Source organism: Weizmannia sp. FSL W8-1119 (assembly GCF_038008605.1).
Classification (GTDB): Bacteria; Bacillota; Bacilli; order Bacillales; family Bacillaceae_C; genus Weizmannia; species Weizmannia coagulans.
The window spans coordinates 1-57,671 of sequence record NZ_JBBOZL010000001.1 but is presented as its reverse complement, the minus strand read 5'-3'; the positions used below and the strand labels follow the sequence as shown (position 1 = coordinate 57,671).

Sequence of the window (57,671 nt, the reverse complement as noted above, 5' to 3'; positions counted from 1 at the left end):
TTTTCTCATCAATAAATATATCTTTTACCTTTTTTGAACCATTTAGTCCTTTTGCTTCAATTCTGTCCCCCGGTTTCCTTGTACGGACAATAAGGGGGAGAGAAGTGTCGTTTATGTGTAATAATAGCATATTCTTTGGCAGGGATGAATATGAAATTTTGCTTTTTACAAGCTTTATCGTATACCCGTTCGGCAGATCAATCTTCATCCCTTCATCCAAGACGTATTGATATGCAGAACGGGCGGGGCGGCGCCCGAAAGAAAAGGCCATGCGCCCGTAATCCCTTACAGCCTTTAATCCGCCGGGGAGATCGGCGCTCCCGGACGGATTGGAGCCTGAAGCCAGTTTTAAAACGGCATCTGTATGTATCGCTGTGACGTCTTTTATGTCTTCATTGTAAAGATATTTTAATATTAGATGAATCGCCCGCCTTTGTAAAGGCATAGGCATCTCTTTGAACTTCCGGAGATCGAGCGTGCAAGTTCCGGGCCCTGTTTCCGCCATCTGCTTTAATTTCTCCTGCGCCAGCCCGTAAAGATAGGTTTCATCTTCCAAAAGCTCTTCACTGAATCTTTGAAAATGCAAATGGGCCCGCGGATTTTCTTTTTGTAGAAAAGGCAGTACGGACGCGCGAAACCGGTTTCTTGCAAAGGCGGGGGATGCGTTGCTTTCATCGGTGCGCGGCTCCAGATGATAATGGGCGCAGTAATCTATGATTTCTTTTTTGGTCGTGCCCAACAGCGGGCGGATGATGTCACCCTTTGCAAACGGCCGGCGAAACGGAATGCCTGCCCTTCCCTTTCCGCCTGCGCCCCTGGTAAGCCGCATAAGCACCGTTTCCATCTGGTCATCGCCATGGTGGCCCAGTACAACTTTATTGGCGCCGGTTTTCTCCATTGTTTCAGCGAGAAAAGCGTACCGGTATTTTCTCGCTGTTTCTTCAATGCCAAGGCCTTCTTCCTCCGCTTTTTCCAGCACCGGGATTTCTGCCGTTTCACAACCGATACGGCAAGATTCACAGAAGCTTTTGACAAACAAAAGGTCTTTACGGGACGCTTCCCCTCTTAGCATATGGTTGACATGGGCGGCTGTTATCTTTACACGGAAGCGCTCTATCCGCGAAGTGAGAAAGTGGAGGAGCGCAAGGGAATCCGGCCCGCCGGAAACCGCTACGAGCAAATGGTCTCCCGCCTCAATCAGCTGGTGTTTCCTGATAAAATGGAATACGTTGTCCTCAAATGCGAGCATAAAACCTGTCCTTTTCGGTACCGTTTTGTTATTTCCATTGTAACACGGGCATTTCCAAATTTCTAAACATATTCCGCCTTGAGAATGGGTGCCGGTGTATTTATCCTGAACATTTATTTCCACCCCTTTGGCGCTGATCTTGCCGCATGGACGTTTTCGTAAAAATTTGCGCTGGCATTTTTAAACGGCCGGAAATTTGCGATGCTTTTCTTTATAAAAAGGCGCATGTCTCAATAAAACATGTGATGGCCATCCTTGCCCGTACCCGCATGTTGCCGCTGCGCGCATCTTTTCGCCCATGCTGAAATCCCGGACAAGGAGCCGCCGCATGAACCGGCATAAATTTGTGGATATTTAAAAAGGGATGCTGGTTTGTCCGTAAGTATAATACCAGTATAACATAGAGATCATCAAGATGATCATCATGGCAGCCACGAACCTTTTAAATTTTCGGAATCTGCGCCTTTTTGAACGAGACTGTCCGGGTTTTTGTTTTTCCGGCCTGTGCGTTGTTTTGGCTTTCTTCTTTTCTCCGTCCGCAGTCAGCAGATTAAGCATGTCCTGCCTCATTTCAAAAGCTGTCTGGTATCCACCCCCCAGCGCTTTCCGCAGCACCGCCTCAAATTTGCACAGCCCGGCATGTTGCCTGACCGCCGCCATCAGCTGCGGGAAGCCATTTGCCTGTTTTTTTAAAAACCGGTTCGGATAAGCGAGATTGATCATCACCATTGCGGCGGAAAACAAATCATAGGAGGGCTCGGCTTTCCGCGATCCCAACCCCCAGTAACCCCTGTCAAAAAACTCCGTAAATTCTTTTACAGAACGCCCGATCTTTGTCATCCCGCCCGGGTCAATGCAGCGGATCCTGTTTCCAGGCGTCCCGACCAGCAAGTTTTCGGGCTTCAAGTCCCCGAAAATCCATCCCTGTTCATGCAAATGCTGCAAATCGGAAAGAAGCTGGATCACAAGCACTGCCGCCCAGGAAAAACCTTTCCCGGAAACAAAGGAAAGCAGGTCCGGGCCTTCTATATATTCCATGACATAAAAGGGAATGACCTCCCGCCCGCGTTCCCAGTCATCCGCTTCCAAAAAGGAAGGCCCGAGGGACTGCCCCCGGGCCTTGGATATGGTTTTTAGTACGCTGGACTCGGAGGCCACCTGGGCAGTGCTCACACCGGCTTTTAATGCAACCAGACCGGCCGCCGATTCCGCCAGATATACTGCGCCATTTGCACCGGCCCCAAGGCGCTTTAGCAATCTGTACCGGTTTTTATGCCATTTCCCCGTCACAACCGTACCCGGCGGATCATTAAATGGATTCTTCAAAGTATTGTCCGTCATCATGCGTATGATATCCCCTCAGCTTCCTTTTCCGGTCAAAATGGCGGATCGCCTCATGAATGGCCGGCCCTGTCGGCGTAATCCCGCCTGTCTGCAGTTTCGGAAATATTGCCGCCAGCGATTCCAGTTTCGGTGTCCAGTCAAGCAGTTTCTCCGTCTCTTTCCTTTTCCCAGGAAATATAAAAACTGAAAATTGGTTATTTCCCATCCGCGCATTCAGGCTTAAAGACAAATCAAGCAAAGCTTCTTTTACCGTCTCAAGCTTCGGTTTCATGCTTGCGCTTGTATCGACGAGCACAAGAATGTCCAAATCCACTGTTTCCCCCAGCTCATCCACCACCTCCAACACATCGCCGCGTTTTTCAGGCGGCAGTGCTTCAATGGATCCGTTACTTCCCAAAATGTGTTTTAATTCCTTGTTCACGATTCCCTGAATCGTCTGGGTCATCGCTTTCCGTGTGACCATTTGCACAGTTTGCGATAATTGTTTCGTATATACGATCTGGCTGACGCCGCCCCCTGACATGGCGATATTTTGAATTTCCGCTGCCCCTTTTTCATCAATGATATCCCGTTCCATGACGCCAATTACATTAATGGTTATGCCTGCTTCCCTTGCCAGTGCCGCAGCTGCAGCCGGATCACCCCCTTGGTTTGAACATCCGTCCGTAATCAGCAAAATTTGTTTTAAAGTGCCTGCATTCATCTTTTCTCCTCCTTGTTATTGACGGCATTTCTTGCGTTTTTACCATCATCGACAATCGGGAGAAAATATATACCGTTGCCTTCCGCTTCTTCTATTTAATTCCCGCTTTTCAGACATATCTTCGCTTGTAAAGTGCCCGCCTGAAATTCGGGCGCTTTATCAAGCAAACGTTCCAATCCTAACGAAATTCCCTTATCCGGCCGCCCGCCTCCTTTTCTATCCTGAAAAATGGTGCCCGTTGATGTTCATTCCTTTTCTCCTGTTGCCGCGTTCATTGCGGCACAGGCTTCTGTCCTGAAAATGTGCGGCGGCTGATGTTCACCCTTTTGCCCGCCCTGCACGCTTTAGCATAGGTGCCCCGCCTGAATATTCAATTTTATCCTTTCCGTACCGCATTTTTAGCTGATCGTGGACACGTGCGCTGTTTCTGCTTGCAGCCGCCGTTTTGGCCCGGCCGTTTCAGCACGTATCGCATTCAGTGTGGCACGGCATCTAAGAGATCATTTTTTTTCCTTTGCTGACCGGGATAGCCGCCCATTTCGGCGTATTGTGTTTGATTTTTGCAACGACGACCGTCATATCATCTTCAATTAAACCGGATCGCGAACGGATCACTTCTTCTATGAGCAGGTCGGCAATTTCCTGGGGATTTTCCGTTTCCAGCTCCCGGATTTTCCGCTTAATCCATAATTCCGGGTTTTCAATGTAACGCGGGCCTTCCAAAATCCCGTCACTCATCATGATTAAAATATCGCCGGCTTTCAGCTGCCGGGAAACGACATCCACATCAAATTCCTGGATCATGCCCATCGGCAAATTCCCGGATTCAATTTTGATCACTTTATCGCCGCGTTTGATAAAACTCGGCGTCGATCCGATTTTTAAAAATTTGCTGCTTGCATCCTGCAGGTCGATCATCGCCAGATCAAGCGTGGAAAACACTTCTTCCTGCGTCCTCAGCGCCAGAATGGAGTTCACCGATTTGATCGCAATTTTTTCTTCTATGCCCGATTCCAAAATCTGCCGCAAAAGCCTCAGTGTCTCATTGCTTTCGTGATGGGCGCGCTCGCCGTTTCCCATGCCGTCACTGATGGCAATGGCATACTTTCTTGAGCCAAGCTCGATCATTGAATAACTGTCACCGGATATAAAACCGCCTCCTTTTGCGGCATGCGCCACACCAGTGTCGACGACAAACGCCCTTGCCGAACGGAATGTCACATAGCCAAGCCCGCCCGACTGCGAACCGAACTCTTCTTTCTGGACAACAATTGTTTCCCCTAATATATCGGAAAGCATTGGCGCGATGATCTTTTCGCATTCGCCATAGCCACTGTACTGCGGCAAGGTTATATCAATGTCAATATTGCCCGACTCCAGGCTGTAAATTTCCACCTGGTCAATATCGAGCCCGAAGTCCTGTAATGACTCAAGAATCATTTCTTCCTGCCGCTGATGGTTCTCGCGCTCCCGCTGAATTTCCTTTGCAAAATCCCCCATGACTTCCGAAACGCCCTGCAGCTGTTCTGCGACGATTTTCCGGCTTTCTTTGATCATTTTTTTGAACTTTTGATTGGCCTGGTAAAACGTCAATTCCTGGTTGATCGCTTCTTCCACTTTTTGGGCCCTGACACAATGTTTCTCCAATTCGCGATGGACACGCCTCGAAACCGCTCCGTCCCTTTCACTCAGGTCCTCCATCGTCATTTTCATCAAATCATATGTTTTATCAAAGTTTTTCGCCCAGCACTGCTCTTTTTTGAAGCAGGTCTGGCATGTCCGTTCCGTAACATTGCTGAAAAAATAATCCAGATCCCGTTCGCGGTCCTCCTCTTCTTTCGTATGGTCATACTGCGAAAAGCTTTTGGACAGCGCTTGGAAAACGGACGAGAACTGCTCCACGCGGTGAACCGTCACATCGCGCACTTTCCTTAAATATTGCTGCTGCTCCTTCATATATTCGGCTGTCCCCGGGATATGCCGCGCCATTTTGGCCGTAAACGGGGACGGCGTTAAAAAGAAAAGGGCAATGCTCACGCATGTTTCATACAGCGCAGCGCTTAAAGACGCCCCGGCATCGCCGTACATCGTAATCAGCAGGGTGGCAACAAGCATCCCGGCAGCAGCACCCCCGCGCTTCCCTTCTTTTAACAATCCGCACAGGAGCCCTGCGAACGCAAGCAGGCTCATTTGATAAAAGCTGGACACGTTGGCAAGGCTGAAAATGAGGCCGGTCACAACCCCGACAGTGGAACCGACCGTCGCACCGCCGACAAACGCAAACAGCAGGACAAGATAGCGCGAAAAAATATGCTCGACGGACAGCCCGTTCACCGTCCAGCCGATTGTCCCGGTCAAAACGGACGCGAGCACAATGATGAGGCTGACGACTTCCTCCGTCTTTAATGTTTTTTTTCGCCTTGTTTGTGATAAGATTGGAATGCTTTGCATAAATATCATGGTAAGGATAAAGGTTAAGCACGATTCCACACCCGCCATCAGGCCGTCATAAAAAGAGAGCTGGAACTGCTGCTGAAGATAAAGATAAGCGCATTTTGAAACGAGCGAGACAGCAAAGATGTAAAAGGGCAGCACCCGTGTTTCCTCTTTATGGTATTTGCCGAACAACCTGAATACAAGAATAAAGAGGATGGTCGAAGCCAGCGTGTACATCCCGTTCGCAACGGATAATGTTAATCCGCCCGCAGTGAGGCCGAGCAGCGTGATGGGCGCCTTATCCCGTTTCATCACATAGACAGCTGCGAAAAACGGCAATGCAAACGGCGTAAAATGGGACAAAATAAGGGCCCTTCCCAGCAAAAAGCCGATGATCAAAAGGCTGATGCCTTTTTGGATAAACAACGATTCAAATTTCCCCCGGAGCTGCTTCCACCCTTTCGCAAACTCTTTTTTTGTTTCCTCAAGATCCACATGGCCCCCCTGCTCGATCATTCCCCGCTCAACTTTCCCCAAATTCATCATAAACTCCCCCTCATCACTTTGATACAAGCAATTATAAAAGGACAAGTTTTAAAAGTTTGTCAAAATTCCAATGCAACACCAAAGAAAAGTTCGACTTTTTCCACAAATATGCGATGCATTTTACAATTTTTTTAAAAAGAGAAGTTGACAAATGGGTGCAGTGCCGTTATTATAGAAAATGTGCTTTTTCATTTAAGCCATGGCGGCGTAGCTCAGCTGGCTAGAGCGTACGGTTCATACCCGTGAGGTCGGGGGTTCGATCCCCTCCGCCGCTATATTCGTTTTGAAAAAACCGGCCCGTTAAAGGCCGGTTTTTTTCGTGTGATTCGGCGATTTTTGTCCGAAACAGTAAAAAGAAAAAGCGGATCCGACAAACATTTCTGTTTGAACCGGTTCCGCCCTCCAATGAAAAGCAATGATACGGATATATGAGTCAACTAGACAGCAAGTTAGCCTCTTCTCGCGCCGCGGCCGCCGCGTTTCGATTCTGTATTTCGTTTGAGCGAAGACAGGCGATCTTCACTGTCTTTCAAAAAGCGCGCCATTATGGATTCAAAATCTTCTTTTCCGCGGTTATTTCCCCGGCCATGCCTTTGCGGCCGATGGGAATGGGACTGGGATTGGGATTGCTGCGCCTGGTCTTTCGCCTTGCGGATCGACAAACCGATTTTCCCGTCTTTTTCGACATTCAGCACCTTTACTTCAACGATATCGCCGACTTTTAAATGGTCATGAATATCTTTTACATAGTTATCAGCAACTTCACTGATATGAACCAGCCCGGTTGAGCCGTCCGGCAATTCGACGAAAGCCCCGAAATGCGTGATGCCTGTTACTTTACCTTGTAACTTGCTGCCTGCTTCAATTGACATAAAAAAAATTTTCCTCCTTAAAAGATAAAAAAATCAACCTTTAACATATTATAACGAACATGAAAAAAGAGTGTCAATAAGACACGTCTTCTTCTTGGGCATTCTTTTTGGAATCAGGCAGATTAAAGATGATCTCCCCTTTTTTGGAAAGGAAATATTCGCTGCGGGCGAGTTTTGCAATATAGTTATCATCTTTCAGTTTCTTAATCTCGCTTCTAAGCATCGCCTGCTGCTTGTCAATGTCCCTTACCTGGTGCTCCAGCTTTGCTTTTTGTTCTTTTTTTGCAGCGAGCTGTGCGTTCCGTGAGACCAGGGTAGAGACGAGCAGTGCGGAAACAAGCACTGCCATAACACCGAAAAGCGCCAATCGCCGGAAAAGCAGCTTGCGCCTTCTTGCCAGTACTCTTTCTTTGACCGATTGCTGTTTCGTATAAGCATTGTCCATTGAAGCAATATTGCGTCCCAACATACTCCCTCCTAAAAAGCCCTAGGCAGAGCGGAAAGTACAGCCACCGGGCTTATCTTTTAAAAAACTTACCGATCCGGTTTTTCAGTTTGATAAACTTATTCTGGATTGTTTTCCAAAATCCTGCCGTTTTCATAAAAAAACGGTCAAAAGAGGCGCGCAGCGGATTGATGCGCCATAAAAAAACACCCAGTGCGGAAAACGGTTTAAGCCCGGTCTTTAATATCCATATTACCATTTTTGCCATCATTTTTACAATCGTATAAAGCAATCGCCCCGCGCCGAGAAAAAGGGCAAACAAAAGAAGGACAAATCCTTTGGCCGGGCGGAAAACAAGAAGCCGGAACATGCCGGCTGTAAACCGGCCAGTGCGGCATGCTGCCTGGATGCACCATTCCAAAAGCTTCAAGTAACCGTTTTTGAATAATGCCTGGTAAGCGGCAAACCCGCACAAGAGAGCGATAAAAATATAAAACCGGACTTCCCCGGCGTTTACCAGGAACAGGACATAAAACAGCAGCAGGCTCTGGAACAGCCAAAAAAGGACATCATGGACAAAGACAACCCAGCGCTTTCTGTTCCGCCTTTGCAAAAAACGGTTATACGTATCAAGGGTGCCGCCAAAAAAGCTTCCCATCGCGATCATGGCAAGCATCGTATAAAATTGCACGCTCAGGCTCATCTAAACAGCTTGCTAAAGAGTCCCTTAGCTTTCTCCCCGTGATGGTCATCCAAATAAACAAGATCAAACACTTTCCCTTTTATCGAGACGACCCCTTTGTCAACATCCAGGTTTTTCATTTGCAAATTCTGCCCGCGGATGGCCAGAAAACCCATTACCGTTTCCAGCAAAAACTCCTCATTGTCAAAGCTTTCCACCTGTTTCACGCCGGTAATATCCAGCAGCTTGCGGCCGCGCATCATCACATCGTGTTCCTGGAGAACCGGTTTGCTGCCTTGCGGTGTATTATAAAAGTCACTCATCCTGATCCCCACTTTCCTTGTCCAAACTTTGTACTATACTATGCCCGTCCGGACAAAAAAAGACCAAAAGGGAACGGCACACGAAACGGAAGCACGGCCATGCGGAATTCGCGCGGCCCTCCGGAAACGCCTTCCCGCAAAGCTTCCATTCCGCAACTGCATCGGGCGTATGGCCCATCTCCCGCATATCCCGGGGGGCGCGTTTCTGCCAGAAAAATAAAAAGAGCGCCCATAGCCGGTTCACAGCTTCGGGACACCCTGAAACATTTTTATTCGTTGACCCGCGTTTCACTGATCATCGTGTACATGCCGGCGGCGTCTTCTTTTTTTGTCGACTCCCTTAAGTTCTCCACTTTCACCTTGACCACTTTCTGGCCGAAACGGATGGTCAGTTCATCCCCCGTTTTCACGTTTGAACTGGCTTTTGCCTGGACGCCGTTGATCTGGATTCTGCCCTGGTCGGCGACTTCTTTTGCAAGCGTACGCCGTTTAATCAGCCGCGAGACTTTTAAAAATTTATCGAGGCGCATTGTCGTGTTTTCCATGTCCATCCCTCACTCCCGTTTTTCCTCTTTTTCGGCGGCTTTTATCCGCTCCCAGTTTTGCGCGACTTCTTCCGCGCTTTCGGCTTTCACATTGCCAAACACATGCGGATGGCGCCGGATCATTTTTGAAGCAAGCCCTTCTATCACATCTTCCATCGTAAACATGCCTTCCTCTTCGCCAATTTGCGCATGCAGCAAAACCTGGAGCAGCACATCGCCAAGCTCTTCAACGAGGTTTTCCTCATCTTCATTGTCAATCGCCGAAAGCACTTCCCCGCACTCTTCAACCAAATATTTTTTCAGCGAAAAATGGGTTTGCGCCCGGTTCCATGGACAGCCATCCGGCGCGCGCAAAGCCGCGATGATTTGCCGCAGTTCGGCGAAGTCCCGCAAATCCTGCTCTTTAAGCGGCGGAACGTAGACGCTCGTTAAATTATTGAGCTCAAATCCGCGGTCCAGTTCATACAGCTTCAGCCATTTGACAGTTTCGTCCGTACTGCCGGCAGAGCGGACGATTGCCACCCGGTGTTCATCCGGATATTTTTCCATGAGGGCCAGCTTGACTTCAGAAGCCGCCAACGCATCATACACCTGCCCGACTACGAGATGCTGGTCCGCCTGAATGTCGTGCGGGTTTAAAGCAGTGCCGTCTACAAGCTGAAAGCCCTCAATCGGATCCGCCCTGACAGAAGCGAACAGCGCATCGATAAAACTATGCCCGCCCGCGATTTTGATCTCCGTCTGTTTCGCCGCGCTTTGTTCGAACAGCAGCTGCACTGTCCGTTCCGCTACAAACGGGTGGCTGGGCACGGCATAAAGAATATCCTGATGTTCCGCTTCCCGGAAAAGGATCCCCACAATTTCTTCGTATACCGCTTCAAATTGGTCGTGGCGCTCGTATACGTCATCAAATGCCGTATACTTCATCCCTTCCCGTTCAAGTTCCGGCACGGCCGGATGTTCTTTTGTCCGCAGAAAAATTTTCTTGTTTGCTTTCAGCTGCTTGTATACACCGAGCGGAAGCTGGCCCATATCCCCGGCCCCGAGACCGGCAACGGTAATGCTATGGTTTTTGTTTTCCAATCCGATTCTTTCCTTTCAGGCCGGCTAATTTTGTTCCAAAAGGCACAAGCCCCCATTCTTCATCCGTCAGCAAACGCAGCCGGGCGGCACAAAATAGAAAAACAGCCGCACCGATTGCCGTCCCCCCCAAAGCAGCCAGAACGCTTGCCGCCCTGCCAGGAAGCCCGTAGGCAAACAGGCGGAGCCAAAGCTGCAAACAAGCGGACATGGCGAAAAGGGAGAGAGCGAGCTTGCCGAAAAATAGAGCCGGCAGCATTTGAAAATAGGCTTTACCCAATTTTATCATCAATATAAGCGAAATAAACCCTAAAGCGGCAACGGTGGCAGCGGAAGCGCCCATGGTCCCGAAACGGGGGACCCAAATCTCGTTCAAACCATATTTCAACAGGACGCCTGCCGCAATGGCCACTGCAGGAGTGTACACCTTCCCCATTCCCTGCAAAATCCCCGACAATGTCAAAATCCAGGTGCTGAATAAAATGGAAACCGAAAAAACAGACAGGACAGCTGTTCCCGCGCTGTTTTCAAACAGCATCGTATTGGCAAACGGCATGATCCCGATCAGTCCGGCTGCAGCGCCCGCGCCGACCGCCGTGCTGATTTTTAAAGCAGCCTGCACCTGTTTTTCAAGGCTTTTTCGCCTGCCCTTCTTATATTCAAGTGCAATCACCGGGACAAGGTTCAGGGCAAAGGAAGACGCTGCCACTGTACCAAGCTGCAAAAACGGCTGTCCGCGGTCGTAAATGCCTTTTAGTTTTTTTGCCGCTTCCGCCCCCCAGCCGGCGTCTGTTAACAACGCGTAAAGATGGAGGGAATCGACAAATTGGAACAAAACCAGGACGAGGCCGCTGATACAGACCGCAATCCCGCCGCAAAACAGGGAGCGGGCCGCCTGCTTTACGTCTTTCCATTCAAGGAGCCGGGCTGCCTTTTCCTGCCTGCCGCCCTTGACCAGATAAAATACAAGGACTGCTGCAGACACCGCTCCCCCCAGCACGGAACCGGCCACAGCCCCTTGCCCCGCTGCATAAAGCGAAAAACCGCCGTGGACCAGCCAAAAGGAAAGAAGAAGAATGGCCGCAACACGGACCGCCTGTTCGAGCACCTGGCTGAGTGCAGTCGGCACCATCTTTCCTTGCCCCTGATAAACACCCCTGATCGCAGAAATGACCGGCATCAGCAAAAAGGAACAGGAAACCGTCCGGATAAGCGGAGAAAGACGGGGATCCCCCATCCACGCCGCCAGTTTCCCTGCGGTGAAAAAAACGGCAAGAAACAATCCGGAACCGAATAAGCCGAGGGTGAGGAATACCGCGTTTAAAAATGCGCGGTGGCTGTTTTCCCCCGCTGCTTCCCGTTCCGCCACCATTTTGGAAACGGCAACCGGAAAACCGGAAGATGAGAGTGCGATCACAATCCCGTAAATCGGATACACTTGCTGATAAATATAAAAACCGACATCGCCGACAATATTTTGGAACGGCACGCGGTAAACTGCACTGAGGATTTTCGTAATGACGGATGACAAGGTTAAAATCAGAATGCCTTGAAAAAGCTTTTTTGACTCATGATCCTGCTGCACGTCTTTTCTGCCTTTCACACGGCCGTAACACCGTACATAGAATAAAATCGAATGTATTATACCATAGCAAATCCCAAAACCACACTAAAACAAAAAAAGGTTTTAGCAATCGGCTCAAAACTCTTCAAAATGAAACAAAAAGAGAAATCCCCATATGATTATTGATGGTATAAAAGAACGCAGTACCAACGGTGATTAAACCCTGCGAAAAAACAGATCAAAAAAACGCAGACCCTTTGCCTGCGCTTTTTTGGCCGTGCGTGAAAACAAATGATGACAAAAAAATCCCGGAAAAAAACGGGAGAAAAAAGCCTTACTGTTCCATCTGGCGGGCCAGGAATCCGGCAGCCGTTTCCGCCGATTTCTGTTCCACTTCCCCGAACGTGCGGTCTTTTGAAAAAATGACGACAGCACCAATCGGATCGCCGCTTGCGACAATCGGGGCAATCGTATAAGAAGCCAGTTCCTCTTCCACCCCGTCCACCAGCGCTGTTTTCCCTTTTTCTTTTGATAAAACCGGCATCCTGTCCTCCATGACTTTTTCGATCACTTCGCCATTTCTTTTATTTAAGTATTCTTTTTTTGAACCGCCGCTGACTGCAATCACGGCATCCCGGTCACAGATCAGGACAGGGCTCGTTAAACTGTCATACAGCGCTTCGGCATACTCCTTGGCAAAATCACTTAGTTCACTGATCGGCGAATATTTTTTCAAAATAACTTCTCCGTCGCGGTCCACAAAAATTTCAAGCGGGTCCCCTTCACGGATACGAAGCGTCCTTCGTATCTCTTTCGGGATGACAACTCTGCCTAGATCATCAATACGACGAACAATACCAGTTGCTTTCATCTAAAGTTGCCCTCACTTTCATCAGTTGATTTTTTTCCATCCTCAGATGGCTCTTGAATCCTTTACCTACGTTGACATTAGTATCTTTCATCTGGCAAGTTCTATACATCATGAACGTTTTTTGTACAATTGCTATCGATTGGATTGATTTCCAATTCTTCTCTATCTTTTTCCCGGAATTTTTCCACGGCAAACATCAAGAACCATAAAAAGCACGGAACAAACCGCTGTTCCGTGCTTTTACAAACAGGCCTTTGCCAAAAAGCCGCCCCTTCAGGTTTTAGCCTCCAACTTACCGGGAAGCGCTCGTCGTTTCGGCCCTTTCGAAGGCGCCCCGCAGTTCCCGGATCATTTCCGTGCAGGTGTAAAGCCACTCATGGCCCTTGCTTTTTTTAATATCCAGCGTAATTTTCAGCTGGTTGCCTTCCATGCCGAATCCGGCCGAACGCCCGTATTTTCTCACAATGTCCACGACTTTCGGGCCGTTTACCTGCTTCGAGCCTTTTTCGGACATTAAAATCGTGATCAATTGCTTGTTTTGTTTAATCGATGAAAGCATCGCTTCTTTGGCGTATACTTTCATCTCCGCAATCGTAAACAGGTCGCTTACCTGCTGCGGATACTCGCCGAAACGGTCAATCATCTCTTCTTTTAATTCTTCAACATCTTCAAGCGTCTCGATGCCCCTGAACCGCTTATACATTTCAATTTTCTGGTATCCGTCTTTAATATAGGCATCCGGAATATACGCATCAATTTCGAGTTCGACTTCAAATGGCGGCAGTTTTTCCTCTTCGCCGTCTGTCCCTTTCCGCGCTTCGATCGCTTCTTTCAGCATTTGCGAATACAAATCGAAACCGACCGAATCGATGAACCCGTGCTGTTGTGCGCCCAGCAGGTTGCCGGCGCCGCGGATGGACAAGTCGCGCATCGCAATTTTAAAGCCGGATCCGAGTTCCGTAAATTCTTTAATCGCCTGTAGCCTTTTTTCCGATGTTTCCGCCAGCACCTTGTCTTTTCTGTACGTAAAATAAGCATACGCTACCCGGTTGGACCGCCCGACACGCCCGCGCAGCTGGTATAATTGCGACAGCCCCATCCGGTCCGCATCATTGACGATCAAGGTGTTGACATTCGGGATGTCCACGCCTGTCTCAATAATCGTCGTCGTCACAAGCACATCATATTCGCCTTCAAGAAAACCGAGAATGACCGTTTCAAGCTGGGATTCTGTCATCCGGCCGTGGGCATACGCCACGCGCGCATCGGGAACAAGCCGCGCAATTTCCTCCGCCTTCCGCTCAATATCTTCAATCCGGTTATACAAAAAGTACACCTGCCCGTCCCGCGCCAGTTCGCGTTCGATCGCTTCCCGCACCATCTGGTCATTATATTCCAGCACGTAAGTTTGCACCGGGAAACGGTTCTCAGGCGGCGTTTCAATAACAGACAGATCCCGCACGCCGACCATGGACATATGCAGCGTCCTTGGGATTGGCGTTGCGGTCAGGGTCAGCACGTCGACATTCGTCTTTAATTTCTTGATTTTTTCCTTATGGCTGACACCGAACCGCTGCTCCTCGTCAATGATCAAGAGGCCCAGATCACGGAACTGGATATCTTTTGAAAGCAGCCGGTGCGTGCCGATCACCATATCAATCGTCCCGTTGCGCAAGCCTTTAATCGTTTCATTCTGCTCTTTCCGCGTCCGGAAACGGCTCAACAGCCCGACTTTTATCGGATAGCCATGGAACCTTTCCGTGACCGTTTCAAAATGCTGCTGGGCAAGGATGGTGGTCGGCACAAGCATGGCCACTTGCTTGCCGTCCATCACTGCTTTAAAAGCGGCGCGGATGGCCACTTCCGTTTTGCCGTAGCCGACGTCCCCGCACAGCAGGCGGTCCATCGGTTTCTCTTTTTCCATGTCCCGCTTGATTTCCTGGATCGACCGGAGCTGGTCTTCCGTTTCTTTATACGGAAAAGCCGCCTCGAACTCACGCTGCATATCCCCATCCGGAGAAAAGGCAAACCCTCTTGATGCTTCCCTCTCCGCATACAATTTGACGAGGTCGTCCGCGATATCCTGGATGGATGACTGGACTTTCCGTTTAACCCGTTTCCATTCGCTGCCGCCCAGCTTGTAAAGTTTCGGCTCTTTTCCTTCCGAACCGACATATTTTTGGACAAGGTCGATCTGGTCAACCGGCACATATAGCTTATCCGAACCCTGGTACTTAATATGGAGATAGTCTTTATGGACGCCGTTGATTTCAAGCGTCACAATCCCCAAATATTTCCCGATCCCATGGTTGACATGAACCACATAGTCTCCTACATTCAGCTCGGAATAGTTTTTAATCCGCTCGGCATTGGACAGCTTTTGCCGGCGCGTTTTTTTCTTCGCCTTTTTATTGAAAAGTTCTTCTTCCGTAATGACGGCAAGCTTGCACATCGGAAGCTCAAAACCGGTGTTCAGGTTCCCTTCCGCCACCTGGATACGCCCAGGGATGATACCCGCCGCGTAGGCAGCTTCAATCTCATAATCTTCCAGAACACTTTGGATTTTTTCAGCCCGGTTTTTGTCCGCACCAAGGAAAACCACCGTAAAACGGCCTTTCTTCCAGCGTTCGATTTCCGCCTTCAGCACATGCATCTGCCCATGGAACGACTGCATCGGCTTGCAAGCGATATTTACAATGTTTTGCGGATTTGTATTTTGGATATGGCGCAAAAACAGTGACAAATAGAGCTTCTTCCATTTTTTTTCTGACAACAGTGTATCTAAGGCATGGGAAACGGCCAAATCATAGATCATTTCGCCTTCTTCCATCATCGCCGTGTACCATTCAGCTTCTTCTTTATCGAGGCGCTCCTGCATTTCCTGGATCCGGCCGAACTCATCCAAAAACAAAATGCCGGAAGTTTCCACATAGTCTAAGAGACTGGCAGGCTGGTCATACAGAATCGATAAATATTTAAAAATTTGATCGGGTTTTTCCCCGTTTTTCAGCTTTTCGATGTCAAAACCGATGTTTTGGGCAAGCAGTTGTTTGACCTGGTCATCTTTAATTTTAGCTAGTGTTTTGCTGAGCCCTTCTTTTACGGCTCCGGCCGCTTTGATGAGCGAAGGGCGGCCTGCCGGATATTCCGTCGCCGGCCCGATGGAGACAGCAGAAAGTTTATTCCGGGAACGCTGGTCTTCAGCGGAAAACGTCCGGATGGAGTCTACTTCGGTGTCAAATAATTCGATACGGACCGGGTCTTCTTCTGTCAGCGGGTATATATCGAGAATTCCGCCGCGCACACTGAAATCTCCCGGTGAATCGACCATATCCGACCGAGTATAACCCATTTCCACAAGCATTTCCAATACACGATCAAGCTCAATTTCTTTTCCTGTTTCGAAGTGCAGCTGGTACTTTTCCCAAACCGTCTTCGGCGGCAAAATTTTCCGCATTCCGGCCATCGGGACAACGATCAGGCAATTTTTTCCCGATAGCAACGCATTCAGCACATCTATCCGTTGGGCCATCAGTTCGGGGCTTGCCACGCCCAGTTCGTCCGCAATCAGTTCATTTGCAGGATACAGAAATAAGGCGCTTTCATCCATAAATTGCAGGAGATCATCATACAACTTTTGCGCCTGTAATAGATTATAAGTTAACACAATGGCCGGCTGTTCCGTTTTTTGATAGACCGAAGCAATAAAAGCGCTGCGGGCGGAACCGGACAACCCGGAAACAAGCTGCTCTTTCAGGCCGGCCGTTATGCCGCTTATGACCGATTCTGCTTCCTTGTGTTCAAGGATCATTTTTTGTATTCCGTCCAAAAAGGGCCAACTCCTCTCTTGATCCGATTTCCTTTTCTCTACTATTCACACTGTTTTGTAAAATTTAAACGGGAAGGGGCTGCAGAAAGCATAAATGTTCCTGCAGCAAAACAGAAAAATGCTTTGGACTCCCTTCCAAAGCGGATTATTGGATTAAATAGCCGTATTGATGAAATGCGGGTTCGCGTTCAAATGAATCCTGGCATTCTTCGCAAATCGACTGGATGCGGACGCTCCCGTCTTCCTGGGGAAGCACCATTTCCTTCCGCTCCTCATTCGTTAAAAAGAAAAGTCCCATCCGGTCTGCTTCAATACCCGGGATGGTGCCGATTTTTATGCCGCAGTGCCGGCAATAGTAATGAACGGCCATCTTCCGGCCCCCTTTTTCATATCGTCCTTATATAGTATGGGCGCAATGGGAAGGGGTTATTCGTTTTTTTATAAAAACGGAAGAAATGGCCGCGGAATTTCGCGGAAATTCCCCATATTCCGCATAAATGGCGGCTCAATTATAAAAGTTCATCACGACAGGGAACGGCTTTTCCAGCCAAGCTTCGCAAGCATCGGCGCTTTTTTCAACCGCCAGCTGCATTTTCACCCGGTCTTCTTTTGAAAAGCGGCCGAGCACATAATCCGGCATGTAGATATCTCTGTCCGGCCGCCCGATACCGATGCGGATCCGGTTAAACTCCTGTGTTCCAAGATGGTGGATGATGGATTTGATTCCGTTATGGCCGCCGGCGCTTCCTTTTTGCCGCAGGCGGATTTTGCCGGGCGGAAGATCGAGGTCATCGTAGACGACAAGCAAATCTCCGGTGCCAAGGCGGTAATAATCCATGGCTGCTTTGACCGACTCGCCGGATAAATTCATATATGTCATCGGTTTTAAAAGCAGCACTTTTTCGCCGTTTACAGTTGTTTCTGCACACAACCCCTTGAATTTCGACTGTTTAAAAGGGGCCTGCAGCCGTTCTGCAAGCAGATTGACCACTTCAAAACCGATGTTATGCCTTGTATGTTCATATTGGGCTCCCGGATTTCCAAGCCCGACAATACATTTCATATTCACACCCCGATTGATTCATTCCCTGCTGAAATGAAATAAGCTGCTAAGGAAAACTGCCTGCAGCCGTTTTTAAGGGACAGCAGCATCATGTTACCGTGATGCCTTTTCAGCCAACAGGCAGCCCATTTGTGCATGCAACGGGCAAAAAACAGGGCGCGCCCGTTTTCCACCCGTGCCGGTTTCTCTCCATACGTAAAACCCTGTTTTAATTATCCACGAAGACAGATAAAAGTGCAAGCAGGCCGGACTGTGGGCATGTGGCAAGTTTTTCCCGGAAAATGCTGCTCCTCATGCCTTCCATGCCACTTGAAAATAAAGGAACGGAACAAGTGGCGCATTTTGTGCCCCCATCATTTGCCCCCGGCAAGCTTGCTCGTGCATAAAAAACGTAAAATATTTTATGAAAATTCACACACAACACGGCGGGTACTTTTCTATCTTAGCAAAGGATCCGGCATGACGGCAAAAAAGGCGTATGCTCATACGCCTTTTTTTCACAAACCCGGATGTTATGCTCCGCTTGTTTCCCGTCCTTCAAGATTTTCAGGCGTCCCTGATTCCTGCTGTTCGCCGGTGCTGATTTCTTCTTCCTGGCGAGGCGGCAGAACGGAGCAAATGGTTTCCGTATCTTCATGATTGATGGTAAATCCATACTGTCCGCGGATGTCCGCAACAGTAATGTTTTCCCCAACTTGCAGATTGGAAACATCCACCGTAATGGCATCAGGAATTTGATCCGGTTTTGTTGTAATCGACAATTCATGCAGTGCCTGCTGCAGCACGCCGCCGTCCTTTACGCCGGCGCATTCTTCAGAAAGGATAACGCGCACAGTGGCATCGACATCTTCCGACATATTGACGGCAAGAAAATCGACATGAATGATTTTATTTTTCAAAGGATCGGTTTGCACTTCATGTACCATCACATTCCGCTGTGTCCCGTTCACATTCAGGGAAAGCACCGCATTTCTCCCGTTTTCGCGCAGTAATTTTTCAAACTCGGCGTAATTGACATAAACCGGCGTATTTTCCGTCTGGTATCCGTAAACAACACCCGGTATGCAACCATTTCTTCTTAACCGGCGGCTGGAAGAATGGTGTTTAACCTCTCTTTTTTTTGCTCCAAGTACATCTGCCATAAATATTGACCTCCTAATGTTTAAGCAAACATCAAATATATCTTTACCCTGCCATTATCCATTATAAACCTGTTTTGAAAAAATGGCTTAAAATTACCGATATAAGTGAGGCTTTTCCTGTTTTGCAGGATTGCGTGCTTTTCTTGTAAAAACTTGAACTGCTTTTAAAAAATATTTTCATACCCCAATCGCCGGATTCTTTCAAATATCGAACAGCGGGCTTACGGACTGGTCTTCATGCACACGGATAATCGCTTCGCCCAAAAGCGGGGCTACAGACAATTCAACCAGTTTTTCACTTTTTCGTTCTTCCGGAATGTTAATGGAATTGGTCGCCACCAGTTCTTTAATCGGGGAATTGTTAATCCGTTCAATCGCCGGCCCGGATAAAACCGGATGAGTGCAGCTGGCGTACACTTCTTTTGCGCCGCTTTCAATCAGCGCTTTTGCCGCAAGCGTAATCGTGCCTGCCGTGTCAATAATATCATCAATAATGATGCAAATTTTTCCGTCAACATTTCCAACAATATTCATTACCTCCGCCACATTCGGGCGCGGGCGGCGTTTGTCGATAATGGCGATCGGCGTTTTTAAACGTTCAGCCAGTTTGCGCGCACGGGTGACACCGCCATGGTCAGGGGAAACGACAACGATATCTTCCGCTTGGAATCCTTTATCTTCAAAATACTTTGCAATAATTGGAACGCCCATCAGGTGGTCGATCGGAATGTCAAAAAACCCTTGAATTTGCGGGGCGTGCAGATCAAGGGTAATGACCCTTGTCGCACCGGCCGTTTCGAGAAGGTTCGCCACCAGTTTTGCGGTAATCGGTTCACGTGCACGCGCTTTTCTGTCCTGGCGCGCATAACCATAGTAAGGAATCACAAGATTAATGGTCCGTGCCGATGCCCGTTTTAAAGCATCAACCATAATCAGAAGTTCCATCATATGTTCATTGACAGGATCGCTTGTCGACTGTATCACATAAACATCGCAACCACGGATGCTTTCTTCAATATTGATCTGGATTTCCCCGTCGCTGAATTGTGAAACGGAACATTTTCCAAGTTCGACTCCGACAACGTTGGCAATTTCCTCGGCAAGTTTCGGGTTGGAGTTCAGGGTGAAAATCTTTAAATTCGGATCTAAATACTGGTTAGACATGATGGACCTCCAATTATTGTTGTTTATGTTTTAACTTCTGGACATAGTTTTCCTTGTTCACCTGGCGTGCGCGCGCAATGGACAATGCTTCGCCCGGGACATCATCTGTAATGGTCGAGCCTGCTGCAATATAAGCATTTTCCCCGACTGTAACCGGCGCAATCAGATTGGAGTTGCACCCGACAAACGCGCCGTCTTCTATGACCGTTTTAAATTTATGTTTCCCGTCATAATTCACTGTAATCGTGCCGCAGCCGATATTGACACCTGCCCCGACTTCCGCATCGCCTATGTACGTCAAATGGGATGCTTTGCTGCCCTTGCCGACTGTTGATTTCTTTACTTCCACAAAATTGCCGATCTTCGCTTCATCGGAAATCGAGGAATCCGGCCGGATATGGGCAAACGGGCCGACATGGACAGAAGCGCCAATTTCACTGTTTTCTGCAACGGACTGGCTGACTTCTGTTCCGTTTCCGATCACGCAATTTGTAATGTCGGAATTCGGGCCGATTTTGCAGTCTTCCCCGATGACTGTTTTGCCGGACAGCTTTGTCCCCGGGTAGATTACCGTGTCCTGCCCGATTTCAACATCCGCTTCAATGTAAGTTTGCCGAGGGTCGAGAATGGTCACGCCGTTACGCATATGGCGTTCATTGATGCGCTTTCTCATGATCCTTTCCGCTTCCGAAAGTTGCACCCGGTCATTGACCCCTAATGTTTCTTCGATACTTTCTGTCTTGTAAGCCACAACCGTTTCCCCTTGCGATTTTAAAATGCCCACCACATCAGGAAGATAATATTCGCCCTGGGCATTATCGTTGGAAACGCGCTTCAACGCTTCAAAAAGCGCCCGGTTGTCAAAGCAGTAAACGCCTGTGTTGATTTCCTTTACCTGCTGTTCTTCGGGGCTGGCATCTTTATGTTCGACAATTTTTTCCACGAAGCCTGCCGCATTGCGGATGATCCGCCCGTATCCGGCAGGGTCGGGGGCCGTTGCTGTTAAAATGGTCACTTTTGCCTGTTTCCGTTCGTGTTCTTCAAACAGGGCCTTTAAGGTTTCCGCCTGAAGGAGCGGCGTATCCCCGCAAACAACCAAAGTGGTCCCGTCCTTGTTGCCGAGAACCGGTTCTGCCTGCAGGACGGCATGCCCTGTGCCCAGCTGTTCTTCTTGCAGGACGAATGCGGTTTTTCCTTCCAGGCAGGAGCGGACCTGGTCTGCACCATGCCCGATCACCGTCACAATCTTATCCGTTTCAAGCTGTAAAACCTGGCTGGCAACATGTTCAACCATGGGTTTCCCGCAAACGGGATGCAGCACTTTGTACAATTTCGACTTCATGCGGGTACCCTGGCCTGCAGCCAGGATTACAGCGAATCTGTTTGTCATTTATGATCCCCCAATAAACCTTATTATCCATAAAAAAATATATCGTAAATAAGGGCATATTTCAAGGAAAGGCAGGATATTACAATTATTGGGAATGTTGGGGCATGGATTGGGGAGGATTGCCAGCCCTTTCTATTTATCTAAGTCCCATACTTTGTTTGCATGAAAGAAATAATGCTAACCCTGGAGTGAACTACCCTCCACTTATCAACCTTACGGTTTGATTGAAGTGGGGGCTTCTCGACTTATCGTTGCTTTTACTAGCCAACGAAAACTGACCGAGCTAACCCTCTTGTTCCAAGAGTTTTGTTACTTATGATAACGCTAATAAGCGTAATCCCTCATTTTTGATATTGATTGCTGAATTGTGATCGCGATCTAATACAAAGCCGCAAGAACATTTATATACACGTTCAGATAATGGCATTTCTTTTTCCTTGCCGCAACATGAACACTTCTTAGTGGAGGGAAACCACTTATCAATTTTCACAAGTTGTTTCCCCTGTTCTTTTAGCTTATACGCTAAGAAAGTAGTGAACATACCCCAGCCGTTATCATGAACGCTTTTCCCAAAGTGAAGGGCTTGAGACATCCCTTTCATGTTCAAGTCCTCAATCACGACAGCATCAAAGTTAGAAGCTAATTCTTTTGACTTATGATGAAGAAAATTCATGCGTTGGTTCGCCACTTTCTCATGTAACTTAGCCACTACTAGTCGTTGCTTGTTCCAACGTGCAGAACCTTTCTTTCTTCGAGAAAGAATTCGTTGTGCTTTTGCTAATTTATCTAAGGCTTGCCGATAGTAACGTGGGTAATTGGCTTTCTTACCCTGTTCACTCTCGACATATAGACCATCCATAGCAAAATCCAAACCAACAACTTTCTGTATGTTAACTGGACGAATATCTTTCTCATATTCTGTCAAAATTGAAATGTAGTATTTGCCTGTCTTTGTTTTAGAAATAGTGCAAGATTTGATTTTATAATCAGCAGGTATCTCTCTATGCTGTTTCATTTTTATTGGCTTTTTGATTTTTGGCAGTTTGATATGACCATTTTCTAGCTTAATATTTCCGTTGACCATATTAGTTGTATAGGATTGTTTTGCTTTACGATTTTTGAACTTTGGAAAATCCGCATTTCCTTCAAAGAAATTCTTATAAGCAGTCTGTAAGTTCATTTGTGCATTTGCCAAAGCTAAAGAATCCACTTCTTTTAGGAATGGAAATTCACTTTTATATTTTGCAGGAGTCGGAAACTTTTGCTTTTTAAGCAATTCTTTATCATCCTTGAACTTTTCATACGTTTCTTTGCGTTCAGCTAACATCTTATTGTAGACAAAGCGAACACAACCAAATGTCTTAGCTAATAATGCGGATTGTTCTTTGTTTGGTAACAAACGAAACTTGAAAGCTTTGTTTTGCTTGGCCATATCCATTCACCTCACTTTGTGCGGAAAAATTTCGTATATATTGATTATATCGTAAAAAATCCGTACAATCAATATGAGGTGATAATCATGAGAGAAGAGAAAGAACGTGTAGAAATTCGTATGCCTAAGACGATATTAGAAAAATTGAAGCAATATCAAAAAGAAAATGGGATTCCAACTAGAACAGCCGCAATCTTAGAATTGTTGAGAAAAGGATTGGAAAAATAACTTTGGCTAAAGCCAACCGAAATTCATCTTCCACCTACTCATTGGTGCGATTCGCACCTCCACATTCCTTGAGGATGGGAGACTTCTTTCGGAAAGCCGTTAAACCCCCGCTTTATGCGGGGGGCATTTTATGGGGATTTTTTTGTGAAACTTCATTATCCATGAAAATCGCCCGTCTTCTGGTTGACGGTTACATATGGATTTTCACCCGTATCCACTTCTTTCACCCAAACTTCCCAATTCCCGTTGCCAATATATTTATAGCGGCTGGGTGTAACGTGGTAGCCTTTATACAATTCTTTCTCAAAAGTGGTTACCCAGGCACCTTTTGGCCGGTTTACAGCCTGGCTGGTCTTATCCGTGCCGGAACTGGTGCTGTTGCTTGATGTTCCTCCATTATCCGATGCCGGATTCCCGGATGCCGGTGAATGCCTTGATGTGGGCCGGCCTGATTTTGCATTGCCAGACCCGGTAGCTGCCGGGCTGCTTTCTTTTGACTGTCCCTCAGAATGATTCCGGCCGCTTCCCGTTGTTGTTGAAGCGGCGGATTCATCCTAACTGGCGTCCTTTTGTTCCGCTTTATCTTTAGGCTGCGGAGAGGGGCTTGTTTCAGAATGGTCCCGGCCACTTGATACGCTTTGATTTTGATTGTGTTGGTATATAAAGAACCCGCCAATCACAACCAGAACAATAACCTTACGGGCAAAACTATTTTTTCATTTAAAATGCCTCCTCTCCCGCCCACACATCCGCAAAAATTCAATCAATAATGGTGAAAACAATAACAGTGCAGGCTGCCAAACGGCGCCGGGAGGACAAAAAAGAAGAGCCTTACTGTTGAAGTAGGCTCTTGTTGCAAAAATCTATCAGGACGCGCCAGCTTCTTCAAATTCCACTTGTTCCAATTCCCCTAAACGGTGATATTCCGACAAGACTGCATCGTGAATCTTACTGCGCGTACCCGAATTAATAGGGTGGGCAATGTCCCTGAATTCGCCATCCGGCGTCCTTTTGCTCGGCATTGCAACAAACAGGCCATTGTTGCCATCAATCACCCGGATATCGTGGATGACAAATTCGTTGTCCATGGTAATCGAGGCAATCGCCCTCATCCTGCCCTCCGTATGGACACGGCGCAGCCTTACATCCGTCACTTCCATTCTTTCACCACCTCAAAAGATTTAGGATCATCTTTATTATTCAACACCCTTTTAAAATTTCCTTCTTTTCCAGAAAAAAATTCTAAAATTTTTCATAAGGTGAAAAAATGGAAGCGTATAAAGATCACGGAATAAGCGCGACCACTTCGATTTCGACGCCGGCATTTTTCGGGAGCCTTGCCACTTCAACGCAGGATCGCGCCGGTTTATGGTCCGTAAAATAGGAACCGTAAACGTCGTTTATTTTTGCAAAATCGTCCATGTTTTGAATAAAAACCGTCGTTTTGACAACCGTATCAAAAGAAGCCCCGGCTGCCTCAAGCACCGCTTTTAAATTTTCCATTACCTGGCGGGCCTGCGCTTCAATGCTGCCTTCCACAAGCGTGCCGTCCGCTCTTAGCGGAATCTGTCCCGAACTGAAAAATAAATTTCCTGCCACAACGCCCTGTGCATACGGCCCGATTGCCGCAGGCGCCTGATTTGTTGAGATGGTTTTCATTCCTTAATCCCCTCCGAACAAGCTAACTTTTGAAAAATAATTCCCTTCCACCACTTTGATCTGCTGGCTGCGGACATCGACATCCCTTAATTTCACAAGGGACACGTAATCATCAACAAGCCGTTCTTTCGTGTCTTCCGATTCAACCAAAACGCCGATGCCCGAAACAGAAGCATCGAATTCTTTCAGCAGATTGATCATGCCGTTAATCGTCCCGCCTGCTTTCATAAAATCATCGACAATTAAAACGTTTGCGCCTTCCCGCAGGCTCCTTTTTGAGAGGACCATCGTCTGGATCCGTTTTTGTGATCCGGAAACATAGTTAATGCTGACAGTCGGTCCTTCCGTCACCTTGCTGTCATTGCGGACAATCACAACCGGAACATTTAAATAAGCCGCTGTTGCCAGCGCAATCGGGATTCCTTTTGTCGCGACCGTCATAATCGTGTCAATCTCCCTGTCCGCAAATGCGGTTGCCAAAAGCTTCCCGACTTTGCTGACGACCTGCGGGCTGCCGATCAGGTCCGTCATATACAAATAACCGCCCGGCAAAAGCCGGTCCGGATTCTCCATCAGCGTGCAAAGTTCGCTGATGGCCTCTTTTGCTTCCGCCCTATCTGTACGCGAAATAAATTTAACGCCGCCCGCTGCGCCGGGAACCGTCTGCAACGTCCCAATGCCCCTTTTCTCGAATGTTTCTTTGATAATCGTCAAATCTTCACTGATGGAAGATTTTGCAGACTGGTAACGATCGGCAAAAAAACTGAGGGGAACGAGAATCCTTGGTTTTTCCAACAAATAATGTGTCATATCTACAAGACGTTCACTTCGCCGAAATTTCACGTCAAAAACCCCCGTCATAATCCCGTCTGTCAAAAATGCCGGCCCCGCTCTTCTCCGTACAAAATCGGCACGGCGGCTCTGGAAACTCGGATTCAATAACATTAATATACCGCATTTTTTTCTTTTTGAAAACAAAAATCCGTACAATCATTATTTTATATTTAAAATTGTTCGCGTTCTCCAATCATCCTGACAGCAAATACCTGGCCGCAGAATCCCCGGAGGCCGTTATAAATCCGCTGCAGCCGCGAATCATGCCGGACAAGCCCGAATACTGTCGGGCCGCTTCCGCTCATTAAGACGAGATCCGCCCCGAAGCGCTGCATTTGTTTTTTGATTTGCGCCACTTGCGGGTATGCCTTTAATGTGACGCTTTCCAGCACATTTCCCGCATGCTTGCATATGCCGGCATAATCACGGGCGCACAGGGCGCTGATCATGCCGGGAATATCCGGATGCACCACTTCATTTAAGTCCAGTTGGCGGTAAATTTCTGCCGTTGACACGCCGATGGACGGTTTCGCCAAAATGACCCAGCAGTTTGGCGGTGCCGGCAGTTTTGTAATATTTTCTCCCCTTCCTTTTGCGAGCGCAGTGCCGCCGTATACGCAAAACGAGACATCCGACCCGATTTCGGCACCGAGTGTTGCAAGCTCATCTAAGGAAAGGCCGAGATCCCAGAGCGTATTCAGGCCGCGGAGGGTAGCTGCCGCATCACTGCTGCCCCCCGCCAGCCCGGCAGCCACCGGAATGACTTTGTCAATCGCAATTTCGACCCCCTGCCTGACGCTACACCGCGTTTTCAGAAGCCTTGCAGCCTGGTACGCCAAATTTCTCTCATCATCCGGCACAAACCGGTTTTGCGACACAATTTTAATCTCCTGATCGTGCCGCTCCGAGAGCTCGATATGATCTGCAAGGTCAATGGTTGTCATGACCATCTCCACCTCATGATAGCCATCCTCCCGTTTGCCAAGCACATCGAGCGATAAATTAATTTTTGCCGGTGCCTTGACCAACAACTTCAAATCCTTCACCTACTTCCAACATCCAATCCAGCCGTATTTCCTGCTTCATTTTTCTTATTCTAACATAACGCCCGGCAAATATTTACATCAAAACGCAAATTTCGTAGAACATAAAAATTGACAAAATTGCCGCATGTGCATTCGCCGCCCGAATATGCAAAAAGCCGGGGAAATTCCCCGGCCCGGCGCCATGCAGCAGTCGCAAAGATTGTCAGGTCAGTTGCCCGATTGTTTTTCCGAAGCAAGGTGCGCTTCAGCCAGTTCAATGGCACGCTTTACCATATTCCCGGCATCCCGGGCTTTAATGCCGCCCCAGCCTTCTTCCTGGACGACATCATAAAAGCCGAGATCTTTCGCCAGTTCTTCTTTAAAACGTTCAGACATGATCCCTCTTCTTCGGCCCATTAGATAAAATTTCCCCCTTTGATGGGAAAGGCAAAAAAAGCCCCTGCCTTTCCTTTCATTTGGTTGTCATATCCCTGCATGCGCCTCTTTGTAGTATGTACGAAACAAGCCTGGAATATGAAGAAAGCGGCAGCAGGGATCCCTGCTGCCGCCCGTAAAATAGAAAACAGCAAACATATGTCTGCTGCCGCTCATCAAACCTCTTGTTGTTTATCCATAAAAACAAGCTGTACTGTTTCTGTCAGGACATCTGCATAGCTGTAGGAAACACGTTCAAAAGCATTTTCCTCCTGGTCTAATTCGATGACAAAAACTGCTGGGTAAGTTTCTGCCAAAACACCGGAACGTTCAATCGTCTTTCTTCTGCCGCCATTGGCTCTTAACATTAATCTTTTTCCCAAGTTTGAATCCAAGGATCTTTTAATGTCTGTTAACGTTTTTGGCATTTCGCTCCACCTCACTGGTTTCAATTATAACACAGCTTGCGCTTCCGGTCAAATAAAACATATATTTTATCAGTGATCAATCCGGTCTGTCAACCATTTTTCATTGTTTCTTTGCCGTTTTTCCGGTCGCAGGTTTGCATGTTCAGTGTATGGGGCTGCCTTGGAGAAAATGTTATACCTGTCAAAGGCTCATATTCTTATCAATAGGATATGCCAAATGCAATCGAATTATGTAAAATCCTGCAGCCCGGCCAATTTTGAGGAACCGGGACGGGGCTCTCGCTTAGTCCTCATCCATTGGCTTATATGGCATCCCGGTCCGCAGCACGCCCTTTGTTTCCACGCCTCCCAGGCCTTTTTGCCCTGTCAGTGTATTGCGGAGCACGTCCCAAACATTCACTTGTTCCATAAACGAGGTGTAACAGATTTTGGCCACAATGTAGACCGGATCGAGCGCATGAATATTCACCCGGAGCGGGGAACTGGCAAAATTGGCGCCTGCCTGGATAAGCGACTCAAAATGGGACTGGCATGCGCCTGCAAAAATGACGAGCTGATCCAAATTCGGCACCTTTTTCCTTGCCTCCATCACGGTTCTGACAAAAGATTTTGAGTGGCGGTATGCATTTAAATCCGCTATTTTTCCCTTTGATTTTGAATAAGCATCATGGCCGGTAATCACCAGAATATTCGGCCGGTATTGGTCAAGCAGCGCATTGATGCGAACCGGCATTTCTTTTTCGTAACAATGGATGCCGTAAACCGTCACGCCGATTTTTTCATATAAATTCAGGCATTTTTTTAAATAATGGGGATCGCCGTCCAAGTGCAAAACCCTTCCCGGCAGCTGGAAATAACTCAGTTCCTCTTTATAGCCGTGTGTGGCCTCATAATCGCGCTTTTCCTTCAACAGTTCGATATCCTGTTTAAACAGTTCGAATGACTGTTCTTCCAAAGAACGAAACTCCTGCGTAATTTTCGATCTTTCCGCAGGGCCGGGGGTGACCAGGTCTTCAAACGGGGAATCCGCGATCAGCCGGACATCCTCCCCGTACAAAACAGCCACTTTCCGCCCGTTCTGCTCCTGTATATCGATGACCCGGAATAAAATATCACAATTGTAAGACTTCCTTCCAACAATTGCGTTGAGCCTTGCTTCCATTGCCGTCAACTCCATTTGGTTTCCATCTCTCGCCTGCATAACACTATATATGCACTGCCTTCGGAAATGGTGAAAAAGCCGGGGGGGAACGCACTCCCCCGGCTTGATGCGGCATTTATACTGTTGTGTGAAAAACGGGAAACAAGGCATTGCTTAAGGCGGCAAATTCCTCGAGGCTGAGCGTTTCCCCCCGCCTCGATGGTTCAATGCCAAGCTGCCCGAGTACGGAAAGCAGCGTTTCTTTCTTGTCTTTTCCGCCGGGAAGGCCGGCAGTCAAATTATTGATCAAGGTTTTCCGCCGCTGGGCAAAGGAAGCTTTTGCCACCTGAAAAAAGAACGCTTCATCGGTAACCCCGACTTTCGGTTTGTCCCTTTTCATAAGCTTTACCACGGCGGAATCCACATTCGGCTGCGGCATAAAGACCGTTTTCGGCACAATCATCGCCACTTCCGCCGTCATATAATACTGGATTGCAATGGAAAGCGTGCCGTAGTTTTTCGTGCCGGGAACCGCCGAAATCCGGTCGGCCACTTCTTTTTGCAGCATCACGACCATGCCGCGGATCGGATACTGTCCGGTGACAAATTTCAATATGATCGGGGTCGTCACGTAATACGGCAGATTGGCGACAACCATGATATCGTTTATACCGACAAATTCCGTTTCCAGCACTTTTTCAATATCGGCCTTTAACACGTCTTCATAGATCACGTTTATATTCGGGTACGGCGCCAGCGTATCTTCAAGGATCGGAGCCAGCCTTTTGTCAATTTCAAAAGCAACGACTTTTTTGCTGCTGCGGGCGAGATGTTCCGTGAGCGCGCCGATGCCGGGGCCGACTTCGACAACGCCGCTTTCTTGCGTTAAATCCGCCGTATCCGTAATATTCCGGAGTATGTTCGGGTCAATTAAAAAATTTTGGCCCAGGCTTTTTTTAAACGAAAATCCGTAGCGGTTTAAAATCGCTTTTGTCCGGATGGGGGTGGCAATGTCTTTTTGCAAGTTGATTCCTCCTGTAACACTTTCATCAGGGCGTCCCGGAACGTGTCTTTATCGATTTGGAACACCATCAGCCGTTTATGGAGCTGCTTGCCGTTCGTGTATCCGATTTTTAAAAGTTCCCCAATTCTTGCCCTTCTTTGTTTGGCCAGCGGTCCGGCAATCAGGCCTGCAGCCATTAAATCATCCCTTGTGATGACTTCCGGCACGGCTTCCTCCATCTGATGCGCCTCCCGCAGCGCTTGCCGGATCGCCGCAGGGCGTGCATGTTCGACCCCGATTCCCCGGTCCTCGGGCGCCCGTGCCTCCTGTTTGTCCAAAAATGCGTGTTTGCAGCCGGGCACCTTTTCCGCGATCGTTTTGCGGATTTTTTCACCGGGAAAATCAGGATCGGTGAAAATGATGGCGCCCCTTTTTTCCTGGGCAAGGCGGATTTTTTCAATCGTACTTTCCGAAATGGCCGACCCGTTTGTTTCAATCGTGTCGGCATCGAGCGCCCGCTTGATGGCCGCTGTGTCGTCTTTGCCTTCCACGACAATAACCTCTTTTAATTTTGCCATGCGGATAAAACTCGCTTTCTATGCATGATCTTTTATTTTAAACAATTTTTCTGCATTTAACATCGTCTGCTCGGCAACTTTTTCAAAAGGAATGCCTTTGATTTCCGCAATCTGCTCAGCAACCAGTTTTACATATGCCGGCTCATTGCGTTTCCCGCGGTACGGATGCGGGGCAAGATAAGGGCAGTCTGTTTCAATCAAAAGCTTTTCAAGTGGGACCTCGGCAGCCACTTCTTTCGGTTTTTTTGCATTTTTAAACGTCACCGGGCCGCCAAGTGAAATGTAAAAATTCATTTTGATGCATTCCTTCGCCGTTTCCGGGCTGCCGCTGAAACAATGCATAATGCCGCCTGTTTCCTGTGCATTTTCCTCTTTTAGAATTTGCACACAGTCTTCTGTCGCTTCCCGGTTATGGATAATAATGGGCAATGACAGTTTTTTGGCCAGCCGGATTTGCCGCCTGAACACTTCCTGCTGTACCGCTTTCGGCGATTTATCCCAATGGTAATCCAACCCGATTTCGCCAATCGCCACCACTTTCGGATGATGGGCAAGAGATTCAATCCAGTCCAGGTCTTCATCTTTCATGTCAATCGCATCAACCGGGTGCCAGCCGATCGCTGCATACAGAAACGGGTATTGGTCAATCAGCGCCATCGCTTTTTGGATGGTCGGCCTGTCAAACCCGACGACTATCATCTTTTCCACCCCGGCCGCCCGCGCACGTGCGATGGTGGCTTCCAAATCCTCTTTGAACGCTTCATCATTGATATGCACATGGGTATCAAATAACATCTTTTTCACCTCAAATTCTTCACGTTTGTTTTCACATATGATCGGGAAAAACATCTATTTTTCTTGAAAAGTAAAAGAAAAACATAGAGAGATCCGTCGAAATTTGTTCCACGTGAAACATCTCTATGTTTTTCATCTCATCTGGTCCCTTTATTTGACAATCGCGCCGAGCGGCAGGCTTTCATCAATGGTTGCCAATGACAATATGCCGTCTTTTTCGCCTGCGAGAATCATGCCTTGTGACCATTCACCGCGCAATTTGACAGGTTTCAGATTGGCCACGACAATGACTCTGCGCCCGACCAGTTCTTCCGGTTTGTAATATTCCGCAATGCCGGAAACAACCTGGCGCTGTTCATCTCCAAGGTCAAGCTGCAGTTTCAACAGTTTGTCGGCTTTTTTTACCGGCTCACAAGCGGTTACTTTTGCGACACGTAATTCCACTTTTGCGAAATCATCGATCGTGATCCCGGCTTTTGTGTCTTCCGCTTTCGCTTTTTCTTCTTTCGTTTCTTCTTTTTTCGGAGCCGCACCTTGCATTTGCGATTTGATAAACTGAATTTCTTTTTCCATATCGAGACGCGGGAAAATCGGCTTGCCTTTTTTCACAACCTTTGTGCCTTCCGGAATGCTGCCGAATAAGGACAGGCTTTCCCATGTATGCAAGCTCTCATCCGTAATGTTCAGCTGGTCAAAAATTTTCTTTGGCGTTGATGTCAAAAACGGCTGTAAAAGGATGGCGATATGGCGCAGCGACTCCGCCAAATGGACCATCACTTCGGCAAGATCCGCCCGTTTGGTTTCATCTTTTGCCAATGTCCACGGAGTTGTTTCATCAATATATTTGTTTGTACGGCTGACAAATTCCCATAAAGAAGCGAGTGCAACCGAGAACTGCATGTTTTCCATCGCATCTTCGTATTTTTTCACAGCCTCTTTATATGCGGTCACAAGCTGGATGGAATACGGATTGTGCGAACCGGCAAACGTTGGAATGACACCGTCAAAATACTGGTTCATCATCGCAATCGTACGGTTCAGCAGATTGCCCAGATCATTGGCGAGGTCAAAATTGATCCGTTCCACAAACCCTTCCGGCGTAAAAATGCCATCCGCCCCAAACGGCACTTCACGCAGCAAGTAATAGCGGAGTGCGTCGAGCCCGTACCGGTCAATCAAAGTAACCGGGTCAATGACATTTCCTTTTGATTTCGACATTTTCCCGTCTTTCATGAGCAGCCAGCCGTGTGCAAACACTTTTTTCGGCAGCGGGAGGCCGAGCGCCATCAACATAATCGGCCAGTAAATCGTATGGAAGCGGACGATTTCCTTGCCGACAAGATGGACGTCAGCCGGCCAGTATTTCCGGTAGTTCGAATCGTCATCGCTGCCGTAACCGAGCGCTGTAATATAGTTGGTCAAGGCATCAATCCAGACATAGATGACATGTTTCGGGTCCCCGGGCACTTTTATCCCCCAGTCAAACGTTGTCCGCGATACGGCAAGATCCTCAAGCCCCGGTTTGATAAAGTTATTGATCATTTCATTTTTCCGGCTTTCCGGCTGAATGAAATCTGGATTTTCCTCATAGTACTGCAAAAGCCGGCCGACATATTTCCCCATTTTGAAAAAGTACGATTCTTCTTTTACTTTTTCTACCGGCCTGCCGCAGTCCGGGCATTTGCCGTCCACAAGCTGGCGTTCCGTGAAGAAGGATTCACAAGGTGTACAGTACCAGCCCTCATACTCTCCCAAATAAATATCGCCCTGGTCGAGCAGCTTCTTGAAAATCTTTTCCACTGCCTTTTTGTGGCGGTCCTGTGTCGTGCGGATAAAATCATCATTGGATATTTCGAGTTTTTTCCATAGATCCTGGATGCCGGCGACAATTTCGTCGACATATTGCTGCGGTGTCACGCCTTTTTCCTTTGCCTTGCGCTGGATTTTCTGGCCGTGCTCATCCGTGCCGGTCAGGAACATGACGTCAAACCCGCGCAGCCTTTTATAACGGGCCATCGCATCGCCTGCAACGGTTGTATAGGCATGGCCGATATGTAAATTTCCGCTCGGATAATAGATCGGCGTTGTGATATAAAAAGTTTTCCGTTTCTCTTCCAAACCAGCCTCCACCTTTCGATAACATTAGACATTTCTTTTGCACATTTCACGCGCTACTTAGAACTTCTAAACAATAAGTATAAAACTTTTCGTGAAAATAAGCAAAAAACGTGGATTTTTAAAAAAAGTCCCTTATGTTTAGTATACCGCATCAAGGAGATGACTTGCATCTTCATGGCGCCCGGTGCAGCGCATTATCCATTATAGACGGCATACCGCCGGCTTAACCGGTGCAGGGCCATGGTTTTTATACTTGTCGAAAAATATTTTAAACAAATTTGTTTTTTTATTCCAATTTATCTTCTATAATACAATTAGATAGGTTGTACAGTTTTTGAAGATTCAGGGGTATTCGCCAGTTTTTGATAGATATAGACGTACAGCATTTGCGCAATCGGGTTTGGTATCAGGGTTCTATACAGGTTCACATCTACTTTAAGGGAGGAAAGCGTTAATGAAATCAACAGGCATTGTACGGAAAGTCGATGAACTCGGCCGTGTTGTCATCCCAATTGAATTGCGGAGAAATCTTGGCATTGCTGAAAAAGATGCATTGGAGATTTATGTCGATGATGACAAGATCATTTTGAAAAAGTACAAGCCCAATATGACTTGCCTCGTCACCGGGGAAGTCTCGGATGACAATCTCCGGCTGGCAGGCGGAAAAATTGTTTTAAGCCGTGAAGGCGCAGAATTGCTGATGAAAGAAATCCAAGAAAATTTCCATTTGGAAGATCAGCCGGCTGAAAATGAACAGGCAGCGGACGAAGCAGAACCATTCGCATCCAAACCTGAGCCGGAACCGGAACCGGAACCCCGCTGAAACGCGGGGTTTTTTTACGCCTTGGACAGATCGTTGTTGCCAAACATCCTCCCCGGTTTTTGATTCACAGTTCGTGATAGATTTGGTAGACTTCCCTTTTTGGCAGTTTCCGGTCTTTTGCCGCAAGCTTGATCGCTTCTTTTGTTGGCAGCTGTTTTTGCTGCATATAGGCTTCCACATGTTCTTTGACGGATAGCGCCGTCCACCAGAAATTGCCGTCTTCTTCCCCTGTTTCCGGGCTTCCTTCCACAACCAGGCAGAACTCGCCGCGCACTTCATTGTTTTCGGCCCATTCCACCGCTTCCCTGATCGTCCCCCGCAAAAATTCCTCAAATTTTTTCGTCAGCTCGCGGCTGATGGAAATTTTCCGGTCCCCCAGCACTTCCGCCATCATCTGCAGCGTATGTTTCAGCCGGTGCGGCGCTTCATACAAAATGAAGGTGGAAGGGATTTTTGCGAGCCGTTCCAGTGCCGCCCGCTTTTCCTGCTTTTCCCGCGGCAGAAACCCGTAAAACGTAAACGGCTGCGGTGCAATCCCGGCAGCAATTAACGCCGTAAGCGCCGCGTTTGCGCCCGGAAGCGGCACAACCGGGATCCCTTCGCGAATGCAGGCAGCGGCAAGCTCATAACCCGGGTCCGAAATGCACGGCATGCCTGCATCGCTTACAAGGGCAATCTTTTCGCCGCGCGCGAGCCTCGTGATTAAATCGCGTGCGCTCGCTTCTTTATTATGTTCATGATGGCTTACAAGCGGCGTGTGGATATCAAAGTAGCTGCACAATTTTTTGCTGTTTCTCGTATCTTCAGCAGCAATCAAGTCAGCTTCTTTTAAAATGCGCACTGCCCGGAATGTCATATCCTCGAGATTGCCGATCGGGGTCGGGACCAAATAGAGAATCCCTTTATTTTTTTCATCATGGAAACTTTGCTGCCTGTGCAAGGTCGACACCTGCCTTCTCCAAAAATCGCTCTTTTTCCCGGCGCGGGAGTTTTTTAAAAGCATATTCCGCTTTCATGGCCCCGCTTTTTGTCTCATATTCCTGAAAATACAAAAGCTTAACCGGTGTCCGCGTTCGCGTATACTTGGCGCCCCGGCCTTCGCTGTGTTCGCGGAAGCGCCGTTTCAAATCAACGGTATACCCGCCGTAAAAACTGCCGTCACAGCATAGAAGCACGTAAAAATAAGATTTAGTTTTTGTTTCCATACAGCAGTTCTTTCACTTCTTCCGTATATTCGCCATCCTGCCCGTACACGAACAAGGGCGGGAGAATCTTCAAATCCGGTTTTCCGTCTTTTATGCCTTCAACCAGAATCGTATTCGCTTCTTTGCCTGCTTTCGGATAAACAAACCGGAGCCGTTTCGGTTCGAGGCGGTGTTTTTTCATCAACGTAACCAAGTCGACCAGACGTCCCGGGCGGTGCACAAACGCTGCTTTGCCGCCCTGCTTGAGCATCCGGCTGCTGACTTTTACGACATCTTCCAATGTGCAGAAAATTTCATGGCGGGCAATCGCAAAATGCTCATTTTCATTTTGAAAATTCTTCGTCTGCGAAGGAAAATAAGGCGGGTTGCACGTCACCACGTCAAATTTGCTGCAGCCGAGCACATCCGGCATTTCCTTCAAATCGCCGTGAATGATCCGGATCCTGTCCTCAAGCCCGTTATAAGCGACGCTTCTTTTTGCCATATCCCAGAGGCGTTCCTGGATTTCGACCCCGGTAATCTCCGCTTTCGTACGGCTGCTTAATAAAAGCGGGATCACCCCGTTTCCCGTGCATAAATCAAGCACTTTCCCTTTTTGGATCGGCAGCCAGGCAAACTTTGCCAGAAGCACCGCATCCAATGAAAAAGCAAACACGGACGGGCTTTGCACAATCCTTAAATTTTCCGCAAGCAAATAATCCAATCGTTCGTCTCCTGATAATGTCAAAATCATCCTGTAGCCTCCAAAAATAACGGCTGCATAAAACAGCCTTCCCGGTAAAAGGAAGGCTTTTCATCTTGGACCGTTCGTTACTTCTTATTCAAAAAGGAAAGGCAGAACAGGCAATCTTCCCCGTTGCGCGGGCTGCCGAAATGGACATTGCAAATATGGAAGCCTTCCTGATAAAGGCGGGCCAGATTGTCATACCCTTCGCCGATATCAAGAAGCGTCTGCGGCACGCCCTTTTCCTTGATTTTCCGAACAATCTCGGCCGGTTCGTCATGCGGATCTGTGCCTTCCCCGCCGGATTCAGGCTGCAACTGGCGCCTGAAATAGTCATTCTGGATTTTCAGAATGCTGTTTTCTTCAATGACTTCCGTTAAATCCCGTTTCAGTTCCCCCAACTTTTCCTGGAGCGCCCCGATCTGCACTTCCATTTGCTGTATCTCCTCAAATAATTCTTTCCTATCCATCAGTTCTCCACCTCATTAATCCGTGGATTGAATTGACACAACATCCGCACTTAGAAATTCTTCCATCGTATACTCAATCGTACGCCCCTGGCTTTGTAATTCAATTTGCAAAACTCTTTCCAAAATGTTCAAGCCGGTTACTTTTCCAGTTCCGTAAGGCGTTTTTACCATTTCCCCGACATCCGGAAACGCTTCTTTTACCGCTTCATATTCATCATTTTCATATTTCAGGCAGCACATCAGCCGTCCGCAAAGCCCGGAAATTTTTGCCGGATTTAATGACAAATTCTGGTCTTTTGCCATTTTGATCGATACCGGCTCAAAATCGCCCAAAAACGTGGAGCAGCATAGCATCCTGCCGCAAGGGCCGATACCGCCAAGCATTTTCGCTTCATCACGCACCCCGATCTGGCGGAGTTCGATCCTTGTCCGGAAAATGGACGCCAAATCTTTTACGAGCTCCCGAAAATCGACGCGCCCGTCAGCGGTAAAATAAAAAATAATCTTATTCCGGTCAAATGTATACTCTACATCCACCAGCTTCATCTCAAGCTGGTGTTCCGCAATTTTTTTCATGCAAATTCCATACGCTTCTTTTGCTGCCGCTTTATTTTCATCCACAGTCATATGATCTTTCTGGTCGGCAATCCGGATGATTTTTTTCAGCGGCAGCACGACATCGTGTTCCCCGACAACTTTGGGATTTGTCACAACAAAGCCATACTCAATGCCGCGCGCGGTTTCGACGATGACGGCATCATTTTTTTTAACGGGAAAATCGCCTGGGTCGAAATAATATACTTTGCCGGCTTTTTTAAACCGGATTCCTACTACATTAAACAAAGGCCGTTCCCCCCTGCAAATTTAAAACAAGCTGTTCAATGAGCAGCTGTTGATTGACATTGGCACCCAATTTCTTTTTTGCATCAAGAATGGCTGCCAGTTTTTCAGCCAGAGAACGCGGGGAGCAGGAAAGAAGATCTGCAGAAAAAAGGTTTAGCTGATCGGGATAAACGACATCTTCCTGTTTTCCCAGATGGATGGAAAGAAGATCTTTATAAATCCATATCAACAGATCCAACCCGAGATCCAGTTGATTTTTTTCTTTAAAATGCCCAAACCACGCTTCCTGCAAAAAAACCATTGCGCGGGAAGGCGATTTTGAAAGGGTTGTATACAATTTTAACACGATTTTTCGGGCTTGTGCAAACCACTCATCATTGCTTAATTCAAGCGCTTCTTCCAAGTGGCTTGTCATATGGGAAAGAAGCGGGGCCAAATCGGGGCTGACCCCGCCCTCAATCAGCTGTTGTTTCAGTATGGCGGGCGGGACCGGCTTAAATGAAACGACCTGGCAGCGTGATAAAATGGTCGGCAGGATCCGGTGCAGCTGGGTTGTCATGAGCACGGCCGTCGTGCCGGGGTTCGGCTCTTCCAAAAACTTCAGCAGGCTGTTGGCGGCGCCTGTCGACATTTTTTCGGCGTCCGCAATCATATACAGCTTTCGTTTCGACTCCACCGCCCGTTTGGAAAACTCCTGCTGCAACGCTTTAATCTGCTCTTTCTTGATTGAAAGGCCGTCCGGTTCAACCAGGTGAACGTCAGGATGTGTGCCGTGGCTGATTCTTAAGCAATTCGAACAGCTTTCGCATGGAAAAAAATCATCCGCCGGCTGCAGGCAAAACAATGTTTTCGCCAGTAGCTGCGCGGCCTCTTTTTTCCCTGTGCCGCGTCCACCTTCAAATAAATAAGCATGTGCCATCCGGCTGCGCCTGATGCTGTTTTTCAGCAAAGTTGCCGCAACAGGCTGGATATTTTCAAATTCTTCCCATGTCATGGCTTCTTCCACTCTCTTAAGTATATAAATTAATCAGCAAACCTTTTACCTCGCCGATTTTTCCCAGTATATCGAGTGCGGGCTGCTCTTTTCTGAGACAGGCGTCGGTAAGATCCGCCAGTTTTTTGTCTATTGTTTCCACTATATTCAATTTACGGCTTTCCCCGAACCGGTCGAAGCTTTGTGACTGTTTATTTTTCATCCCGTATTCGACAGTTTGCTTCACAAATTGTTTTACAAGCGACTTGAATTTGGACAAGTCTTTGAGACTGCGCGAACGGGCAAGCCGGCTGCCTGCTTCGTCAATTTGCGACAAGAGCTGTTGAAATTCATCCATTTGCAGCTTTTCCCTGCTTGTGTCCATCACTTCGGCAAAATTTGTTGTGCCCGTTGCCATGCTTTTTGCTTCCCGGACCGTTTTGTCCAAACCAATACGCAAATCTTGTTGTATTTTCAATCCATTATTCCCCCGTTAAAACTGGTGAAATTCATCTACCGGCAGGACAAATACCGTCGCGCCCCCCACTTCGATTTCGACCGGATACGGGATGTAGCTGTCGGCATTTCCGCCCATCGGTGAAACCGGGGTAATAAACTGTTCCCTCGATTTGCAATTTTCCTTAATGACCTGCAACGCTTTATTGACACGAATTTCTTCCGTTCCGATCAGAAAAGTCGTATTGCCCGATTTTAAAAACCCGCCTGTCGATGCAAGTTTTGTCACACGGAAATTATGGTCAACCATGGCTTTCATCAACCGGTTGCTGTCCTGGTCCTGTACGACTGCGACTATCAGTTTCATTTTTTCCCCTCCTGAATTTCCAACCGTGTATTTATCCTTCATTATATCATCTTCCATTTACCGTTATATATGAAATTCTGCTTCTGTATGTGAATTTCCTTTTATCCGGGGAAATTTTTCCCGTAATGCCGGCAAATGGCGCCCAGCACTTTTTGCAAAGCGGTATGATATATATATTCTACCTCTTTATTGGCATCAATGGCATGGATTCTATCCGGAAACCGTTTTAACAATATTTGGAACCCTTCTCTTACCTTTCTATGGAAGTCGATGGCTTCCAGGTCAAGGCGGTTTACTTCCCGGTTTTGATTTTTGGCAATCCGGCTGAGGCCTGTCTCTGCTTCCACATCAAAATAGAGCGTCAAATCCGGCAGCAGACCGCCCGTTGCAAACTGGTTGATCCGGTACACTTCCTCTATTCCGATTCCTCTCGCATAGCCCTGATACGCGAGCGAACTGTCAATAAACCGGTCGCACAGGACAATGCGCCCCTCTTCCAGTGCCGGCAGGACCTTCTCCGCAAGATGCTGGCGGCGGCTTGCCGCATATAGCAAAGCTTCCGTCCGCGCATCCATTTCCGTATTTTCCGGGTTCAAAATAATGTGCCGGATCTGTTCGGCAATTTTAATGCCCCCGGGTTCCCGCGTCAACACAATGGGATAGCCGTTTTCCTTTAAGTGTGCGGCAATCATCCCGGTAATGGTCGTTTTCCCCGCGCCCTCAGGCCCTTCTGCTGTAATAAAAATTCCTTTCATGTTCTCTCCCTTTCTATCTATAAACTGCCAGCCTGTTTTCAAAAAACGGGGCATCCGCATGAAACCCCGCCCCGCAAGCGCGCAGTTGTTGGATTTGGTAAAGATGGGCGTCTCGAACCTGTTCACCCGGCACAAGCAGCGGCACACCGGGCGGATACGGCGTAACCATTTTTGCCGCAATCCGCCCCTTTGCTTCTTCAAATGATACCCATTCCGCCTCTTTTTCTTCCATTTCATCATAGGCAAGGTGCAATTCCGTTAACCCTTGCAGGGCGTCCAAACCTGCTGTTTCTCCCGATGCCGGTTTTTGTTCCGCCCGTTCCAGCCTGGTTTGGTTCCCGGCTTGTGGAGATGCTCCGGCAAGCGCTGCTTCGATCCGCCCGGCAGCATCCTCATACGGAAAAGGCATGCCGTTTTTTAAAAGCGGCAGCACAAAGACAACCCGTTGTAAATCCGCCATTTCTGTGTACACACCGGCTTTTTCAAGCACGGATTGGAGCTTGAACCCGGAGAGGCCGGGGAATGCCGCCAGCAATTTCAGCGGATCCTGCCCCTCTTTTTCCTCCAGTTTTAACATCTTGCCGAGCCGCGCGGAAAATTGCTCCCTTTGTGACAGGGTATAGCAGATATCTTCACGGCTGAAATTGGCGGCATACCACCTTGCGTAATCGAGCGACATCATAATGGGATACGACGGGCTGCTCGATTGCAGCGCTGATAAATAGAATTTTAACCTTTCAAACGGAAAATGCGGCGCCCTGATATGTAAAAAAGACCCCATTGTCATCGCCGGCAGCATTTTATGGGCAGACTGGACGGCGGCATCTGCCCCCTGGTGGAGCGCCGTCTCCGGAAACGGGGAGCCAACCTGAAAATGCGCACCATGGGCTTCATCCACCAGCACATAAGCGCCGTTTTGATGCGCGATTTCAGCCACGGCCCGCAAATCGCAGGTAATGCCATAGTAAGTCGGATAAGTCAAAATACACGCTTTCACGTCCCGGTATTGCCTGAACGCCTGTACAAATACTTTTTCTGAAAATCCGGCCGGCATTTGGAGTTCCTCATCAATTTCAGGAAAAACAAAAACCGGATTGGCCCTGGCAAGCCTGAGGGCATGCAAAACCGATTGATGGCAGTTCCGGTCCACAAGCACACGATCCCCCGGCCGGCACACGGAAAGGATCATGGCGAGGTTGCCAACGGTGCTTCCGTTTACGAGAAAATAGCTCTTTTCACTGCCGTAATAATCTGCCAACAAATCCTGGGCTTCTTGAATGGCTCCTTCCGCATGGTGCAAATCATCCAGCCCGGACAGTTCTGTTGCATCATATTGCAAAAAAGACGCGCTTTCTTTTAATAACGGCTCGATCAACAAGCCGTTTTTATGCCCCGGCACGTGGAACGAAACGGGATTGGTATGTTGATAGCGGCATAGCGCTTCAAATAACGGCATTCGATTTTGATCCATATCCGTACCCCTTATCATACGGGGCCGCCTGTAAAAATTAGCCCCGGGTTTACTTTTTCTATTTTACTATAAACGGGCAAAAGCGGGCAGGAAACGGATAGATGAAGTTTTTTCCGATTGTCCAGGCATCGCTTTTCATAGAACAGAATTTACACGGGCAGGGCAAAAAAAATAACCAAGCCTGTTTTAGTACGCTTGGTCATGTATACATTTTTGATTTTGGACTGCCTTCAACTGTCGGACAAAATAGGAATAACGCGGATCTCCTGTATCAGTACGGACCATTTCCTGTTCGCAGTCACTGCAGATAAATGATGTATAAAGATGGATGCCGCTATGTTTTAATTTCTCACAAACAATGCACATTTCCGGTTCATTTCTCCGGGCACTCCGATTCATCTGCTCCACCCCCTGCTCATTATATTTGCCATCATTCCCGCCGACTATTCACAATCAAAGGGATTTTTTCAAATGTTGCAACGAAATAGATTGATGTATGGTATCGTATGCCGGTTTTCCAGGTGTGTGTATGTCTGAAAAGAACCGCCCCAATGCGAAAAGAAGCCGTTTTTAACATCCATTTTTCCATAAAAACAGGCAAAAACCGCAGACAAATCGCCTGCGGTTTTGATTTGGCCCGGCAACGTCCTACTCTCGCAGGGGGAGACCCCCAACTACCATCGGCGCTGGAAAGCTTAACTTCCGTGTTCGGGATGGGAACGGGTGTGACCTTTCCGCCATCATCACCGGACCTTAATGACAAGAAATAGTATAACACAGTTGCTGTTATTTATCAAGAGAAATAATTGTATTCCCTGAAAACCGGATGGGAGAAAAAACTGTAAACGGAGAATGCGTTTCTGCTTCTAACTTTGAGAATTGTCCAGCTCCAGCGCCTATCGGCTAGTGAACTTCCCGTCCCCCTTTCCTACGATAAGCGGGCATCGACTCGCCTTTAGGGCTCGTCGTGTTTCCTTTATCTCAGGCGGGGGCCTTGAAGTTCATACGCCGATGACCAAGGCGCTTCCGCTTTTCTATTGTCTAGCTCCGGTGCCTAGCCCCTCGAGGTCGAATCACCTGCCCGTCACGGAGCCAAAAGACGGCTCCATGCCGGTCAGAACATTCGCTTGTCGGGGCTAAACAAGGCACCTTCGCTTTTCTATTTGGTTAAGTCCTCGATCGATTAGTATCCGTCAGCTGCACGCGTCACCGCGCTTCCACCCCGGACCTATCAACCTGATCATCTTTCAGGGATCTTACCAGTTAAACTGTGGGAAATCTCATCTTGAGGGGGGCTTCATGCTTAGATGCTTTCAGCACTTATCCCTTCCGCACATAGCTACCCAGCGATGCCTTTGGCAAGACAACTGGTACACCAGCGGTGCGTCCATCCCGGTCCTCTCGTACTAAGGACAGCTCCTCTCAAATTTCCTGCGCCCGCGACGGATAGGGACCGAACTGTCTCACGACGTTCTGAACCCAGCTCGCGTACCGCTTTAATGGGCGAACAGCCCAACCCTTGGGACCGACTACAGCCCCAGGATGCGATGAGCCGACATCGAGGTGCCAAACCTCCCCGTCGATGTGGACTCTTGGGGGAGATCAGCCTGTTATCCCCAGGGTAGCTTTTATCCGTTGAGCGATGGCCCTTCCATGCGGAACCACCGGATCACTAAGCCCGACTTTCGTCCCTGCCCGACTTGTAAGTCTCGCAGTCAAGCTCCCTTATGCCTTTACACTCTGCGAATGATTTCCAACCATTCTGAGGGAACCTTTGGGCGCCTCCGTTACCTTTTAGGAGGCGACCGCCCCAGTCAAACTGCCTGCCTGACACTGTCTCCCACCCCGGTAAGGGGTGCGGGTTAGAATTTCAATACAGCCAGGGTAGTATCCCACCGATGCCTCCGCCGAAGCTGGCGCTCCGGTTTCCAAGGCTCCTACCTATCCTGTACAAGCTGTACCAAAATTCAATATCAGGCTGCAGTAAAGCTCCATGGGGTCTTTCCGTCCTGTCGCGGGTAACCTGCATCTTCACAGGTACTATAATTTCACCGAGTCTCTCGTTGAGACAGTGCCCAGATCGTTACACCTTTCGTGCGGGTCAGAACTTACCTGACAAGGAATTTCGCTACCTTAGGACCGTTATAGTTACGGCCGCCGTTTACTGGGGCTTCAGTTCAGAGCTTCGCCTTGCGGCTAACCCCTCTCCTTAACCTTCCAGCACCGGGCAGGTGTCAGCCCCTATACTTCGCCTTGCGGCTTCGCAGAGACCTGTGTTTTTGCTAAACAGTCGCCTGGGCCTATTCACTGCGGCTTCCCGGGGCATACACCCCAAAAAGCACCCCTTCTCCCGAAGTTACGGGGTCATTTTGCCGAGTTCCTTAACGAGAGTTCTCTCGCTCACCTTAGGATTCTCTCCTCGCCTACCTGTGTCGGTTTGCGGTACGGGCGCCTTTCACCTCACTAGAGGCTTTTCTTGGCAGTGTGGAATCAGGAACTTCGGTACTTTAATTTCCCTCGCCATCACAGCTCCGCCTTGGCGCGAAGGATTTGCCTCCGCACCGGCCTAACTGCTTGGACGCGATCAACCAGTGTCGCGCTTGCCCTATCCTCCTGCGTCCCCCCATCGTTCAAACGGTGAAGAGGCGGTACAGGAATATCAACCTGTTGTCCATCGCCTACGCCTTTCGGCCTCGGCTTAGGCCCCGACTAACCCTGAGCGGACGAGCCTTCCTCAGGAAACCTTAGGCATTCGGTGGAAGGGATTCTCACCCTTCTTTCGCTACTCATACCGGCATTCTCACTTCTAAGCGCTCCACCGGTCCTTCCGGTCCGGCTTCAACGCCCTTAGAACGCTCTCCTACCACGGACACCAAACGGTGTCCATCCGCAGCTTCGGTGATACGTTTAGCCCCGGTACATTTTCGGCGCAGCGTCACTCGACCAGTGAGCTATTACGCACTCTTTGAATGATGGCTGCTTCTAAGCCAACATCCTGGTTGTCTAAGCAACGCCACATCCTTTTCCACTTAACGTATACTTTGGGACCTTAGCTGGCGGTCTGGGCTGTTTCCCTTTCGACCATGGATCTTATCACTCACAGTCTGACTCCCAAGCATAAGTTTTTGGCATTCGGAGTTTGTCTGAATTCGGTAACCCGATGAGGGCCCCTCGTCCAAACAGTGCTCTACCTCCAAAACTCTCCGCTTGAGGCTAGCCCTAAAGCTATTTCGGAGAGAACCAGCTATCTCCAAGTTCGATTGGAATTTCTCCGCTACCCACACCTCATCCCCGCACTTTTCAACGTGCGTGGGTTCGGGCCTCCAGCAAGTGTTACCTTGCCTTCACCCTGGACATGGGTAGATCACCTGGTTTCGGGTCTGCGGCCTCATACTCTTTCGCCCTGTTCAGACTCGCTTTCGCTGCGGCTCCGCTTCTTCAGCTTAACCTTGCATGAGACCGTAACTCGCCGGTTCATTCTACAAAAGGCACGCCATCACCCGTTAACGGGCTCTGACTACTTGTAGGCACACGGTTTCAGGATCTCTTTCACTCCCCTCCCGGGGTGCTTTTCACCTTTCCCTCACGGTACTGGTTCACTATCGGTCACTAGGGAGTATTTAGCCTTGGGAGATGGTCCTCCCGGATTCCGGCGGGATTCCTCGTGTCCCGCCGTACTCAGGATCCACTCGGGAGAGAACGAAGTTTCAGTTACAGGGCTTTTACCTTCTCCGGCAGGCCTTTCCAGGCCGCTTCACTTACCCCGTTCTTTTGTAACTCCCATATGAGTGTCCTACAACCCCGGAAGGCAAGCCTTCCGGTTTGGGCTGTTTCCTGTTCGCTCGCCGCTACTTGGGAAATCGCAATTGCTTTCTCTTCCTCCGGGTACTGAGATGTTTCAGTTCCCCGGGTGTGCCCTTCCTGCCCTATGGATTCAGGCAGGAATCCTGTCCGATTAAAGACAGGGGGTTTCCCCATTCGGAAATCTCCGGATCAAAGCTTACGTACAGCTCCCCGGAGCATATCGGTGTTTGTACCGTCCTTCATCGGCTCCTAGTGCCAAGGCATCCGCCGTGCGCCCTTTCTAACTTAACCATAAAAGGTTTAAATCCAAAAATAAGCGATTCTCGGTTTACTTGGTTTATTTCTCCTATCCGGTTTTCAAAGAACACATTTATAAAGGTGGAGCCTAGCGGGATCGAACCGCTGACCTCCTGCGTGCAAAGCAGGCGCTCTCCCAGCTGAGCTAAGGCCCCGATCATTAAGGAATGGTGGGCCTGAATGGACTTGAACCATCGACCTCACGCTTATCAGGCGTGCGCTCTAACCAGCTGAGCTACAGGCCCTTAATGAAAGGAAATATAAGGAAGGATTGAACCTTCAAAACTGGACAAAACGGAAACGCCAAACTTGATTTTGGAAAACGAAGTTTTCCTTTTATTCCTTAGAAAGGAGGTGATCCAGCCGCACCTTCCGATACGGCTACCTTGTTACGACTTCACCCCAATCATCTGTCCCACCTTCGGCGGCTGGCTCCGTAAAGGTTACCTCACCGACTTCGGGTGTTACAAACTCTCGTGGTGTGACGGGCGGTGTGTACAAGGCCCGGGAACGTATTCACCGCGGCATGCTGATCCGCGATTACTAGCGATTCCGGCTTCATGCAGGCGGGTTGCAGCCTGCAATCCGAACTGGGAATGGTTTTCTGGGATTGGCTTAACCTCGCGGTCTCGCAGCCCTTTGTACCATCCATTGTAGCACGTGTGTAGCCCAGGTCATAAGGGGCATGATGATTTGACGTCATCCCCACCTTCCTCCGGTTTGTCACCGGCAGTCACCTTAGAGTGCCCAACTCAATGCTGGCAACTAAGGTCAAGGGTTGCGCTCGTTGCGGGACTTAACCCAACATCTCACGACACGAGCTGACGACAACCATGCACCACCTGTCACTCTGTCCCCCGAAGGGGAAGGCCCTGTCTCCAGGGAGGTCAGAGGATGTCAAGACCTGGTAAGGTTCTTCGCGTTGCTTCGAATTAAACCACATGCTCCACCGCTTGTGCGGGCCCCCGTCAATTCCTTTGAGTTTCAGCCTTGCGGCCGTACTCCCCAGGCGGAGTGCTTAATGCGTTAGCTGCAGCACTAAAGGGCGGAAACCCTCTAACACTTAGCACTCATCGTTTACGGCGTGGACTACCAGGGTATCTAATCCTGTTTGCTCCCCACGCTTTCGCGCCTCAGCGTCAGTTACAGACCAGAGAGCCGCCTTCGCCACTGGTGTTCCTCCACATCTCTACGCATTTCACCGCTACACGTGGAATTCCACTCTCCTCTTCTGCACTCAAGCCTCCCAGTTTCCAATGACCGCTTGCGGTTGAGCCGCAAGATTTCACATCAGACTTAAGAAGCCGCCTGCGCGCGCTTTACGCCCAATAATTCCGGACAACGCTTGCCACCTACGTATTACCGCGGCTGCTGGCACGTAGTTAGCCGTGGCTTTCTGGCCGGGTACCGTCAAGGCGCCGCCCTGTTCGAACGGCACTTGTTCTTCCCCGGCAACAGAGTTTTACGACCCGAAGGCCTTCTTCACTCACGCGGCGTTGCTCCGTCAGACTTTCGTCCATTGCGGAAGATTCCCTACTGCTGCCTCCCGTAGGAGTTTGGGCCGTGTCTCAGTCCCAATGTGGCCGATCACCCTCTCAGGTCGGCTACGCATCGTTGCCTTGGTGGGCCGTTACCCCGCCAACTAGCTAATGCGCCGCGGGCCCATCTGTAAGTGGCAGCCGAAGCCGCCTTTCCTTTTTCCTCCATGCGGAGAAAAAAACTATCTGGTATTAGCCCCGGTTTCCCGGCGTTATCCCAGTCTTACAGGCAGGTTGCCCACGTGTTACTCACCCGTCCGCCGCTAACCTTTTAAAAGCAAGCTTTTAAAAGGTCCGCACGACTTGCATGTATTAGGCACGCCGCCAGCGTTCGTCCTGAGCCAGGATCAAACTCTCAGTAAAGATGTTTGATAAAAGCTCAAAAAGAATTTGACGTTTCGTTTTGTCCAGTTTTCAAGGAACAATCACATCTTGTGACGACTTTTATATCATAACATATCCGGCAGCTTGTGTCAACAAAAAAAGCAAATCAACAAGCAACCATAAAAAGCACAATTTCTATTATACTCGTTATGCAGTAAATCGCAAGTGTTTTTTTCGGTTTGTGCAACATTCTCTGTCCAATGAACAAAATCCACCCGAAAATATGAGCCGGCTGGTTTTCATTCTTGCGCCGGTGCGGCAATGAATGCGGCATGAACACGAGTTGTTTATCAGAACGATAAGATAATAAAGCTTCTATTTTCCTGCAACAAAAGTCCGGTTTCTGCTGCAAACATTACCGGATTAATTCTGTAATAAACAAATCAGGCCGGCTTTCCAAATCAACCATTTCATTGCTGCTTAAAATTTTTACAAGCGGTTTAATGGGAGCGGACGGTTTAATGTAAAGCACTTCTGCTTCCTCATGGTTGGATAAAAAGACCTTTGATCCAATCGTTAAATGGGCAACAAGGGGGATCAATGCATGGATCACAGCGATATCGAACTCCCCGAAGTGGTCCTCCAGCAGCTCTTCAATGGCTTGAAACGGGATTTTCTTCTTTTTATAAATATGGTCGCACACGATGGCATGGTATACATCCGCTACGGCAACAATTCTTGACAGGATCGGGATTCTGTCCGGTTTTTCGCCAAATGGATAGCCGCTTTTGTCAAGACGTTCATGATGCTGTAAAATCGCAAGTTTCGTTTCGGATTTCAAAAGGGGCGAGTGCTGGACCATTTTCAGACCGTATACCGGATGGTTCCTGATTTCTTCGTATTCTTCTTTTGTTAAGGAGGCTGATTTTCTAAGCAAATGCGCAGGGACTTTTGCCATGCCAGCATCCGCGAGGCAACCCGCCAATGCGGCCTGGTAACAGGTCCCCTTCCCGAGCTGCAGTTTTTGGGCGATTGCGCCGCTTAACAGCCCGACCGAGATGGCATGGTGATAGATATATTCCTCTTTTGTTGCATATTGATGAATAATGCGGATTTTCCCGGGATCCTGTTCAATAAATTCAAAAAGCGGAATAAAAAAATCCCTTACTGCGCCTACACTGACTTTGGAACCGGACTGCCAGCTTTGGAACATTTTCTTGTAGCTGCCAACTGCAGACGTATACCGCTCCCGGAATGCTTCAGGCACTGTTGCCATTTCCTGGTTTTCTTCCTTCACGCCTTCTTCCGCCTCTTTGCGGCTATTGTAACGGCCCGCATCCACTTCTTCTATCCCGAACTCTTTCAGGACATTGATCATTTTCTGCGTTAAAAGGGTTCCTTTCGGCATAATGGGGCGGGCCGTTTTCCCCATGACATCCTTGGCCAAAATATAGCCGGGGACGAGATCGCATACTTTTATCTTCAAGCTTTTCTCCCTCCGTCAACAAGCAACTGTGCTGCCCATATTTTATCAAAAAAAAGAAGCATTGTGTGCAATGCTTCCCGAGATTTCTTATTCCTCTCCGGTTTCTTCCACCAGATCAGCATGATTTTCTTCTTCATCTTTTTCCACTTTTGCGACTGTGGCAACATATTCTTCGTCACCAAGACGGATCAGTTTGACGCCCATTGTATTTCTGCCGAGCACTGAAATATCCCCGACAGCCATCCGGATCAGCACGCCGCCCGCTGTAATGAGCATGACATCTTCTTCTCCCGTTACCGTCTTCACAGCAATAAGCGGACCGTTCTTGCTTGTGATATTGCAGGTTTTCAAACCTTTTCCGCCCCGGCTCTGGATACGGTACTCGCTTCCCTTTGTCCGTTTTCCATAGCCGTTTTTGGTCACAATAAGCACATCATCGTTTTCTTCCAGAATCTCCATGCCGACCACTTCATCATCGCCGCTTAAGGTAATGCCTTTTACCCCTGTTGCCGACCTTCCCATTGAACGGACATCCGTTTCGGGAAATCTGATCAGCATGCCGTTCTTCGTACCGATAATGATTTCTTTATGGCCGTCCGTCAGTTTTACGGAAATCAGCTCATCTTCTTCTTTCAGATGAATGGCAATCAGGCCGTTCGTCCGGATATTGGCAAATTCAGTTACAGGCGTGCGTTTTGAAATGCCTTTTTTTGTGGTAAAAAATAAAAACCAGTCTTCTACGAAATCTTCCACACGGATCATCGTATTGATCCATTCATCCCTGTCAATTTCAAGCAGGTTGACAATCGGAATGCCTTTTGCCGTTCTGCCGTATTCCGGGATTTCGTATCCTTTCTTCTTATAGACTTTTCCTTTATTTGTGAAGAAAAGGATCGTATCATGTGTTGATGTCGTTAAGAGATGTTCAACAAAATCGTTTTCATTCGTGCTCATCCCCTGCACGCCGCGGCCGCCGCGTTTCTGACTCCGGTACGTCGAAATCGGCAGGCGTTTGATATAGCCGTTATGGGTCAGGGTGATGGCGATGCTTTCCTGCGGGATCAAATCCTCGTCCTCAATCTGATCAACGCTTGCTGCTATAATTTCCGTGCGCCGTTCATCATTAAACCGTTCTTTAATTTCGAGCAGCTCTTCTCGGATGATTTCAAGCACTTTTTCTTCATCTGCCAAAACGGCTTTCAGTTCTGCAATCAGTTGGATCAAGCCCCGGTATTCTTCTTCAATTTTTTCGCGTTCCAGCCCGGTCAAACGTTGCAGCCGCATATCGAGAATTGCCTGTGCCTGCTTTTCGGACAGGGAAAATTGCTCCATTAAGCCGGTACGGGCAATATCCGTTGTTTGCGAGGAACGGATCAGCTGGATAATCGCATCAATATGGTCAAGTGCAATGCGCAGGCCTTCCAAAATATGGGCACGCGCTTCCGCTTTTTTCAGTTCAAAAGCCGTTCTGCGGCGGATCACTTCTTCCTGATGGTCAAGGTAAAACTTAAGCGCCTGTTTTAAATTCAGCACTTTTGGCTGGCCTGCAACAAGCGCCAGCAGGTTGATACCGAATGTCGTCTGCATGGCGGTATGCTTGTACAAATTGTTCAAAATCACATTCGCATTTGCATCACGGCGGACTTCAATCACCATCCGCATGCCGTTGCGGTCGGACTCGTCACGCAGGTCGGTAATGCCGTCGATCCGCTTTTCATGCACAAGTTCTGCAATCCGTTCGATCAATTTGGCTTTGTTGACCTGGTAAGGCAGTTCGGTCACAATGATGGATTCTTTGCCGTTTGATCTTTGTTCAATTTCCACCCTTGCGCGAAGTGTGATAGAGCCTCTTCCCGTTTCATAAGCACGGCGGATGCCGCTTCTTCCGACAATTAAACCGGCCGTAGGGAAATCCGGCCCTGGGATATATTCCATCAATTCCTGGATCGTGATATCCGGGTCTTTGCTTAAAGCAAGAATCGCGTCGATGACTTCACCGAGTTGATGCGGTGGAATGTTCGTTGCCATGCCGACCGCAATCCCGGAAGAACCGTTCACCAACAGATTCGGAAAACGGGAAGGCAGGACAGCCGGCTCCTTTTCCTGACCATCATAGTTGTCCTGAAAATCAATTGTATCTTTGTTAATATCGCGCAGCAGTTCAAGGGAAATTTTTGACATGCGCGCTTCCGTGTAACGCATGGCAGCAGCCGGGTCGCCGTCAACCGATCCGAAGTTGCCGTGCCCGTCAACCAGCATATAGCGGTAGCTGAAATCCTGCGCCATCCGCACCATTGTTTCATACACGGCCGAATCGCCGTGCGGGTGATATTTCCCGATGACTTCCCCGACGATACGCGCCGATTTTTTATACGCTTTATCAGGAGTCATCCCGAGATCGTTCATCGCATATAAAATTCTCCGGTGCACAGGCTTTAATCCGTCCCGTACATCCGGAATGGCCCGGGATACGATGACGCTCATCGCATAGTCAAGAAAAGATGTGCGCATCTCCTGGGTTAAGTTTACTTCCACAATATTCGATTCCGGTGTGTCAGCCATTTATGCAACCTCCTTTTCTTTAAATGTCCAGGTTTTTCACGTAAATGGCATTTTCTTCGATAAAATTCCGCCGCGGTTCCACTTTATCACCCATCAACATTTCAAACGTGCCATCCGCTTCAATCGCATCATCGAGGCTCACTTGCAGCATCGTCCGGTTAGCAGGTTCCATCGTCGTCTCCCAAAGCTGTTCCGGATTCATTTCACCGAGGCCTTTATAACGCTGGATGGCCGGCTTCGGCTGGGCAGGCAGCGTATTAAGCAACTCCTCAAGGCCGCGGTCGCTGTATACATATTCAACCTTTTTGCCCTGCTGCACTTTATAAAGCGGCGGCTGGGCGATATAAATATAGCCTGCATCGATTAACGGGCGCATATAACGGTAGAAAAACGTTAATAATAACGTGCGGATATGGGCGCCGTCGACATCCGCATCCGTCATAATCACGACTTTATGATAACGCGCCTTCGAGATGTCAAAATCTTCCCCGACACCTGTGCCGAGCGCGGTAATAATGGTACGGATTTCCGCATTTGACAAAATTTTATCCAAACGCGCTTTCTCTACGTTTAAAATTTTCCCTCTTAACGGCAGGATCGCCTGGAACATCCGGTCCCTTCCCTGCTTGGCAGAGCCGCCGGCCGAGTCACCTTCAACAATGTAGAGCTCGCTCTCAGACGGGTCGCGTGATGTGCAGTCTGCAAGTTTGCCCGGCAGGCTTGTCGATTCGAGCGCGCTTTTTCTCCGTGTCAGTTCGCGTGCTTTTTTCGCAGCCATCCTTGCCCGGGCAGCCATCAGCCCTTTTTCGACAATTTTCCGCGCCACTTGAGGATTTTCCATCATAAACTTCTCGAACGCCTCGGAAAATACCGCATCTGTAATCGTTCTTGCTTCTGTATTTCCAAGTTTCGTTTTCGTTTGCCCTTCAAATTGTGGATCCGGGTGTTTGATGGAAACGATCGCAGTGAGCCCTTCCCGGACATCTTCGCCTGTTAAATTGGCTTCATTTTCTTTAATCAGATTGTTTTTCCGGGCATAATCATTGATGACGCGCGTTAAAGCCGTTTTAAAACCGGACTCATGTGTGCCGCCTTCGTAGGTGTGGATATTATTGGCAAAAGAATAGATATTGCTGGCAAACCCGTCATTGTATTGAAGGGATACTTCAACCGTAATGCCGTCTTTTTCGCCTTCCACATAAATCGGTTCCTTATGGAGCACTTCTTTCGAGCGGTTCAAATGCTCCACGTACGATTTGATCCCGCCCTCGTAATGGTATACTTGTTTGCGCGGATTTTTTTCGCGTTTATCCTCAATGGTAATTTTGATGCCTTTATTTAAAAAAGCCAATTCCCGGAGCCGGGTTGTAAGAATATCATAGTCGAATTCGATCGTTTCCGTAAAAATTTCCGGGTCCGGCTTGAAGTGGGTCGTTGTGCCGGTACGGTCCGTTTCGCCAATGATTTTTAAGTCAAAGGCAGGTTTACCGCGGCGGTATTTTTGGTGGTAAATATGCCCGTTGCGGTGGACATAGACATCGAGCTCTGTAGACAGGGCGTTCACAACAGACGCGCCGACCCCGTGCAGGCCGCCGGACACCTTATATCCGCCGCCGCCAAATTTCCCGCCGGCATGCAAAATGGTCATGATGACTTCAACGGCAGGCCTGCCCACTTTTTCCTGGATGCCGACCGGGATGCCGCGCCCGTTGTCCTTTACCGTAATGCTGTTGTCTTTTTCAATAAAAACATTGATTTCATCGCAGAAACCGGCCAGTGCCTCGTCAATGCTGTTGTCCACAATTTCCCAGACAAGATGGTGAAGGCCTCTCGCACTTGTCGAGCCAATATACATCCCCGGACGTTTGCGCACCGCTTCCAGCCCTTCAAGAACCTGGATTTGCTCGGCACCATAAGACTGCTTCTGTAATTGTTCTTGTTCCAATTATACCACCTGCACTCTCTTAAATTGAACCTGCGGGATTCCTGCGGATACTGGAGCACCCTCCGGTTATCCCGGCAGGCTGTACCCGCCGTTTTTGCGGTTAGCCGGAAACAGACGTGCCAAAAAACACGCCTTGCATAAAGCCGGTTCAACCTGTAACGGGTGTTACAAGCAAGCACCGGTTGAGTAAGCAACATTCTCTTATGTTAAACCGGTTTTCCGGTAAAATGTTCGGTTAAAAACCCCGCCGGAAAAAGACCGATTGCCCGTTTGAACAGAATGCCTGGGGAAAAAGGCGATAAATAGACCGCATTTTGGGTAATCACGGCTGATTTAAAACTGCCCTTTGCCAAATTGACCGTGGCTTTTTCGAAAACCTGCAAATAGGCTTCGTTGATTATGGAGCTGTTGAGCGATCTCTCGTCCATAATGGCGATAATATCATCGCTTCGGATCATGACATCTTCCGCGAGATAGAGATACATAGGCACACCTCACCTGACAATTTGTCCTGCCTTCACTGTATACATGGATGCTTCCCGTAAAGTTTGATGATCCACCCCATCCACGCTTGTCGTTGTCACAAAAGTCTGCACCCTTCCCTGTATCGCGTTCAGCAGATGGGACTGGCGGTAGTCATCCAGCTCCGATAACACGTCATCCAGCAGCAGGATCGGATATTCCCGGATTTCCGAATAAATCAGTTCAATTTCGGCCAATTTAACAGATAATGCGGCTGTCCGCTGCTGCCCCTGTGATCCGAATGTGTGAACATCCCTGCCGTTTACTGCAAAGGCTAAATCATCGCGGTGCGGACCGGCCATCGTAACGCCCCTGTCAATTTCCCGCTCCCTTATTTCGGCAAATTTATTTTCATATGATTTTATCATTTTTGACCAATCGAGCTCTTCTGATACATTCACAGAGGGTTTATATTGGATCTCAAGTTGTTCAAGACCGCGGGAAATCGAATGATGGATCGGGCGGGCCCATTCTTCGAGCATCCGCACAAATTCAAACCGCCGCATGACAATTTTAGCGGCTTGTTCAATTAGCTGTTCGGTTAAAATATCGAGCATCGTCCGGTCTGTCTGTTTTTTCATCTGCAGCTGCTTCAAATAGTGGTTCCGCTGCTGCAATATTTTTTGGAACCGGCTCATATCATACAGGTAAACCGGCGAAATTTGCCCGATCTCCATATCGATAAAGCGCCGCCTGACCTGCGGGCTCCCCTTTACGAGATTCAAGTCTTCGGGCGCAAACATGACCACATTCATATTGCCGATATACCGGCTTAGTTTTTTTTGCTCAATATGATTGTACTTTGCTTTTTTGCCTTTTTTGGAGATGGTCAGTTCAAGGGGGACAGTACCATGCGTTTTGTGAAGTCTCCCTTTTATTTTAGCATATTCTGCGTCCCAGCGGATGAGTTCTTTATCATTTGACGTCCGGTGGGATTTCGCCAGTGCCAAAACATAAATGGCTTCCATCAGGTTGGTTTTTCCCTGGGCGTTTTCCCCGAGGATCACATTGACTTTGTTTTCAAACGGAATGGTTAATGTTTCATAGTTGCGGTAATTGTGAAGTTCCAGTTCCTGCAGGTACATATGCCAACATCCTTTATGCGGAAAAAGCGCCGGTCAACCGCGGATAATTTGAAACATACCGATTCCGCCAATTTCAACCCGGTCCGCCTCTTTCAGTTTCCGCCCTCTTCTTTGCTCCGGTTCTCCATTGACGAGCACTTCATGTTCGGTTAAAAACCATTTTGCCATTCCGCCGCTTTGAATGATATCCGCTAATTTTAAAAATTGGCCAAGCGTAATGGTATCTGTTGAGATTTTTACATTTTTTGCCATTTCTTCACTCTTTTCATGTACTCACTAACATATTATTTTACTAAAAATCAGGCAGAAACACAAAGCATACCAAGGCATTCCCGTTGCCGCCCGCAGTTTTCCGCATGCAGCGGAGATGAAAAAAGCCTGTTTTTCAACAGGCAATTTTCATCAGTACGTCCTTACCGGCAAAATCAGCTGCAGCGTCGTATCATCATGCACCGGCCGGATGATAAAAGGCCTCATCGCCCCGGTAAAACGGATGGTGATTTCCGTTCCTTCCAGCGCTCTTAACGCGTCCATCATATATTTGGAACTAAACGAGATTTTTAATTCTTCCCCTTCAATGGATTTACAGTTTACCCTGTCCGTCACTTTCCCGATTTCCGGCGAATTGGATGTGATTTCAATCGTGCCCGGGATATCCGTAACGGATGAAAGTTTCACGACATTTGCGTTTTGCCCCTCTTTTGCGAGTAACGATGCCCTGTCAATGGCTTGCAGAAACTCTGTTGTATTCACAACGATTTCCGTTTTTCCATCTGTCGGGATCAGCCGTGATGTATCCGGGTAATTTCCTTCCAGCAGACGCGAGAAAAACAATAAATGCTTTGCTTTAAATAAAACCTGATTATCCGTTATGACAATTCCCACCGGTTCATTCGAATCCGGCAAAATTTTATTCAACTCATTTAAACTTTTCCCCGGAATTACAATATTATACTCGGCATCTGCGGCCGTTTCGATTTCCACTGTCCTTTGCGCCAGGCGGTGGCTGTCTGTTGCAATACAGTTCAGCCTGTTGCCTTTAATGCTCCAGTTTACACCTGTCAAGATCGGGCGGGTTTCCGCGGTGGAAACGGCAAATACCGTTTGCCGGATCAGATTTTTTAAAATATCTGCCGGAATCCGGATCACTTTGTCTTCCGTAATTTGCGGCAAATGCGGGTACTCTTCCGCATCAAGCCCGTTTAAATTAAAGTTGGATTTGCCTGAACGGATGATGGTCTGGAATTGATTGGCCACTTCTATCTCCACAATATCCATTGGCAGCTTTTTGACCAGTTCCCCAAAAATTTTTGCCTGCAGCACAATGCCGCCTGTTTGCTGAATGACAGCAATTTCATCCCCGTCTTCTTCTTTTGGGACAAACGACTCAATTGAAATATCGGAATCACTGCCTGTAAACGTGATCCCTTCTTCTGAAGCGGTAATTTTAATGCCGGTTAAAATCGGAATCGTGGTTTTGGACGTAATGGCTTTTGACACATCTTGGACACTTTCGATCAGGCGGTTCCGCAAAATAGAAAATTTCATGGTTATTCCTCCATCGTGTGACGCATATACTTATACTTAATCTTTTTTTAAAAAACAGTAGTACTAGTAATAGGGGTTGTGAACATGTGGATAACGTTGCCGCTGCAATGAAATACAGTCTATCCACATGTGGACAGACTGTTCATACATTATCCGTTGTTATGCACAATATGCGCTAGCCCGCTTTTTGAACCGTGGGCTACCCATTTTTCAGCAAATTTTGCAGTTCTTCAATTTTCTTTTGAAATTGCGCATCCGTTTGAATCAAATTGGCAATTTTCTCATGGGCATGGATCACGGTTGTATGATCTCTCCCGCCGAACTCCTCCCCGATTTTCGGCAGCGAAAAATCCGTCAGTTCCCTGGATAAATACATGGCAATCTGGCGCGGAAATGCAACGGATTTCGTGCGCTTTTTCGCTTTAAAATCTTCCATTTTCACATGGTATTCTTCCCCGACAACTTTTTGAATGTCCTCGATCGTAATCGTTTTTGGCTTGGCGCTTGGGATGATATCTTTCAGTGCTTCTGCGGCAAGGTCGGCATTGATATCCTTGTTGATCAGCGAAGAATAGGCGACAACACGGATCAATGCGCCTTCCAGTTCACGGATGTTCGTGTCAATTTGATTCGCGATGTAAAGCATCACTTCGTTCGGAATATCCAAACCGTCCGCTTTCGCCTTTTTTCGCAAAATGGCGATGCGCGTCTCAAGGTCAGGCGGTGTGATGTCTGTGATTAATCCCCACTCAAACCGCGAACGCAGCCTTTCTTCAAGCGTCGGGATTTCTTTCGGGGGCCGGTCGCTTGAAATGACGATTTGCTTGCTCTCCTCATGCAGCGCATTAAATGTATGGAAAAATTCTTCCTGCGTGGATTCTTTTCCGGCGAGAAACTGAATATCATCTATCAGAAGGATATCCACATTCCGGTATTTGTTCCGGAATTCGCCTCCTTTATTGTCCCGGATGGAATTGATGAATTCATTCGTGAATTTTTCAGAAGACAAATACACCACTTTGGCTTTTGGATTATGCTCTAGTACATAGTGGCCGATCGCATGCATTAAATGCGTTTTTCCAAGGCCCACACCGCCGTATATGAACAACGGGTTATAGGCTTTTGCCGGCGCTTCGGCAACGGCAAGGGAAGCAGCGTGCGCAAAACGGTTACCGGAACCAATGACAAAGGTATCGAATGTATACTTTGGAATCAGCATGCTCTGATAATCGCGGGTATCATTCAATTTATCCGCTGATTTTTTCGGGGACGGGAACAGCTCCGGTTCATCACTGTCCTGCTGTTGCGGAATAACAAATTTAATTTCAAGCTCTTCTCCGGTTATGTCGTACAAGACCGTTGTGATGAGCGGAATATAATGGCCCTCCAGCCAGTCCCTGGCAAATTCATTCGGCACGGAAATGACAAACGTATCGTTTTTCAGCGAGTATGCCTTAGTCGACTTGAGCCAGGTGTCAAAGCTGGGTTTACTGATCTTCTTTTCTATCACGGACAATGCTTTTTCCCAAAGATCAGCGATATTTTCCAA

Annotated in this window: 50 protein-coding genes, 3 tRNA genes, 3 rRNA genes and 1 pseudogene (1 of these 57 running past the window's edge); 3 read left to right on the top strand and 54 right to left on the bottom strand. The window is 48.2% G+C overall.

What is annotated here, in order from left to right; translation table 11 throughout:
• The 4 genes from tilS to spoIIE all read right to left on the bottom strand — a co-directional run.
• Positions 1-1,249: the 5' portion of a tRNA lysidine(34) synthetase TilS gene (gene tilS / locus NSQ19_RS00285; RefSeq protein WP_265114558.1), read on the bottom strand. 188 nt of this gene lie to the left of the window's left edge; 1,249 of the gene's 1,437 nt are visible here — the first part of the coding sequence; its start codon is at positions 1,247-1,249; its stop codon lies off the left edge, out of view.
• 354 nt (positions 1,250-1,603) lie between these two features.
• Positions 1,604-2,593, bottom strand: a complete 990-nt coding sequence (locus NSQ19_RS00280; protein ID WP_013858019.1) for a serine/threonine protein kinase — start codon at positions 2,591-2,593, stop codon at positions 1,604-1,606.
• Positions 2,559-3,296, bottom strand: coding sequence for a VWA domain-containing protein (locus NSQ19_RS00275; RefSeq protein WP_013858018.1), 738 nt, complete (start codon positions 3,294-3,296; stop codon positions 2,559-2,561). Before NSQ19_RS00275 ends, NSQ19_RS00280 begins: the two co-directional genes overlap by 35 nt.
• A 492-nt stretch (positions 3,297-3,788) precedes the next feature.
• Complete coding sequence (gene spoIIE, locus NSQ19_RS00270; protein WP_013858017.1) at positions 3,789-6,275, bottom strand: stage II sporulation protein E; 2,487 nt, start codon at positions 6,273-6,275, stop codon at positions 3,789-3,791.
• Positions 6,276-6,479: 204 nt separating this feature from the next.
• On the opposite strand from spoIIE, the gene NSQ19_RS00265 reads away from it, so the two are divergent.
• Positions 6,480-6,553 (top strand) — tRNA-Met (locus NSQ19_RS00265).
• Positions 6,554-6,727: 174 nt separating this feature from the next.
• Here the strand turns inward: NSQ19_RS00265 and NSQ19_RS00260 are convergent.
• The 15 genes from NSQ19_RS00260 to NSQ19_RS00190 form a co-directional block, all read right to left on the bottom strand.
• Entirely contained in the window at positions 6,728-7,150 is a 423-nt protein-coding gene (locus NSQ19_RS00260) for a S1 domain-containing RNA-binding protein (protein WP_133537108.1), read from the bottom strand.
• Between the two features lie 73 nt (positions 7,151-7,223).
• The gene (locus NSQ19_RS00255; RefSeq protein ID WP_265114560.1) at positions 7,224-7,619 is read right to left on the bottom strand and encodes an FtsB family cell division protein; all 396 of its coding nucleotides are present in this window, start codon (positions 7,617-7,619) and stop codon (positions 7,224-7,226) included.
• A gap of 49 nt (positions 7,620-7,668) precedes the next feature.
• Complete coding sequence (gene yabQ, locus NSQ19_RS00250) at positions 7,669-8,298, bottom strand: spore cortex biosynthesis protein YabQ (RefSeq protein ID WP_041818559.1); 630 nt, start codon at positions 8,296-8,298, stop codon at positions 7,669-7,671.
• Positions 8,295-8,600: a sporulation protein YabP gene (gene yabP, locus NSQ19_RS00245; protein ID WP_017553419.1), complete on the bottom strand. Its 306-nt coding sequence runs from the start codon at positions 8,598-8,600 to the stop codon at positions 8,295-8,297. Before yabP ends, yabQ begins: the two co-directional genes overlap by 4 nt.
• A 269-nt stretch (positions 8,601-8,869) precedes the next feature.
• Positions 8,870-9,130: an RNA-binding S4 domain-containing protein gene (locus tag NSQ19_RS00240; protein WP_277613379.1), complete on the bottom strand. Its 261-nt coding sequence runs from the start codon at positions 9,128-9,130 to the stop codon at positions 8,870-8,872.
• 24 nt (positions 9,131-9,154) lie between these two features.
• Positions 9,155-10,228: a MazG family protein gene (locus NSQ19_RS00235; protein WP_340702159.1), complete on the bottom strand. Its 1,074-nt coding sequence runs from the start codon at positions 10,226-10,228 to the stop codon at positions 9,155-9,157.
• Positions 10,209-11,828, bottom strand: coding sequence for a putative polysaccharide biosynthesis protein (locus tag NSQ19_RS00230; RefSeq protein ID WP_050996568.1), 1,620 nt, complete (start codon positions 11,826-11,828; stop codon positions 10,209-10,211). Before NSQ19_RS00230 ends, NSQ19_RS00235 begins: the two co-directional genes overlap by 20 nt.
• Before the next feature lie 295 nt (positions 11,829-12,123).
• Positions 12,124-12,660: a stage V sporulation protein T gene (spoVT, locus tag NSQ19_RS00225; RefSeq protein WP_013858007.1), complete on the bottom strand. Its 537-nt coding sequence runs from the start codon at positions 12,658-12,660 to the stop codon at positions 12,124-12,126.
• Between the two features lie 292 nt (positions 12,661-12,952).
• The gene (gene mfd / locus NSQ19_RS00220) at positions 12,953-16,489 is read right to left on the bottom strand and encodes a transcription-repair coupling factor (RefSeq protein WP_340702158.1); all 3,537 of its coding nucleotides are present in this window, start codon (positions 16,487-16,489) and stop codon (positions 12,953-12,955) included.
• Positions 16,490-16,634: 145 nt separating this feature from the next.
• A complete protein-coding gene (locus tag NSQ19_RS00215) occupies positions 16,635-16,859 on the bottom strand; it encodes an anti-sigma-F factor Fin family protein (protein ID WP_013858005.1) in 225 nt (74 codons plus the stop codon).
• Positions 16,860-16,994: 135 nt separating this feature from the next.
• Entirely contained in the window at positions 16,995-17,552 is a 558-nt protein-coding gene (gene pth / locus NSQ19_RS00210) for an aminoacyl-tRNA hydrolase (protein ID WP_013858004.1), read from the bottom strand.
• A 512-nt stretch (positions 17,553-18,064) separates the two neighbouring features.
• On the bottom strand, positions 18,065-18,694 hold the full coding sequence (locus tag NSQ19_RS00205) for a 50S ribosomal protein L25/general stress protein Ctc (protein ID WP_340702157.1): 630 nt from the start codon (positions 18,692-18,694) through the stop codon (positions 18,065-18,067).
• Positions 18,695-18,895: 201 nt separating this feature from the next.
• Entirely contained in the window at positions 18,896-19,858 is a 963-nt protein-coding gene (locus NSQ19_RS00200; protein WP_013858001.1) for a ribose-phosphate diphosphokinase, read from the bottom strand.
• A 13-nt stretch (positions 19,859-19,871) separates the two neighbouring features.
• Positions 19,872-21,248 carry a bifunctional UDP-N-acetylglucosamine diphosphorylase/glucosamine-1-phosphate N-acetyltransferase GlmU gene (glmU, locus tag NSQ19_RS00195; protein WP_019722085.1) on the bottom strand — a complete coding sequence of 459 codons (1,377 nt, stop codon included), beginning with the start codon at positions 21,246-21,248 and terminating at the stop codon, positions 19,872-19,874.
• Between the two features lie 313 nt (positions 21,249-21,561).
• Positions 21,562-22,680 (bottom strand): RNA-guided endonuclease InsQ/TnpB family protein, encoded by a 1,119-nt coding sequence (locus tag NSQ19_RS00190; protein ID WP_014096213.1) that lies wholly within the window; start codon positions 22,678-22,680, stop codon positions 21,562-21,564.
• A gap of 87 nt (positions 22,681-22,767) precedes the next feature.
• Here NSQ19_RS00190 and NSQ19_RS00185 point away from each other — a divergent pair, with 87 nt between their 5' ends.
• A complete protein-coding gene (locus NSQ19_RS00185) occupies positions 22,768-22,908 on the top strand; it encodes a hypothetical protein (protein ID WP_013858507.1) in 141 nt (46 codons plus the stop codon).
• 866 nt (positions 22,909-23,774) lie between these two features.
• Here the strand turns inward: NSQ19_RS00185 and spoVG are convergent.
• From spoVG to metG, 11 genes are all read right to left on the bottom strand, one after another.
• Complete coding sequence (gene spoVG / locus NSQ19_RS00180; RefSeq protein WP_013857998.1) at positions 23,775-24,068, bottom strand: septation regulator SpoVG; 294 nt, start codon at positions 24,066-24,068, stop codon at positions 23,775-23,777.
• A gap of 124 nt (positions 24,069-24,192) precedes the next feature.
• On the bottom strand, positions 24,193-24,567 hold the full coding sequence (locus NSQ19_RS00175; RefSeq protein WP_013857997.1) for a RidA family protein: 375 nt from the start codon (positions 24,565-24,567) through the stop codon (positions 24,193-24,195).
• A gap of 3 nt (positions 24,568-24,570) precedes the next feature.
• Positions 24,571-25,410 (bottom strand): pur operon repressor, encoded by an 840-nt coding sequence (gene purR, locus NSQ19_RS00170; protein WP_029141894.1) that lies wholly within the window; start codon positions 25,408-25,410, stop codon positions 24,571-24,573.
• 161 nt (positions 25,411-25,571) lie between these two features.
• Positions 25,572-26,438: a 4-(cytidine 5'-diphospho)-2-C-methyl-D-erythritol kinase gene (gene ispE, locus NSQ19_RS00165; protein ID WP_026104901.1), complete on the bottom strand. Its 867-nt coding sequence runs from the start codon at positions 26,436-26,438 to the stop codon at positions 25,572-25,574.
• 216 nt (positions 26,439-26,654) lie between these two features.
• Complete coding sequence (locus NSQ19_RS00160; protein WP_017554888.1) at positions 26,655-26,843, bottom strand: small, acid-soluble spore protein, alpha/beta type; 189 nt, start codon at positions 26,841-26,843, stop codon at positions 26,655-26,657.
• A 194-nt stretch (positions 26,844-27,037) separates the two neighbouring features.
• A complete protein-coding gene (gene veg / locus NSQ19_RS00155; RefSeq protein ID WP_013857992.1) occupies positions 27,038-27,289 on the bottom strand; it encodes a biofilm formation stimulator Veg in 252 nt (83 codons plus the stop codon).
• A gap of 283 nt (positions 27,290-27,572) precedes the next feature.
• Positions 27,573-28,451 (bottom strand): sporulation peptidase YabG, encoded by an 879-nt coding sequence (yabG, locus tag NSQ19_RS00150; RefSeq protein ID WP_340703155.1) that lies wholly within the window; start codon positions 28,449-28,451, stop codon positions 27,573-27,575.
• 115 nt (positions 28,452-28,566) lie between these two features.
• Positions 28,567-29,454 carry a 16S rRNA (adenine(1518)-N(6)/adenine(1519)-N(6))-dimethyltransferase RsmA gene (gene rsmA / locus NSQ19_RS00145; protein ID WP_340702156.1) on the bottom strand — a complete coding sequence of 296 codons (888 nt, stop codon included), beginning with the start codon at positions 29,452-29,454 and terminating at the stop codon, positions 28,567-28,569.
• Complete coding sequence (rnmV, locus tag NSQ19_RS00140; RefSeq protein WP_013857989.1) at positions 29,409-30,011, bottom strand: ribonuclease M5; 603 nt, start codon at positions 30,009-30,011, stop codon at positions 29,409-29,411. The genes rsmA and rnmV overlap by 46 nt, the downstream gene beginning before the upstream one ends.
• Before the next feature lie 18 nt (positions 30,012-30,029).
• Complete coding sequence (locus NSQ19_RS00135) at positions 30,030-30,806, bottom strand: TatD family hydrolase (RefSeq protein WP_340702155.1); 777 nt, start codon at positions 30,804-30,806, stop codon at positions 30,030-30,032.
• 150 nt (positions 30,807-30,956) lie between these two features.
• A complete protein-coding gene (gene metG, locus NSQ19_RS00130) occupies positions 30,957-32,924 on the bottom strand; it encodes a methionine--tRNA ligase (protein WP_013857987.1) in 1,968 nt (655 codons plus the stop codon).
• A gap of 454 nt (positions 32,925-33,378) precedes the next feature.
• Here metG and NSQ19_RS00125 point away from each other — a divergent pair.
• Positions 33,379-33,639 (top strand): annotated as a pseudogene (locus NSQ19_RS00125) (AbrB/MazE/SpoVT family DNA-binding domain-containing protein); the annotation flags it as partial.
• A 172-nt stretch (positions 33,640-33,811) separates the two neighbouring features.
• Here the strand turns inward: NSQ19_RS00125 and rsmI are convergent.
• The 24 genes from rsmI to dnaA form a co-directional block, all read right to left on the bottom strand.
• Complete coding sequence (rsmI, locus tag NSQ19_RS00120; RefSeq protein WP_017553984.1) at positions 33,812-34,696, bottom strand: 16S rRNA (cytidine(1402)-2'-O)-methyltransferase; 885 nt, start codon at positions 34,694-34,696, stop codon at positions 33,812-33,814.
• Positions 34,662-34,952 carry a GIY-YIG nuclease family protein gene (locus NSQ19_RS00115; protein WP_013857984.1) on the bottom strand — a complete coding sequence of 97 codons (291 nt, stop codon included), beginning with the start codon at positions 34,950-34,952 and terminating at the stop codon, positions 34,662-34,664. The genes rsmI and NSQ19_RS00115 overlap by 35 nt, the downstream gene beginning before the upstream one ends.
• Positions 34,936-35,685, bottom strand: coding sequence for a tRNA1(Val) (adenine(37)-N6)-methyltransferase (locus NSQ19_RS00110; RefSeq protein WP_328192111.1), 750 nt, complete (start codon positions 35,683-35,685; stop codon positions 34,936-34,938). The genes NSQ19_RS00115 and NSQ19_RS00110 overlap by 17 nt, the downstream gene beginning before the upstream one ends.
• Positions 35,686-35,762: 77 nt before the next feature.
• A complete protein-coding gene (gene yabA / locus NSQ19_RS00105) occupies positions 35,763-36,146 on the bottom strand; it encodes a DNA replication initiation control protein YabA (RefSeq protein WP_019722094.1) in 384 nt (127 codons plus the stop codon).
• Between the two features lie 15 nt (positions 36,147-36,161).
• Complete coding sequence (locus tag NSQ19_RS00100; protein ID WP_013857981.1) at positions 36,162-36,989, bottom strand: PSP1 domain-containing protein; 828 nt, start codon at positions 36,987-36,989, stop codon at positions 36,162-36,164.
• Positions 36,982-37,983 carry a DNA polymerase III subunit delta' gene (gene holB, locus NSQ19_RS00095; protein ID WP_061574357.1) on the bottom strand — a complete coding sequence of 334 codons (1,002 nt, stop codon included), beginning with the start codon at positions 37,981-37,983 and terminating at the stop codon, positions 36,982-36,984. The genes NSQ19_RS00100 and holB overlap by 8 nt, the downstream gene beginning before the upstream one ends.
• Positions 37,984-37,999: 16 nt before the next feature.
• A complete protein-coding gene (locus tag NSQ19_RS00090; protein WP_328192110.1) occupies positions 38,000-38,440 on the bottom strand; it encodes a YaaR family protein in 441 nt (146 codons plus the stop codon).
• 15 nt (positions 38,441-38,455) lie between these two features.
• Positions 38,456-38,785 carry a cyclic-di-AMP receptor gene (locus NSQ19_RS00085; protein ID WP_013857978.1) on the bottom strand — a complete coding sequence of 110 codons (330 nt, stop codon included), beginning with the start codon at positions 38,783-38,785 and terminating at the stop codon, positions 38,456-38,458.
• Between the two features lie 101 nt (positions 38,786-38,886).
• Entirely contained in the window at positions 38,887-39,540 is a 654-nt protein-coding gene (gene tmk, locus NSQ19_RS00080) for a dTMP kinase (RefSeq protein ID WP_017553989.1), read from the bottom strand.
• A gap of 13 nt (positions 39,541-39,553) precedes the next feature.
• Positions 39,554-41,011 carry an aminotransferase class I/II-fold pyridoxal phosphate-dependent enzyme gene (locus tag NSQ19_RS00075; protein WP_340702154.1) on the bottom strand — a complete coding sequence of 486 codons (1,458 nt, stop codon included), beginning with the start codon at positions 41,009-41,011 and terminating at the stop codon, positions 39,554-39,556.
• 186 nt (positions 41,012-41,197) lie between these two features.
• Complete coding sequence (locus NSQ19_RS00070) at positions 41,198-41,377, bottom strand: sigma factor G inhibitor Gin (protein WP_371836358.1); 180 nt, start codon at positions 41,375-41,377, stop codon at positions 41,198-41,200.
• A 269-nt stretch (positions 41,378-41,646) separates the two neighbouring features.
• Positions 41,647-41,762: ribosomal RNA gene (rrf, locus tag NSQ19_RS00065) — 5S ribosomal RNA — on the bottom strand.
• Between the two features lie 412 nt (positions 41,763-42,174).
• Positions 42,175-45,106 (bottom strand): 23S ribosomal RNA (locus NSQ19_RS00060).
• Between the two features lie 88 nt (positions 45,107-45,194).
• Positions 45,195-45,267 (bottom strand) — tRNA-Ala (locus tag NSQ19_RS00055).
• 13 nt (positions 45,268-45,280) lie between these two features.
• Positions 45,281-45,357, bottom strand: a tRNA-Ile gene (locus NSQ19_RS00050).
• A gap of 102 nt (positions 45,358-45,459) precedes the next feature.
• A 16S ribosomal RNA gene (locus NSQ19_RS00045) occupies positions 45,460-47,013 on the bottom strand.
• Together the 16S, 23S and 5S rRNA genes with 2 tRNA genes alongside form the textbook arrangement of a ribosomal RNA operon.
• A gap of 376 nt (positions 47,014-47,389) precedes the next feature.
• On the bottom strand, positions 47,390-48,460 hold the full coding sequence (locus NSQ19_RS00040) for an HD-GYP domain-containing protein (protein ID WP_061574281.1): 1,071 nt from the start codon (positions 48,458-48,460) through the stop codon (positions 47,390-47,392).
• An 87-nt stretch (positions 48,461-48,547) separates the two neighbouring features.
• Positions 48,548-51,022, bottom strand: coding sequence for a DNA gyrase subunit A (gene gyrA, locus NSQ19_RS00035; protein WP_340702153.1), 2,475 nt, complete (start codon positions 51,020-51,022; stop codon positions 48,548-48,550).
• Positions 51,023-51,041: 19 nt separating this feature from the next.
• Positions 51,042-52,967 carry a DNA topoisomerase (ATP-hydrolyzing) subunit B gene (gene gyrB, locus NSQ19_RS00030; protein WP_133537393.1) on the bottom strand — a complete coding sequence of 642 codons (1,926 nt, stop codon included), beginning with the start codon at positions 52,965-52,967 and terminating at the stop codon, positions 51,042-51,044.
• 206 nt (positions 52,968-53,173) lie between these two features.
• The gene (remB, locus tag NSQ19_RS00025; RefSeq protein ID WP_340702152.1) at positions 53,174-53,452 is read right to left on the bottom strand and encodes an extracellular matrix regulator RemB; all 279 of its coding nucleotides are present in this window, start codon (positions 53,450-53,452) and stop codon (positions 53,174-53,176) included.
• Between the two features lie 9 nt (positions 53,453-53,461).
• Positions 53,462-54,574 (bottom strand): DNA replication/repair protein RecF, encoded by a 1,113-nt coding sequence (recF, locus tag NSQ19_RS00020; RefSeq protein WP_017552553.1) that lies wholly within the window; start codon positions 54,572-54,574, stop codon positions 53,462-53,464.
• 33 nt (positions 54,575-54,607) lie between these two features.
• Positions 54,608-54,826, bottom strand: a complete 219-nt coding sequence (gene yaaA, locus NSQ19_RS00015) for a S4 domain-containing protein YaaA (protein ID WP_017552554.1) — start codon at positions 54,824-54,826, stop codon at positions 54,608-54,610.
• A gap of 150 nt (positions 54,827-54,976) precedes the next feature.
• Complete coding sequence (dnaN, locus tag NSQ19_RS00010) at positions 54,977-56,122, bottom strand: DNA polymerase III subunit beta (protein ID WP_340702151.1); 1,146 nt, start codon at positions 56,120-56,122, stop codon at positions 54,977-54,979.
• 199 nt (positions 56,123-56,321) lie between these two features.
• Positions 56,322-57,671 (bottom strand): chromosomal replication initiator protein DnaA, encoded by a 1,350-nt coding sequence (dnaA, locus tag NSQ19_RS00005; RefSeq protein ID WP_017552556.1) that lies wholly within the window; start codon positions 57,669-57,671, stop codon positions 56,322-56,324.

Excerpts from the sequence above, each read along its gene's own strand:
- NSQ19_RS00255 (WP_265114560.1), bottom strand. The coding sequence starts at position 7,619 with ATGTTGGGACGCAATATTGCTTCAATGGACAATGCTTATACGAAACAG.
- NSQ19_RS00185 (WP_013858507.1), top strand. The coding sequence starts at position 22,768 with ATGAGAGAAGAGAAAGAACGTGTAGAAATTCGTATGCCTAAGACGATA.
- pth (WP_013858004.1), bottom strand. The coding sequence starts at position 17,552 with ATGAAATGTATTGTCGGGCTTGGAAATCCGGGAGCCCAATATGAACAT.
- spoIIE (WP_013858017.1), bottom strand. The coding sequence starts at position 6,275 with ATGAATTTGGGGAAAGTTGAGCGGGGAATGATCGAGCAGGGGGGCCAT.
- yabA (WP_019722094.1), bottom strand. The coding sequence starts at position 36,146 with ATGGATAGGAAAGAATTATTTGAGGAGATACAGCAAATGGAAGTGCAG.
- yabG (WP_340703155.1), bottom strand. The coding sequence starts at position 28,451 with ATGGAAGCAAGGCTCAACGCAATTGTTGGAAGGAAGTCTTACAATTGT.
- remB (WP_340702152.1), bottom strand. The coding sequence starts at position 53,452 with ATGTATCTCTATCTCGCGGAAGATGTCATGATCCGAAGCGATGATATT.
- NSQ19_RS00190 (WP_014096213.1), bottom strand. The coding sequence starts at position 22,680 with ATGGCCAAGCAAAACAAAGCTTTCAAGTTTCGTTTGTTACCAAACAAA.
- NSQ19_RS00115 (WP_013857984.1), bottom strand. The coding sequence starts at position 34,952 with ATGGAAACAAAAACTAAATCTTATTTTTACGTGCTTCTATGCTGTGAC.
- NSQ19_RS00205 (WP_340702157.1), bottom strand. The coding sequence starts at position 18,694 with ATGGCAGATGTACTTGGAGCAAAAAAAAGAGAGGTTAAACACCATTCT.
- spoVT (WP_013858007.1), bottom strand. The coding sequence starts at position 12,660 with ATGAAAGCAACTGGTATTGTTCGTCGTATTGATGATCTAGGCAGAGTT.
- NSQ19_RS00240 (WP_277613379.1), bottom strand. The coding sequence starts at position 9,130 with ATGCGCCTCGATAAATTTTTAAAAGTCTCGCGGCTGATTAAACGGCGT.
- gyrA (WP_340702153.1), bottom strand. The coding sequence starts at position 51,022 with ATGGCTGACACACCGGAATCGAATATTGTGGAAGTAAACTTAACCCAG.
- yabP (WP_017553419.1), bottom strand. The coding sequence starts at position 8,600 with ATGAGTGACTTTTATAATACACCGCAAGGCAGCAAACCGGTTCTCCAG.
- NSQ19_RS00075 (WP_340702154.1), bottom strand. The coding sequence starts at position 41,011 with ATGGATCAAAATCGAATGCCGTTATTTGAAGCGCTATGCCGCTATCAA.
- veg (WP_013857992.1), bottom strand. The coding sequence starts at position 27,289 with ATGCCAAAAACGTTAACAGACATTAAAAGATCCTTGGATTCAAACTTG.
- tmk (WP_017553989.1), bottom strand. The coding sequence starts at position 39,540 with ATGAAAGGAATTTTTATTACAGCAGAAGGGCCTGAGGGCGCGGGGAAA.
- NSQ19_RS00070 (WP_371836358.1), bottom strand. The coding sequence starts at position 41,377 with ATGTGCATTGTTTGTGAGAAATTAAAACATAGCGGCATCCATCTTTAT.
- spoVG (WP_013857998.1), bottom strand. The coding sequence starts at position 24,068 with ATGGAAGTGACGGATGTAAGGCTGCGCCGTGTCCATACGGAGGGCAGG.
- NSQ19_RS00160 (WP_017554888.1), bottom strand. The coding sequence starts at position 26,843 with ATGGGCCGAAGAAGAGGGATCATGTCTGAACGTTTTAAAGAAGAACTG.
- yabQ (WP_041818559.1), bottom strand. The coding sequence starts at position 8,298 with ATGAGCCTGAGCGTGCAATTTTATACGATGCTTGCCATGATCGCGATG.
- NSQ19_RS00175 (WP_013857997.1), bottom strand. The coding sequence starts at position 24,567 with ATGAAAACCATCTCAACAAATCAGGCGCCTGCGGCAATCGGGCCGTAT.
- rnmV (WP_013857989.1), bottom strand. The coding sequence starts at position 30,011 with ATGGCAAAATTAAAAGAGGTTATTGTCGTGGAAGGCAAAGACGACACA.
- recF (WP_017552553.1), bottom strand. The coding sequence starts at position 54,574 with ATGTACCTGCAGGAACTGGAACTTCACAATTACCGCAACTATGAAACA.
- yaaA (WP_017552554.1), bottom strand. The coding sequence starts at position 54,826 with ATGGCAAAAAATGTAAAAATCTCAACAGATACCATTACGCTTGGCCAA.
- glmU (WP_019722085.1), bottom strand. The coding sequence starts at position 21,248 with ATGACAAACAGATTCGCTGTAATCCTGGCTGCAGGCCAGGGTACCCGC.
- NSQ19_RS00215 (WP_013858005.1), bottom strand. The coding sequence starts at position 16,859 with ATGGCCGTTCATTACTATTGCCGGCACTGCGGCATAAAAATCGGCACC.
- NSQ19_RS00275 (WP_013858018.1), bottom strand. The coding sequence starts at position 3,296 with ATGAATGCAGGCACTTTAAAACAAATTTTGCTGATTACGGACGGATGT.
- NSQ19_RS00110 (WP_328192111.1), bottom strand. The coding sequence starts at position 35,685 with ATGATTTTGACATTATCAGGAGACGAACGATTGGATTATTTGCTTGCG.
- NSQ19_RS00200 (WP_013858001.1), bottom strand. The coding sequence starts at position 19,858 with ATGTCTAACCAGTATTTAGATCCGAATTTAAAGATTTTCACCCTGAAC.
- NSQ19_RS00260 (WP_133537108.1), bottom strand. The coding sequence starts at position 7,150 with ATGTCAATTGAAGCAGGCAGCAAGTTACAAGGTAAAGTAACAGGCATC.
- holB (WP_061574357.1), bottom strand. The coding sequence starts at position 37,983 with ATGACATGGGAAGAATTTGAAAATATCCAGCCTGTTGCGGCAACTTTG.
- dnaN (WP_340702151.1), bottom strand. The coding sequence starts at position 56,122 with ATGAAATTTTCTATTTTGCGGAACCGCCTGATCGAAAGTGTCCAAGAT.
- NSQ19_RS00085 (WP_013857978.1), bottom strand. The coding sequence starts at position 38,785 with ATGAAACTGATAGTCGCAGTCGTACAGGACCAGGACAGCAACCGGTTG.
- NSQ19_RS00135 (WP_340702155.1), bottom strand. The coding sequence starts at position 30,806 with ATGTTATTTGATACCCATGTGCATATCAATGATGAAGCGTTCAAAGAG.
- NSQ19_RS00280 (WP_013858019.1), bottom strand. The coding sequence starts at position 2,593 with ATGATGACGGACAATACTTTGAAGAATCCATTTAATGATCCGCCGGGT.